The following is a 53,500-nucleotide window of genomic DNA, read 5'->3' on the forward strand; positions in this document are numbered from 1 at the left end:
ACGTTCTCCTGGAAGATCACCACCACATGTTTGATCGGTGTGGTGGTGGACTCGTGGCTTTCGACGGCGGAGGCCGGGCCTGCGGCGACGCCCACCAGTCCGGCGGTCAGGGCCGAGGCAGCCAGGGCGGCAACGCCGGCCGCAGCCGCCACTCTTTTGCGGGTGAATCGTGGTGCTGGATAAGGCATGGGGTATCCGATCGTTCCTGTTGGGAAGAAGAGCTGGTGGGACCGCCGTCGTAAACCACGCGGTGTCCCTGGAGTGGTGCTTGGTGGAGGTGTTACTTGGCGGGCGTGACGTCGGCCTCGTACGTGAGGATCTCAGTGCCGTTGCCTTCTTCGCCGTTATCGGGGGCAACCTTCATGGTGAGGTGGTTCCCGTCCGCGGTCATCTTGAAGGGATTGCGGGTGGCCGCGTGCCCGGCGCTGGACCACTGCTGGAACGGCACGTCGCGGATCACGCTGCGGGACTTGAGGTCGATCATCGCCATGCCGCCGAGTTCATACGTCGCCGCCGTGCCGCCGGCCGTCGGGGTCTGCGGGAGATTGGTGACCCCGGCGCAGAGCATCCTCGCGTTGGGAACGTACTGGCAGTCCTGGTAGTCGATGAAGAAGTTGGGGTTCTCCCAGGTGGAGAGCTGCTTGCCCTTCAGGTCCCATTCGGCGAAGCGCCGCGAGCCCCAGGTGTTGCCCACCAGATGCCCCGTCTGCTTGTCCAGCACGATGCCGCCGAAGTGGTCCTTCACCTGGAACTGCTTGCGCACCGTGAGGGTGTTGGCGTCGACGCGGTAAATGATGGCGCTGCTGTTGGGCCGGTACTGGGCCACGGGAACCCAGACGCTGGTGCCGTCGAAGTCGATGCCGCCCGGGTGGTACATGTCGCCCTCGCCCAGGATGATGTCCTTTTGCAGGTTTCCGGCCTTGTCCATGACGAACAGGTGGCCGATGCCTTTGCCGGCGGTGCGGTCGTAGCCGTTCTGCGGCGTCACGTACTTCACGGTCGGTTCGGTGATCTGGACGGCCGAGAGGAAGATGTGGTCCTGGCTGTAGGCGATTCCCTCGGTGTGGAAGGTGGGGAAGTTCAGCTTCAGCTTGGACGTCTGCTTCCAGGCTGTGTTCCGGTCGACGCCGTTGAACGCGTCTGCCAGGGCCGTTTCCGTTTCGTGGTGGTTGCCGGAAGCGGCTGCCGCACCCTGCTGGCCATTGTTGCCGGCGGCCTGGGCCGCTGCCGTGCCGCCGATTGCGGATGCGGCCAGGATGACGGCCGCGGCGGCCGTCAGGATGCCTCGCGTACGAGTCGTGCTCATTGGGGGAGCCTCTCAAAGGATAGGTCTTATCAAGAGGTCGTCACGCTACTGAGCAGTAATGAACCCGCCGGGGCACGTTGGTGAACGGCATGTTGCGGGGGGCCAAATGGCGGGCACCGAGGGAGGGCCCGCCGTCGTGCATTCGAGTGGGTTGTGCGTTCCGGTGGGTCGTGCGTTCCGGTGGTTGGGCCCGTCAGAGCCCTGATCTCGACAGGCTTGATCCTCGGTTGCTCAGGATCAGTGGCAGCAGGGCTGCGGGGGTGGTGGCAACGGCGGCCGCCTGCGACGCTTCCCCGGCGTCCCCATAGCCCCAGCGTACGAATATTGTCGGGATTCCGTGGTGGGCGGCGCCGGCGATGTCGTAGCTTCGGTCTCCCACCATGGCGGGGCTGGAGGTGTCTACGCCTTCGGATTGGAGCCGGAGCAGCAATTCGGCGATGACCTCTGACTTGCTCGCTCTTCCGTCGCGGTCTGACGCCCCGCAGATGTTGACGAAGTGGCCTTCAATTCCAAACCTTCGGGCGAGCCTTATCGCTTGGTCTTCCACCTTGGAGGTGGCGACAGCCATGGGCATGCCGGCTGAGTGCAGGTGGTCCAGCAGTTCTATGATCCCGTCGTAGGGGATGCACTGTTCGGTGCCGTGATCGGCATACTCTTTGCGGTAGTGTTGGAGAGCTTTTTGGGCGGTTTTTCCGTCCAGTTGTGAGACTCTTCTGAAGGACTCGATCATGGGCGGCCCGACGAACCGGCGCAGTTCGTCCATCGAGGGGACCGGTGCGCCTACAGCTGCCAGGGCGCGGGCAGCGCTTGCTGTAACGCCGGGAGCCGAATCCAGCAGCGTTCCGTCCATGTCGAACAGAATGCAGCTAATGCCAGTAAGAGCGGGCCGAGTCTGTTGTAGAAGTGTCATTTTTCGAGGGCTTTCGGTCTTGAAGCGGGTCCCGGTTGTCCGGGCGATAGTTGCGGTGAAGGGTAGGCATGGATCGGGTGAGTCTTGATCAGATAGATCAGAGGATTCTTGCGGAGCTCACAAAGAACGCCCGCATGAGCCATGCCGAGCTGGCCACCAAAGTCCTCCTGTCGAGGAACGCTGTGCGCCAGCGGATCGACCGGATGGAACGGCAAGGGTATATCCAGGGGTACACGATTGTTGCCGGCCCGCAGGGTCAGGGGCCGGTGTCCGCCTTCCTCATGGTTTACAGGAAGGACCGGGTGCGTGGGGCGGACGTCATCAACGTATTGCGCTCGATTCCGGAAGTGGTTCTGTGCGATGTGGTGAGCGGTGACTTTGATCTGCTGGTGAGGGTTGAGGCCCGCTCGCTGGAGAGGGTTCAGGAGATCTGGGAGCAGATCGCGGCCATTCCCGGCGTCACGGACACGGTGACGGCCATGACGCTCTCGAGTTACATCAGGCGGGGCGCCGGAGGTGCCCGCGCCGCCGAGTGAAGCGGCCAGGCTTCGGACATGCGGGCTCGTCAGGAGCTGGATCAGTTCTTGATGCAGATGACCTTGGGCTGGGTCATCTCCTCATACGCGAAGCGGACGCCCTCCCTGCCCATGCTTCCGTACTTCGCCCCGCCGAACGGCATGCCGTCGAACCGGTAGTCTGAGGAATCGTTGATCATGACGCCGCCTGCCTCGAGCTGTTGGGCTGCCTCCATCGCCCTGGCCAACGAATCGGTAAAGATGCCCGCATGGAGGCTGAAATCGATGGCATTGGCGGCCTCGATGGCCTCTTCGAAGGTGCTGAACTTGCGAAGCATGACCACCGGCCCGAAAACTTCCTCCCTCCACAGGCTGCTGTCCTCCGGGACGGCTTCCAGGACCGTCGGCTGAAGCACATTGCCGTCACTGACATTGCCTGAGAGGAGTACGGCGCCGGCGCCGAGGGCGCCGTCCAGCTTGCTTTGGAGCGCCTGCAACGCCGTGGGACTGATCATGGGCCCCACATCCGTCTGTTCATCCGCTGGGTCTCCGGCAACCAACCTGGCCGTTGCCTCCAGGAAGCGACGGCGGAACTCGCCGTACACGGGGGCGGCGATGAGGATCCGCTGCACGCCCACGCAGTTCTGGCCGGCGGCCCAAAACGCTCCGGAGACGCAGGATTCCACGGCGCTTTCGATGTCGGCATCATCCAGGATGATCACGGGTGCGTTTCCGCCGAGATCCATGGACAGCTTCTTCAGGCCGGCTGTGCGGGCGATGCTCTCACCCGTGGAGAATCCTCCGGTGAAGGACACCATTCGTACGTCCCGGGAGCTGATGATTGTTTCCGTCACCTCCCGGTCGCCATGGACAACGGTGAGGGCCTCCGGCGGGAGCCCGCAGCCCACCAGGGCGTCCGTGAGCAGCTGGGCTGACAGCGGAGTCAGCGCGGAGGGTTTGAGAATCACGGCGTTTCCTCCGGCGATTGCCGGGCCGATCTTGTGTGCCACCAGATTGAGGGGGTCGTTGAACGGGGTGATCGCGGCAATGATGCCCAGCGGTTCCCGGGAGTACCAGCCCGTGCGGTCCTCTGAGCCTTCATAGGAGTCGAAGGGGATGACTTCGCCTGCGTTCCGGCGCGCTTCGGCAGCGGAGAGGCGGAGCGTGTTGACCGCACGCAGCACTTCCTTCCGTGCCTGGCGAATCGTTTTCCCGGCTTCGGACACAATTGTTTGCGCGAACTCTTCGGTGCGCCGCTCGATCTCCGTTGCCGCGCCGTCCAGTATCTTCCCGCGTGCGTTCCGGGACAGTGCCCGTGCCTTCCGGGCGCCGATGCGGGCCGTTTCGATCACGGCTTTGCCGGCGCTGGCTTCGGTCAGCGAAACGGCGCCAACCACCCTTCCGTCGAAGGGACTCGTCACGTCACGGAACTGCGGCAGCGCCGTTTCGGTCGAACACAGTGTGGATTCAGGCATTTTCAGATACTTCCGTCCTGGCTGCGTGAATGGCGATGATGTCAGAGAGCAGGGCATAGGCGGTTTCCACTCGTCCGGCCCCCGGCCCTGAGACGGTTACTGCCCCCAGAAGATCGGTCTCGAAGGACACGGCATTGGTCGCGCCGGAAACGCCGGCCAGCCCATGGTCGAGGGGGAGCGCTACAGGGGACACACCTGCAGTCACGGTCCCGTCCAGGTTCCGCCGTGCCGCACCGACGAGCTTCCAGCGGCGTCCCTCGCGTGCTGCCTTCTGAATATTCTCCCGCGTCACGGTCGAAATGCCCTGGCGCTGAACGTCCTTGAGCTCGATGCCTGCGTCGAGCAGCTGGTTGGCAAGGATGAGGACCTTGAGCTGAACGTCGTAACCCTCGATGTCCGCTGCGGGGTTTGCTTCCGCGTAGCCGTGTTCCTGTGCCTCGGTGATGGCCGTTTCGAGGTCCAGTCCGTCTTCCATCCGCCCCAGAACATAGTTGCTGGTGCCGTTGAGAATGCCTTCGAAGCCGTTCAGCTCGAGCCCCGCGAACATCTTTTTGGCCAGGCGGATGACGGGAGTGCCGCTCATGACGGCGCCCTCGAACTCGAAGTGCACGCCGTTCTGTTCGGCCAGGGCAGTCAGCTCGGCGCCGCGGAGGGCAACCGGGCCCTTGTTCGTTGTGCAGACGCTCTTGCCTGATTCGAGTGCCCAGCGCACGTGCGAAACTGCCGGCTCGCCGTCTTCCGGATTCGTGAAGGTGGCCTCGCAGATGATGTCTGCGCTGCAGTTGCGGATCACTGCTTCGTTGTTCGTGTCCGCGGACCCGCCGTGCGCGGCGAAAGTTTCGCTGCCGGCGCCCAGGCTGAGGGCGATGGAGAGGTCGATTCCTTCGGGCTGGACCAGGGATCCGAGGCGCAGATCGGTGATGGCCACGACCCGGAGGCCGAAGCCCAGATCGGAACGGAGTGTCTCACCGCGTGTTGCGATCAGTTCGGCCAGCGTCCTGTTGACGCCGCCGAAGCCGATCAGCGCAATCTCATAGGTGGTCATGGTGCTCCTTCGTCAGTTACATCGGTCCTCCAATGCTGACCGCATTCCGTGTCCGTCGGTGCATGTGATTGTGACCGAAAAGCAGGGCGAATTGACCATCGGGCTGCCGATTCGGCATTGGGGCCTGCCGTAACTTTTGGTCAACATAGGCATGTTTAAATGTTTTTAATGACCAAAACGCCGTTTTCGTGTTACTTTCGTCACCACGGCTACCGCTTACCGCACAGCTCGCGCCTGCTTGTCTCAAACGCCCGGGCAATGTGCGTACTCTTCGCATCAGACCTGCCACTCACCTGGGAGAAACCATGGAACCCTCATCATCTGTCCAGCTAGAACCACAGCCCACGATTCCGCGGTCCACCGATTCCGGCCTCCGGCGGTCCATGGGGGCGCGGCATTTGGTCATGATCGCCATGGGTGGGGTGATCGGCTCCGGGCTTTTCCTTAGCTCGGGCTACACCATTTCCCAGGCCGGGCCACTCGGGGCGGTCATCGCCTATCTCATCGGCGCCTTTGTTGTGTACCTGGTGATGGCCTGCCTCGGCGAACTTGCCATCGCCTATCCGGTCTCCGGCGCCTTCCACATCTACGCGGCGAGGTCCATCGGGCCGGCCACCGGGTTCACCACGGCCTGGCTCTACTGGCTCTGCTGGGCAGTGGCCATCGGATCGGAGTTCACCGCATCCGGCCTCCTGATGCAGCGCTGGTTCCCGGGAGTTGACGTCTGGGTCTGGTGCGTTATTTTCGCCTCGGTCCTCTTCGGCTTGAACGCGGTTTCTTCGAGGTTCTTCGGCGAATCCGAGTTTTGGTTTGCCATCGTCAAGGTCGGCGCAATCGTGGTCCTTATTGTTCTCGGCGGCGCGGCGCTGTTCGGCCTTCACCCGCTCAGCGAGGGGGCCAACCATCCATTCATGTTTGAGAACTTCAACACCTCCAGCGGCCTCTTCCCCAACGGCTTCACCGGCGTTCTGGTCACAGCACTTGCAGTGTTCTACGCCTTCTCCGGCTCCGAACTCATCGGCGTGGCAGCGGGCGAAACCGCTGACCCCGCCACCAGCATCCCCAAAGCGATGCGCAGCACCGTCATCCGTCTGCTGATCTTCTTCGTCGGGGCAATCGCTGTCATCGCCGCCACCATCCCGTTCGATCAGGTGGGACTTGATGAAAGCCCGTTCGTGACGGTCTTCTCATCCATCGGCATTCCATATGCCGCCGACATCATGAACTTCGTCATCATCACCGCGCTCCTCTCAGCCGGAAACAGCGGTCTCTTCTCCTGCGCACGGATGCTGTACTCCCTTGCCGACGAGGGGCATGCCCCCCGGGCGCTGAAGAAGCTGACCCGCCGCGGTATCCCCATGACTGCGCTCTCGGTCAGCATGCTCGGCGGCCTGGCATCACTCATCAGCAGTGTGGTTGCCCCTGAAACTGTCTATTTGGCCCTCGTTTCGGTGGCAGGATTCGCCGTCGTCGGAGTCTGGATGTCCATCACGGCCTCGCATTTTTTCCACAGGAGGTCCTTCGTCAGGAACGGCGGCGACGTCACGGCCCTTCCCTACAAGGCCCCGCTGTTCCCGCTGGTGCCGATCCTGGCCTTCTCGCTCTGTCTCATCTCGCTCATCGGCATCGCCTTTGACCCGAACCAGGTTGCCGCCCTTTATTTTGGATTTTCCTTTGTTGGCGCCTGCTATGCCTTCTTCTACTTCAAGTACGGACGCAAGGCCCTCGCAGACCGGCTGTCCTGACACCGTCGTCCGACATCGTCTGCGTGGCTTGGTGGCGGGGGAGTTTCGTCCCCGCCACCAAGCTCGCAGACCAGCTCCAGAGACGTGTGAGAATAGGCCTAGTCATCGGGCGGAAGGAGCATGGATCGTGGAATCTTCCTCGGAAGCGTCATCCATGGCCCAAGGACTTCGGATAGTCCGGCTGGTCGCGGATCGGGAGAAGCGGGGACGACGCCTGCTCGGCGTTTCGCAGATCGCATCCGAGCTGGAGATGGAACAAAGCCGTGTCTCCCGGTTGACGCAGGAGCTGTGTGAGCTTGGACTGCTGGAACGCGTGGAACGCGGGCCCTTCCGGACGGGCCCACGCTTTTTCGGCCTGGCCGCAGCGTTGAATACCGGCTGGGTCCGCCAATCAAAAACTGAACTTGAGTCTTTGGTGGCCTCGCTCGGGCTGAGAACCCGGATTTCCGTCCGCGAGGGCGTCCGCGTCATTCTCCTGCGGACCTCCGGCCAGGACGCGGTTCCCGGCAGCTTCGTCAAACCCGGCATGGTGACACCGGTGTGGTGCACCGGGTCCGGCCGGGCCCTGTTGTGGGACGAGCAGCAGCCAGCCGTTCAAGCGCTCCTTGAGGACGTCAACTTCATTGGGGTGGGCGGTCCGGGGGCGGCCCATTCACCGCAGGAAGTCGCCGAACTGATGGACCGGGACAGGGCGCGGGGCTTCATTGTCGCGGAGGAAGAATTCGAGCATGGAGTCTACGAGCTGGCCGTTCCGGTGCGCAGCGCTGACGGCTCCCTTCTTGCAGCGCTCAGCGTCCTCGGCAGTCGGGCCGAGATCACGGCCAGCACCGATGACATTGCAACGGCCCTCAGGGCGGCAGCCCAACGGCTGGGCTCCAGTGAGGGCCGCGCACGGCACGACGCCGGCCGGAAGGGTCTTGCCAGCTAAGGCACGTTTGGCGGCAAGACCTGACCCAGGGTCGAATCAAGCCACTTGCCCCAGGACACGAGAGCAGCGGCGCAGGACTCCATTTTCGGCTGCAGGCGTGTCTTGTTGCCTACCACCTGCAGCGCTGCCACTACCTCACCCTTGAAGTCCCGAACCGGAACGGCCAGGGAATACAGCCCCGGCTCGGCTTCCTCGTCCACGACGGAGTATCCCCGTGCCCGGGCCGCGCGTAGCCGCGACAGGAAGTCCTCGACGTCGTGGGGTGTATTGGGGCCATGGCGCACGAAGGCGACGCCGGAGAAGAGGGTGCGGACCTCGTCGTCCGACGCTTCCCACAGCAGTGCCTGGCCGGCATCGCTGCAATAGGCCGGGTAGGGCCGGCCCAGCCAGGAACCGATCATGTTGCTGCTTGCCGGAACACGCTCACCGACGGTGACCGTGCTGTCTCCGCTCAGAACTCCGAGGAAGCATCCTTCATCAGTTTCACCGGCCAAGCCTTCCAACGCAGTCGCGCCATCAGTCTGCAACCGTTGTTCCGTCAGCACCTGGGCGTCCGTCAGGAGCGACCAGTCCAGCGCGTAGGTCCGGTGGTCCCTGCGCGCCAGAAACCCCTCCTGCTGGCCCGTCCGCAGGCTGCGCGCAACCTGGCTGCGGTCTTTGCCCAGATCGGTTGCTATGTCCGCGACCGTACCGCCGGGCAGGCCTTCTGCGTTGCGGGAGCCGACCGCAAGAACAGCCATGATTCCCCGGCCCATGCTGGATGTCTTAGACATGGCTCCGATTCTAGTCACTGGACGGACGCGTCCTAGTGGATGGCGAAGACCCGGGCAGGAAAACCGCTGCCGCCCAGTGGCTTAGGCCAGCTGGCGATGAGGACCGCGCCCGCTTCTGGAAGTCCGTCCAGGTTGGCCATCAGCTCGATCTGCCACCGGTTCTGCGCCAGGACGTAGGTCTCCAGGGCGAAGTCCTGGCGGGACGTGGACAGTCCCGGGTCTGTGTCCGTCTGTTCATGGCCGACGGCGGTCACCGACCGTTCCTCAACCAGGAAGGTGAGGACTTCCTGCGACCAGCCAGGGGTGTGGCTGACACCGTCATCGTCCCTGTTTGCCATGGCGCCGGCGTCGGGCCAGCGGTCGCTCCACCCTGTCCGCAATGCAACGAAGGCCCCGGCCGGAATGGCACCGTTGCGGTGTTCCCAGGCCCGGACGTCCTCCATTGTGGGAGTGGCGTCCGCATTTGCCATGACGCGCTCGGAGATGTCGAGGACAGCCAGCGGAAGGACCATCTCCTCCACGGGAATCTGGTCCAGGGTCCGTCCCCCGGAGGTGAAATGCGAGGGAGGATCAACATGTGTTCCCCATTGTCCGATGATCGAGTAGCGGTGAGCGGTGAAACCGTCACCCTTCGCCAGATCAAATACGACCTCCCTGACCTCGTCGGGGAACGCCGGGAAGTGCGGCTGGCCGGGGTGGAAGGCGTGCGTCAGGTCAGTGAATGATCTGCCGGAAAGCAGCGTCTGCAGGCCGCCCCACAGCGTGGCGGTTGCGGTGGCTTCGGTCATGATGCGGCCGGGCTTTCAGCGAGCGCCGGAAGGACGGTGTTGGAGACCGCGATTGGCCCGGACAGTTCGATGACGGGCACCTCCCAGGGGTGGATATCCACGATTTGCTGCAGGAAGCGGTCCACGGCAGCGTCGTCGAGCGCTGCATCGAAATACGTCGTGAGGACAAGGGTGGGCGAAATCGTCTGCTGGCCCACCTGCCCCAGCGTGGGGTTGGCACCTTCGGTGCAGGTGAAGCCTTCGAAACCCAGGCCGGATTCGAAGACATGCCTGTAGTTGCCGAAGTCCCCGAGGTCCGGGGATTCCGCCAGGGCCCGGAGCAGGGCCACGATGCCGGCCTCCTCCCTGAAAGCTTCTGCATTGCCGCTGGCGAGCCGCGAGAAGGTGTCCGTCGCTATGGGCCAATGCACGCGCAGCTTGCGTACTGGTTTCATTTCAATCTTCAAGGGAAGCCTCCTGATCACAACGGGTGTTTGAATGCCATGGTGACATGGTGTGGTGTTCATTACAAGCATGAAAAAATGCTTATTATGAACATAGCAACAGTGGATGATGCGTCCCGGCGCCTCGTCTTCCCGGCCGGCAACGACGAACCGAACCGCTTGGAGCCCAAAGAATGCCCAGTAACACCACGCTCTCCCGCATGCTTGATGCCGGAGCAAACCTGACCCTGGACGGCGCACTTGCCACCGAGCTTGAAGCGCACGGCTGCAGCCTGGACGACCCCCTGTGGTCGGCGAAAGTCCTCCTGGAGCAGCCGCAGCTCGTCAAGCGCGTCCACCGCGACTACTTCCGCGCCGGAGCCGCGGTCGCCACCACGGCCAGCTATCAGGCAACACCTCTTGGCTTTGCGCGGCGCGGCATCGGTGAGGAAGAGGCCCTGGAGCGGGTGGCCTTAAGTGTTCGCCTGGCCGACGAGGCGCGCCGCGAGCACCTGGCCGAAAACCCGGGTGCAGGCCCCCTGCTGATAGCGGGATCCGTCGGCCCCTACGGCGCCTACCTGGCTGATGGATCGGAATACCGGGGGGATTACGTCCTCAGCCGAAGCGAGTTTTTGGAGTTCCACCGGCCGCGAATTGCAGCCCTGGTGGAGGCCGGAGCGGACCTGCTTGCCTGTGAGACGCTGCCGTCCTTGCAGGAGGCCGAGGCGCTGGTGGCGCTCATGGAAGAGTTCGACGTCGAAGGCTGGCTCTCCTTCACGCTGCGGGACGGCCGGCACATCAGCGACGGTACGCCGCTGGAGCAGGTGGCAAAGCTCAGCGGGGCGCAGCCGCTCGTTGTGGCCATTGGCGTGAACTGTGTGCCGCTGGAGCTGGTCGCCCCGGGCCTGAGCGCTCTGGGCAAAGCCACGGACACGCCCCTGATCGCGTATCCAAATTCCGGCGAAAGCTATGACGCGGTCACCAAAACGTGGGGACCGGCCGCGGCCGTTGCAGAACTGGGCTGTAAACAGGCCGCAAGTCTTGCGGACGGAACCGCCGTCTGGCGTGAACTTGGCGCCCGGCTCGTTGGCGGATGCTGCCGAACCACCCCGGAGGACATTGCCGCCGTGGTCAAGTTGACGGGACATCCCTAGCGGACTGACGTCGGCCCCCCAGCGGCGCGCAGAGCGGCGCAGTTGTCCGGCGAGGAGCATCCGCAGACGTGGACGGCTGCAATCTGGTCTGCAGGCAGGGTGGCGATGTCTTCCGGGGTGTCGCCGGAGGCCCAGAAATGCCAGAGGTCCACGCACAGTTTCGCGTTCGGCCGGTCGATCGTCTCGAAGATCTGCAGCGCCCGGCTGACGCGGTTTATGGGCGCCCACGCCAGCGGTTCGAGGTAGAGGCTGACGCCGGTGCGCATCTGCACGAACGGCGCGCCCACAATGCTCGCGACCTCGGAGAGGCGGGTGGCGTCGCGCCTGAACTCCTCGGCCGGTGCCTCCTGGATGGCGCCCACGCCCGAGGCCGGGAAGCCGTCCAGCAGCGGCACCAGATCGTGTCCCGAGTAGCCGGCGTCGAGGAACCGGAACAGCTTGGGCGTCTGGAGTTCGACGGCGTCGCAGCCGGCCGCCTTGGCCGCCGCGATGTCCCGCACGGTTGTCCCGTGGAATGCCGCCGTCGATTCATTGATATCTGCATGTTTTCCTTCCAAGAATGTGCGACGGCGTACTAGGCGGTCGCTAACACCCCAGCTCGTCTTGGCCCGCCCTGCAAGGGGAAGGGGACTAATTTTGTGAGCTTGTCATTACATAGCGAACCCGTCAAAGGCCCCGTCAACTCCCTCAAAAGGGGGTTTCATCGCTTGACTAGTCAGTTGATCGCAGGAATTCGGCAAGGTTTGGCGAATAAAAAACTTGGGTCAGCGGGTCCCGGAACAACAGAGCGGCCCCTGAGGACTTACTGCCCGGTCCAGGGGAGACCAGTCCGCCGTCCTGATCACCAAGTGACGACCCTCATCGAAAAGCTGGCGAAGCGAGCCGGCTTCCGAAGCACACACGGACCGGCGAAAGCCGATCCGGGGGATTCCTGTTATTACTGCCTTCGGCATCGTGGCCTAGGCATCTGCAGAAAGTCTGAAAAATGAAGCTATCACTCCGCCGCGTCCTGACTCTGTTCGCGGCAATGCTGTTCGCCCTCGCAACGGGTATGACTGCGGCACAAGGGGTCACAAACTTCGCCAATGCTCCACAGGCTGCCCACTACGCGAAGGGCGCTGGCGAGCCCGTCTGTACCCTCAGCGGCCTCACCGTATCCTGTACTGCCACGGCGATTTAAGGCGTCGGAAACACGAACGCGACCATGAACCTGGCTGTCACGAGCACGTTCACGGGCGTGTGCCACAACCCCGGCGTGAACAGCAAGATCGTCGATCCGTTCACGGAGTCCGAGACCACGACGACCACATCGGTGATCACCTCCACCAAGAACGGCAGGCTGACGGTGCCTGCGCAGTCCGCGACCGGAACGAGCTCCGCGGAGTTCCCAGCGAACTTCACATGCCCGAACCCGAACTGGACTCCTGAGGTCACCGGCACCAGCATCAGCTTCGTCTACACGCTGACCTTCGCGGGGTTCACCCAGCCGGCCATCACGGTCACAGGTCCGTGAACTCTCTCCTGTGAGGTAGGGCAGAGCCCCTGCCCAGCCGCATGAGAATCCGCAGCATCTCGCCCAGACCTGCGGACTGCGCGGTCCCCGAGAACCCGCATGGTGCAGCTGTGGGTTTTTGGGAGCGTGAACGCAACCCGGCTCTACCTGATCCAATCGCAAGCGGTGAAGCCCCTCGCCAAAACGGCGAGGGCTTCCCGTCTTATAGACCGCAGTGCCCGCTAATCAGTAGTTGCTCCACCGGGCCGGCGGTGCCGGTGGTGCGTGGAATAGTGTTCGAACACCTCCGACGACGTCGTCCCTGCATGCCCGAACCTGCCGCGGAGAACCTTGGCGAGATCGTCCAATGCTGCCTCAAGCATCCGGCCGGCAAACTGAAGATCGGGGTGGTCGCTGCCCTTGGCTTGGGAGGCAAGTTCCTGCGCGTAGGTGACAATTGCCGGCAGGGAGCCTCTCGGTTCGACTTCGTGGAAATAGTACGTTTCGTGGAAGGCAAGCAAGTCGATGCTGACGGAGGCGACGCTGCCGGCCAGCGCCTCGAGCAGGCCGGCGGCGTGGCTGGGACCCATCGAGAAAGTGTCGCCGGGACTTGCCGCCTCCCTGAACAAGTTCAGTTGGTGGGCAAGGGCACGACGGCGGTTCAGGGCAGGGTACATCTGAAGAATCCAGGAGACCGTGGCTGTCAGCAGACCGAAGCCCGTGACCGCCTCGGAGGCGGACACCAGCCGGAGCAGGGGATGGCCTGCCACGACTTCCCCGAACCCGACTGTGGACAGCGTGACCATGGAGAGGTAGACCGCCTCGAGGAAATCTGCCTGCCGGGGGACCCCGGCACCGTAAATGAAGCCCTCCGGCAGGTGCGGCAGGTAGAGCAGCGCCCAGCCTAGGACAGCCATGGCTGCCCAGGCGAAGATGACGGCAGCCATTGCCACAGGAGCCGCGATTGAAGAGGCCCCTCCCCTGGACAGCCTGGTGAGCTGCCAGCAACCGCGCATGATTGTCCTGCACACCGGACCGGATCCGAGCGGGTAAAGGAGTGTGTAAAAGACGTCGACGAGCATGAGCAGAATCAGCCCGGCTCCCAACACAGTCCACAAGACGTCCCAGAAGTCCATGCCTCATCTTAGGATGCCGCCACCACGGCATCCGGACCCGGCGAACGGACAGTGGTTTCGGGCGTAGTAATTCCTTGTTGACACTCCACCGGCCCTGAGTAGTGTCACCGATATCAGGACCTTTTCGCCCTGATCCCCAGTAGTTTCGGCGCTGCGCCTTCGCGGCTTCTGCTTGGCAATGGCGTCACCAAGGAGAGTCCTCAATGTCGTGGGAAATGTCCGGTACTTACGTTGCGAACTGCAACTGCCAGCTGATTTGTCCGTGCCCGGTGGACAGCACGCCCACGGGGCCGAACGGGGAATGCCGGGGCTCGGCGGTCTTCCATATCGCCAGCGGGCGGCTCGATGACACCGATCTTTCGGGCGTCGACTTCGCCTTCTGCAACTTCTTCCCGTCCAACCTGACCTCGGGCAACTGGAAGGTCGGCGTCGTCCTGGATGAGGGCGTCTCCGACGGCCAGGCCCAGGCCGTGGAGCGCATCCTCCACGGCGATGAGGGCGGCCCGTTCGCCGACTTCGCCGCCCTCTACGGCGAGTGGCTCGGCGTCGAACGCGGGAGCATCAGCTTCTCTGACGGGGACACGCCGTCGGCCTCTGTGGCGGGGCACATCAACCTGGGATTCGAGTCCTTGCCCGGCCCCGGCGGGGGGGTCACCACAGTGAAGAACGCGATGTTCGGCTTCGCACCGGAGTTCCGGATCGGCAAGGGCTCGGGTGGCTCAGACCTCTTCGGCATTGATTATGAAGCAGTCTACGGCGAGACGGCGGACTTCACCTTCGCCAGTGAGATGGCCGAAGGTGGACCCAAGGGCCGCGCGTGAGCCCCGGCCGCAAAGACCCCGCAGGCCCCTGATCCCGGGACCGGGCGCGCAGGCTGGAGCCCGCGCCGTGAGTCCCGGGACAGGACTGCGTGGACTTGGACTCCGCAGGATCGATGCGCGGGAGGCCGGGCTGATTGCCGTCCTGCTGATCCTCGCCGCGGTGGGCTGGGTGTTCACCGCGGACCGGATGAGCGGGATGGACATGGGAAGCTGGACGGATCCGGGGCCTCTGGACTTCTTCCTCACCACGTGGGTGGTGATGCTGGCCGCCATGATGTTTCCCTCGGTGGCGCCCATGGTGACGGCGTACGCAAAGATCAGCCGCCGTCGTCGGGAAACGGGGCGGTATGCCCCGCGCGGTTCCACCGCGCTGTTCGTGGCAGGGTATCTGGTTTCGTGGACGGCGTTCGGGCTCATGGCGTTCGGGCTTTATGGGGCTGCCGCGTCGATGGTGCCGGACGGGCTCGCCGCGGAGCCCGGAGGGCGGTACGCCGCGGCCGGGGTGATCCTGGGGGCTGCGGTGTACCAGCTGACGCCGGCCAAGAACGTGTGCCTCACCAAGTGCCGCACGCCACTGGACTTCATCCTGCACCGCATGCGGACCGGATACGGCGGGGCGCTGCGGATGGGAATCGAGCACGGCGCCTGGTGCGTCGGATGCTGCTGGGCGCTCATGGTGGCGTTGTTTGCGCTGGGGGTGATGAGCGTCGGATGGATGGCGCTGGTGGGTGCGTTCATCGCCGTGGAGAAGATGCTGCCGTGGAAGCGGCTGGCCAACCGGTCGGTCTCGGCGGCGCTGGTGCTGATCGCGGTGGGCCTTGTGCTGATGCCCGCATCGATGCCCGGCCCGGCGATGTAACGTCTTCGGGGTTTAGCCAGCCGCTCTGAAACTTCAGCCCCGTGTCATCTCCTCCAGCAGTTCCAGCACGTGCCTGTAGTCCTTGCCGGTGGCCCGGGTCATGCCCAGTTCGCAGGTTCTGTTGCACGAGGCGTGCGCAGATGCCCCCATCTCCGCGACTTCCCGGCCCTGTTTCTGGGTGGCGGAGGCCGTGAGCTCGGGATGGAGCATGCCGCGGTCCCCGGCGAAGGCGCAGCAGCCCCAGTTCTCCGGAACTTCCACGCGCTCCGCCACGGCCTGTGCAATGGCATTCAGCGAAGTGTTGATGCCCATGCGGGTGGAGGAGCAGGTGGGGTGCAGCGCCAGGGACTCGAGCTTCTGATGGTCGGGCAGTTTGGGAAGGATATGTTCGGCGGCGAAGTCCACGGCATCCATGATCCGAAGTGCACGCTGCCCGGGCAGGGGAGTCTCGGATTCCACCGCCTGGCGCAGCCCCTCGGTGCACGAGGATGCGTCGCAGATGATCGGGAGTTCGCCGTCGCGGGTGGCCCGTCGCAGGGCCGCCAGGGTCTTCTCCCGCATGGTCGCCTGGCCTGCAACCATGCCCTTGGAGGACCAGGGCGTTCCGCAGCATAGGCCGTCGATGCTGTCCGGCACCAGCAGCGTCACCCCGGCGCGCTCGCAGAGCTGCTCGAAGCTGTACTGGACGCCACCACTGGCGCCGGCGCCGCCCCCAACGGAACCGGAGCCGCCCGAACCCGCGGGGCCGAACATCGTCCCCACGCACGCCGGAAAGTAGACAGCGTCCGGTGCGCCATCCGGCGTCGGCCGCTTCCGTGCGGAGCCGCCGCCCGGCAGCTCGGGCGAGTACAGCGGAATGATGTCCGTCCCGAGGACCGCGCGGGCTGCCTTGTTGGGCGGAGCCACCGCCGCAGCGGGAAGCTTGTTCACCACGGTGAGCGCCAGCGATGCCCCCCGCGTTACTCCGCCCCAGTGCTTCGCCGCCGCATTCCACACGCCGTTTCCCCCCGGACCGGCCTCGGACCGCCGGATCCGCTTCACCAGCAGGCCGGTGTTGATCTCCACGGGACACGCCGTCTGGCACATGCCGTCCACCGCGCAGGTCTGCACCGACTCGTAGTCGTAGTCCTTCTCGAGCTGCCTGGCCAGCGAGGAGTCTCCCGCCAGCCGCGCCGACTCGATGGCCCGAAGCGTGACAATGCGCTGCCGCGGTGTCAGGGTCAGGTCCTTGCTGGGACACACCGGCTCGCAGTAGCCGCAGGAGACGCAGCGGTCCACCTCCTCGGCCACCGGCGGTGCCGTCTTGATGTGGCGGAGGTGCGCCTGCGGGTCGTCGTCCATGAGGACGCCGGGATTGAGCATCCCCGACGGGTCGAACAGCTGTTTGATCCGGCGCATCACCGCGTACAGCTCATCGCCGTACTGCCGCCGCACATAGGGCGCCATGACCCGGCCCGTGCCGTGTTCGGCCTTGAGGGAGCCGCCTTCACCCAGGACCAGGTCCACCATGTCCTCGGTGAACGAACTGTAGCGGTCCAGCTCCTGCTGCGTGGCGAAACCGTCGGTGAGCATGAAGTGGACGTTGCCGTCCTTTGCGTGCCCGAAGATGACGCTGTTGCTGTAGCTGTACTTGTCGAACAGCACCACCAGTTCCCGGCAGGTGCGCCCCAGCACCGGAACCGGAACCACGATGTCCTCCAGCAGGGCCGTGGTTCCCGGCGGACGTGCCCCGGCCACTGACGCATACAGGCCTTTGCGCAGGTGCCACAGCCGGGCCCGGGCAGAGGCATCGCCGGTGAACTGCGCCGGCGCGGACAGGCCCAGGGTCCTGAGCATTTCCTCGCCCCGCTGCCGGAGCGCAGCCAGCTCGTCCGGCCCTTGGGCCGAATACTCCACCAGCAGTGCGGCGTGGTCCCGGACCGCCAGGTCCTGTACGACGGCGGGAGTCCCCTTGAGCGTCTGGCCCACCTTGAGGGACAGGGCATCCATGAGCTCCACCGTCGCCGCGCCGGAATCCACCAGGGCGGGAAGGGCGTCGTTCGCTGTCTGCAGGTCCGGGAACACCAGAAGTCCGGTGGCGGCGTGGGGCAGCCGGGGGATGGTCTTGAAGACCGCCTCCGCCACGAAGCCGAGCGTGCCTTCGCTGCCGACGATCAGGTGGGCCATCATCTCCACCGGGCTGTCGTAGTCCAGCAGGGAGTTCAGGCCATAGCCCATCGTGTTCTTCATGGAGAACTGCTGCCGGATCCGGTTCACGGAATCGCCGTTGCCGCGCACCCGCCGGGCCAGCTCCGCCAGCCCCGCGTACAGTTCCGGTTCAACGGTACGCAGTTTGGTGTCGGCGTCCGGGGCGCCGGTGTCGATCACGGTGCCGGAGGGCAGCACCACGGTGAGGGACTCGAGCGTGCGGTAGGCATTGTCCACCGTGCCGCAGTTCATACCCGAGGAGTTGTTGGCCACCACGCCGCCCACGGTGCAGGCCGATTCGCTGGCAGGATCCGGGCCGAACTTCCGCCCGTACGGTGCCAGCCGGGCATTCAAAGCGCGCACGGTGACGCCCGGCTGGACGCGGACCCGGGCACCGCCGTCGAGCACCTCGACGTTTCTGAAGTTGCGGCGGACGTCCACCAGGACGCCGTCGCTGACGGCCTGTCCGCTGAGGCTGGTCCCGCCGGAACGGAAGGTCAGCGGGACGCCCTGGGCCGCGCCGGCGCGCAGCAGGCGGCCCACCTCGTCCGCGTTCCCGGCCATCACCACTGCCTGTGGGATGAGCAGGAAATGTGAGGCGTCGTGGGCGTTGGCGTGGAGGTCGATGGACCGGGTTTTAACCTGGGCGGGATCGGCCACGGCCTCGCGGAGCCCGGCAAGTTGCAGTGTTGTCATCAGGGAACCATCCAGCCAAGTACGGGAGTGGACTGCAGGAGGATCAGGACGGTAATGAGGGCGAGCAGCCCAACGCTCCATCCGATCAGTTTACGGAATAGGGTCCCTTCGGAGCCGTCGAGCCCGACGGCGGCGGAGGCCACCGCAAGGTTCTGCAGTGAGAGCATCTTGCCCATGACGCCGGCGGAGGAGTTGGAGGCGGCCATGAGGACCGAGGGCAGCCCGGTCTGCTGGGCCGCGGTGGCCTGCATCTGCCCGAACAGGGAGTTGGAGGAGGTGTCGGATCCGGTCAGCGCGACGCCGATCCAGCCGATCAGGGGGGAGAGCACGGCGAAGAAGCCGCCCGCGGAAGCTAGCGCAAATCCCAGGGTGGTGGTCTGGCCGGACAGGTTCATCACGAAGGACAGCGCAAGCACCGAGGTCACGGTGACGATGGTCCAGCGGAGTTGGACGATCGTCTCGCGGTAGATCCGCCAGCCCTGGCCGGCCGTGATCCTGTAGAGGGCCATGGTGATCAGGCCGGAGAACAGCAGCAGCGTGCCGGTGGCTTTGAGGTGGTCCAGTTTGAACTTCGTGGCCGCCACCGGCTTGCCGGCAGAATCGCTGATGTCCAGGCCCGGCCAGTGGAAGGTCACGGTGCCCACCTGGTTCAGCCAGGTCTTGACGGCCGGGATCTGTGCAAGGGAGAACACGGTGATGATGATCAGGTAGGGGGCAATGGCCATCCAGATGTGGCGCGGTTCCGGCCGGGTGTTGCCTGCCGGCGCAGTGCTGCCGGCGCCCGCTTCCAGCCGGCCGTCATCGGCCGAACCGCCGTCGTCGCCGCCCCCGGATGCGACGGCGGCCGTTCCAGCGGAACGGCGGGAGGCCGCCGTCGTGCCTTCCCGGGAAGCAACAGCGCCGCGGGAGACATTCGCCTCGACGGATGCGGCCCCGCCGGCAACAGACTGCACGGCACCGGATTGCACGCTGCCCGCCTGGACACTGCCTGCCATGCCGATGGTTTCCGTCGGCTTCCAGAACCGCAGCATCACCAGGACAGCCGCGACCGTGACGACGGCGGCAACCACGTCGGTGAGTTCCACGGCGAGGTAGTTGGAGGTGATGAACTGGGAAACGGCGAAGGCGGTGCCGGCCACCAGGGCGACCGGCCAGGCCTGCTTCACGCCCCGGCGTCCGTCCACGATGAACACGAGCAGCAGCGGCACGATCAGCGCAACGAAGGGGGTTTGCCGGCCGGCCATCGAGGACAGGTCATGCAGCGGCAGGCCGGTGACGCCGTTGAGCGCAATGATGGGTGCTGCCATGGCGCCGAAGGCGACCGGCGCGGTGTTGGCCAGCAGTGAGACCACCGCGGACTTCAGCGGTTTCATTCCGGCGGCCATCAGCATGGCCGCGGAAATCGCTACCGGGGCGCCGAATCCGGCCAGGGACTCCAGCAGTGCGCCGAAGCAGAAGGCGATCAGGATCGAGAGGATGCGCAGGTCGTCGGAGATGGAGCGGATGGTGCGGCCCAGGGCCTTGAACCACGGCGTGGCGACGGTCAGCCTGTAGATCCACAGGGCGTTGACCAGGATCCAGAGAATGGGGAAGAGGCCGTAGAAGATGCCGGCAGCCGTGGCACCGAGGGCCTGGCCGAGGGGCATCTGCCAGCCGACAATCGCGAGGATCAGCGAGACGGCCAGGCTGGCAATGGCTGCCTTGGGTGCCTTGACCCGGAAGACGCCCAGAAGGACAAAGAGCAGGACGAGCGGTAGCGCGGCACAGAGGGCCGAGAGCATGAGCGACCCGCCGATGGGGTCGAGGATCTGTTGAAACATGAGGGTCTCCAGAATGTGTGAGGCGTCACAGCTCCGTGGCGCCCTTCGATTGTCTAACAAGTACACAAGTCGGTCAAGACTACTTTCTGGTCTTGTCTGGCAAAATGAAGAAAGCCATCCCCTCAAGCGACGTGTAGAAGCGGAGAGCCGTGAGCCGTGTTTCAGCTGTATCGATCGTGGAAGCGATCGCCTCGGACATCAGGGCCCGGGTCTTTTCGGGCGAGCTTCCGGCGCTGCATGCGCTGACGGAGACAGAGGTGGCTTCCTCCTACGACGTTGCCCGGCCCACCGCGAAGGCCGCGATCGAAAAGCTCGTGGCCGAAGGGCTGCTGGTCAGGGGAGTGCACAAGACCGCCCGCGTCGCCGACCTTGGCCCGGAGTCGGTGCGCGACATTTACCTTGCGCGGGCCTACCTCGAGAGCGAAGTGCTCCGGCGGCTGGCGTCCAGCCGGACCGTCCCCGACGAAGCGGTGCGGGCCAACAATGACATTGCTGCCCTGAAGACAGGCGCGCCCCTTGATGTGGTGGAGCCGGACATGCGGTTTCACACCGGCCTGGTGGATGCCCTGGGCAACCAGCGCATCAGCAAGATGTACCTGTCGCTGGTGGGGGAGGTCCGCCTCTGCATGTCCAGGGTGCAGTCGCTGCACCTGCTCGACACGACCCTTATCCAGGCGGAGCACCAGAAGCTTCTCGAACTCATTGAGGAGGGGAGAGGCGATGACGCGGCGCAGCTCCTGGACCAACACCTCGGACGCGCCCGGGAGCGGCTGGTGGCCGCGATGGGCGGCGAAGCGGGCCCCGAAGCGGACCTGCCGTCAAAGCTGACGGGTTAGGTCTCAGCTGCCGGGGTAGGAGGGCCGGCGCTCGCCGTCAGGGGCTTTCGACGGCGGGACAGCCGGCGGCATCAGGCAGCGAACGCGCCGTTCCCCAGGAACTGAGCAGGGCGAGGCCCGCGGCCACGGCAGCACTGAGCACCACCGCTCCCAGCCACAGCGAGACCGGCCAGCGGATAGCGTCCGTCACCGCGAGCGCCACGAGTTGCCCCGTCCACAGCAGCGCCCCGATTCCTGCCGTGACCGCGGGCAGCCGCCTGCCCAGCCAGAGGTCCGGCACGCGGGTCAGCAGCAGATCGACCACGACGGCGGCCACCGTCGCCCCCGCCGCCCCGGCAATGGAGTAAGGGCGCAGGCCGATCATCACCACGGGCAGCCAGGCCGCTGCCACGACGAGCAGGGTAACGATCCAGCGCGCCGGGCGCCGGGTGGCCGAAAGCGCAAACAGGAAGGGCGCAATGATCAGCGCGGTGGTCAGCAGGTAACTCATCAGGCCGATGATCACCGGCATCTCCGACTGGACGCGGCCGGGCGTGCCCACCGGCGCCGGGACGAACACGGCCGTCGGCCCCGGGCGGACGAAGATGGAAGCGTAGACGAGGAAGAACGCGCCCAGCCCGGTCATGAGCACGACGGCGAAGAGCGCTGCAGGGGTCCAGGTCATGTTCCCGACGCGGCCGGCTGTGCCGTGGTTGGCTGTGACACGACCGGCCGCGCGGGCGCTCCGCACCCCGGTGCCGAGGATGAGGAAGAGGCTGAAGCCGAGCAGCAGATGGGTGGGGCTGACCAGAGCATCCAGTGAGACCTCGATGCCCAGGATCTCGTGCCACAGCAGGTCCAGGCCGCCGGCCACGGCGAACAGGACCACGCCCACGGCGGTCGCCTGGTAACCGGGCGGGATCGCCTGCACGAGTGGCTGCCCGGGCGTCCGGTTGCGCCAGATCACGACGGCGGTCCAGGCCGCCGTCGCCAGCATGCCTGAATAGAGGGCTGCGTGCCACGGGGTGAAGAACGTCTCCAGGCTGGGGAGGTTGATGTGCGCCCACCCGTCAAGGAAAACGGCCAGCACCAGCCACAGGCCCAAGAGTTCGGTGACCAGGTCGCGGCGTGCGTCCGTTCCGGTGTTGCGCGCTGTTTCGAGCATCGTTGCCCACTTCCACGGAGTCGTCAGGTGAGGGGATGGTACTGCCGCGGCTGGGCGCTCACAAGGGAAGGACATATACGGGCTCGGCAGAGTTTCCAGAGGCCGTTGTCAGTGCGGTCAAGAGAGCCTACGCTGTGCGCACGGCCCCATTCGGGGACCGTTCCAGGACCTGCCGGCGAGGTGCCAGGCGCGCCCGCGGGTGCCTGGGTCCTGGACATTGCGGAACAGGACAAGACCATGACCAAGTATTTGTTTGAAGCCAATTACGTGGGCGAGGGAATCAAGGGGCTCATGCGCGAAGGCGGCACGGCGCGGCGTGCCGCGCTGACCGACGCCCTCAATTCCGTGGGCGGCTCGCTCGAGTGTTTTTACTACGCCTTCGGGGACACCGACGTCCTGGGCGTCTTCGATGTCCCCGACCCGGCCGGCGCCGCTGCCCTGTCGCTGATGATCAATTCGTCCGGCAACGTGAACGTGCGGCTGAAGCCGCTCCTGACCCCGGAAGAGATTGACGAGGCGGCTAAGAAGACGCCGTCATACCGGGCACCGGGTCAGTAAGGCCGGGACCGCAGGGCCGCGACCGGCTCGCCTCCCCATATAGAGGGAAAGTCCGACGGCGTTGGTCGGCGGCGTGCGCCGGTCCGGACCGCTGTCAGCTGCTGAGGATCTGCTCGCGCAGGATGTCCGCGTGCCCGCAGTGCTGGGCGAGTTCGCGCAGCATGTGCAGGTACACCCAGCGCAGCGGGAGCGGGCCGCGGCGGTTGCCGCTGACCACGTCGTCGAGGTCCAACCGCGACGCCGCCTGGCGCGATGCCGCGCAGGCGTCGCGGTGGGCGGCCTGGATGCTGGCGATCGTGTCCCGGTCCTCGAGGATGAATGACTCGTCCGGCGTGGCCGGAATGCCGATCTCCGCGCGCGAACGGCATGTGATCGCCTCGTCGAACCAGACCTTCTCCACGAAGGTTGCGTGCTTGACCAGGCCCAGCAGGGTCGTCCGGGATGGCACCAGGGACCGGCGTGCCTGCTCCTCGGTCAGCCCGTCGAGGCAGGCGTTGAGCATGGCGCGGTGTTCGTCGACGAATGCCTCGAACTGGGCTCGGAGCGGTTGGCTGAAGACGTCCGGGGCGAAGGAGGCGGGGAAGGAAGGCATGCAGGCAGTATGCCAAGGGCACGGTGCACGAGCAATGACGGAGCCGGCAATGCAGAGGGCGTCAGCAACACCAGCCCAACGGGAGTCCGAAAGCGATCCAGATCGGGATCGCGCTTCTGATAATGACGAAGGCCGCCCCGGAGCAGATTTCCCGCTCGAGGGACGGCCGTCGTTGGTTTTTCCATGGACCGTGGGTGGCGCTATGGAGCGCTTCCCCTCGTCCTCTCCATGGCATCCCTGCCGAGCCAGAGGCCCAACCCGACCATGGCGACGCCGAGGATCAGATGCAGCCAGTTGTCGGCAGTGTTAAACGGGACGAAGTTGGCGCCCCCGTCCATGTTAATGACCAGGCCGTAGATCCACAGAACCAGATAGATGATGCCGCCGCCGAGCAAGAACCAGCGGGCCCTCTGGGCTGTCCGGGCCATTGCGACGCCGGCCACGCCGAACAGCAGATGGACGATGTTGTGCAGCACGGACACCTGGAACACTCCCAGCAGCATGGCGCCGGAGTCATGTCCGGCAAAGCTCATGGCACCGTAGTTGGTGGTGATTCCCGGGATGAACCCGAGGACTCCCACCAGCAGGAAAACCACACCAAGACCCAAGGCGGTGTTGTGAAGGGACAACCCCATGGCGTGGTGGTGGGCGGGGTGTGAAGCGGTAGTCATCAGTCTCCCTTTCGCGGTGACTGCCAGCTCTTCAGATGGAGAACCGGCTCGCGGCAAGGAGTCGCAGGAATCCTGCCGACGCCCACATCCTACTCCTGAAAACCCCATGTGTGCAGGGAAAAAGCGCTTGCCACGGCGTTACGGGCAGGGGCGGACGAGGCGCGTTTTGCGGTGCCTTTCCGGTCGCGGACCGCCGTTGTGCCTAACCGGCGGAGGAGGCGGATCCGCCTTCCGCCATCCCCATGAACATCGTCCGGTGCAGGATGCCCACGCGCTTCCGCCAGATTCGTCGGGCAAGGTGGATGTGCGATTGAAGCCACTCCTGACGCCGGAAGAGATCGGTGAAGCGGCCAAAAAGGCACCGTCGTACCGGGCGCCCGGACGGTAGAAGGACACTAGCCGCCATCGAACTTGTTCCGCGGCTGGCTTGCCAGCCGGCCGAAGGCATAGACGAAGACCGCCTCGATCGTCACCATCAGGCCAAGACGTGGAGTCGTTTTGCAGCCCACAGAGAATTATTTTGTTTTTTTCGCTAGATAATCGATTGTAGTTACGATAGTGTTTTCTAAGTAGCAGATTTGCGGATACCGCGGTCTGAAAGGGCCTTGCAACGAGTAGGAGACATGGATGTCTTGGGGATTGATCAGCGCCATGGGCCACGTCAGTATTCAAACGACGGAGCTCAGTAAGTCCGTTTTTGATGCAACTCAGATTCTTGGACTCCGCGAAACCGAGCGGACGCCCGATGCCGTGTACCTCGCTGCCGGCAATGTCCACCACGAACTCGTCTACGTGGAATCGGACGTCGACGGCGTGGATGGGTTTGGTCTAGTTGCAGCGAATGGCGATGCGCTGCGCGAGATCCGCCGGCGCGTGGAGGACGAAAACTTCATCATCCTCAGCAATAAGCCCCGTGGCGTTGGTATCGAAGACGGCTTTTCGTTCATTGGGCCGGAGGGCTTCGTGTTCGAAATCTACGTCGGAATGCAGCAGAACATTGCCCTTCAGCAGTCCTTCGGACCTGACCGCTACGGGCATGTCAACTTCCACCCCCGGGACGTCGGCGGAATGATGCGGTTCCTGCACCGGGTCCTGGACTTCCGCCTCTCGGACGTTATCGGCGACGACTTTGCCTATTTCATGCGCTGCAACCCGGATCACCATGGCATCGCTCTGGTCCGTGGGGAAGGCACCCTGCACCACCATGCCTGGCAGACGCAAAGCATTGCAGATCTCGGCAAGCTTGGTGACAGGCTGAACAAGTTGGGCCGGGAGCTGATTTGGGGTCCCGTCAGGCACGGGGCCGGCCACAACATCGCCGCCTATTATGTGGAAACCTCAGGGGCCGTCGTCGAACTTTATACGGACCTGGAGCAGATCTACGACGACTCCCGTCCTCCCGTTGTGTGGGGCGAGGATGAGAACTGGTACAACATGTGGGGCGAATATCGCCCCCTGGATTTCCGCACCTTCGGGCTCGCTCCCGTAGGCCGCCGGTCCCTGAGCAGCCTCCACCGCTGACGCGCTCCGCGGGCTTGCGTCCCCACCCCCCACGGGCGCAGATTAAACACTTTTGCCACGGTTATGCTTAATCGATTGGTCTTCTGCTGTGATCTGCGTCATGCCTGGAAGGGCGAATGAAGGGGTTGCTTCGGGACCTGACCAACGTCGCCGTCGGTCATCGAACTCTCACAGCTTTTGAAAAGAGATCATGTTGAACCCGAAAACCGCCCAGGATCTCCCGTCGAGCAGGAAAGCACCTGCGGCTGACTCGCTGAATACCAAGGACATGCGCCGCATATTGGGCTCCAGCCTGATCGGCAGCATCATCGAGTACTACGACTTCATTCTTTACGCCACGGCGGCATCCCTGGTGTTTGATCGCGTTTTCTTTGCCAACCTCGGCCCTGGCCTTTCCCTTTTTGCCTCCTTTGCAACCCTTGCGGCAGGATACGTCGCCCGGCCGCTGGGCGGCATCATCTTCGGCCATTTCGGCGACCGCTTCGGCCGGAAGCAAATGCTGGTCCTGTCGATGGTCATGATGGGCGGTGCCACGGTCCTGATCGGGCTCCTGCCCACCACGGCACAGTTAGGCGTTGCAGCGCCAATCGTGCTGGTCCTCCTGCGCGTCATCCAGGGCATTGCGGTCGGCGGGGAGTGGGGCGGGGCCACGTTGATGGCCCTGGAGCACGCCCCTGCAAACAAGCGCGGCCTCGCCGCAGCCTTCGCCAACGCCGGCGGACCGGCCGGCGGGCTGCTGGCCACACTTGCGGTTTCCGCTGTTTCGGCCCTGACCGGGAACCAGTTCCTCGTCTGGGGCTGGCGGATACCGTTCCTGCTCAGTGCACTGCTGATCCTGATTGGCATGATCATTCGCCTCAGGGTGGCAGAGACTCCCGTATTCCAAAAGCTCGACGCCGAAGCCGCCAAAATTAAGCAGCCGCCTTTGATGGAGGTGCTCCGCCACCATCCGCGCCTCGTCGTGGTCACGCTCGTGGCGACGCTGGGTTTCTACGCGTGCCAAGGGCTGCTGACTGTTTGGGGCGTTTCTATGGCTGTGGGAAGCGGCGTGGACCGCTCCGGCGTCCTGAACTGGAAGGGGGTTGCCGCCGTGGTAACGGTGGTGGTCTGCTTCTATTCAGCACGCCTCAGCGACCGGATCGGGCGGCGCGCTGTGCTCACTGCCGCCGGCGCGGCGGCCATCCTTCTGGCCTTTCCCCTGATCATGCTGCTGACGAACGGGACTCTATGGGGCTTTGCGGTCGCGGTGGTGATCGGCAACGGCCTGGTCCAGGGGGCCCTCGCGGGACCCATCGGCGCTTACATCTCCGAGCAGTTCCCCACCAGTGTCCGTTACACGGGAGCGTCCCTGTCCTATCAGGGAGCCTCGATGATCGGGGCCGGTTTTACTCCAATGATTGCTACTGGCCTGGTTCTCGCAGCGGGCGGCGGCGTATGGATGGTGGGAGCGTTCTGGATTGTCGTCCTGGCGGCGGGTCTTGCGGCGGTGCGCCTGACGCGCGAGGGCTCACGCGTCAAGCTCGACGCCGTCTAAGGGCTCCGCACACGGCAACCCTCAGTGGGTCTGCACCTAAGCTTTGTCGCTTCCGGTCGAATCTTCACGTCGAGGACGTTGTCAGTTTAATTGAACTTGTTGCACTGAAACTTCTCCATTTACCATGCAACGGCCGACTGCCATGCTGGAGGCAGCGAGGCGCCCGGATTGGCGCACATCACGAAAGGAACCAGGCGATGAAGCCTAAGAATCACATGGTGCTCACCACCTTCATGCTGCCCGCGGGCTACCACAAGGACAGCTGGCGGATGGAAGGAAGCCGGGCCGAAGAACTGGGCAACCTGGATTTCGTGGCGGATCTGACCGCCATGGCCGAGGCCGCAAAACTTGACGCCGTATTTTTCGGCGACATCGTCCACGCCAACACAGTCATGCGGGGCGACATCAAGATGAACGGGTTCTATGAACCCATGACCGTCCTTGCAGCGCTGGCCGCCAGGACCAAGAACATCGGCCTGATCGGGACCATGTCCACCTCATTCTCCGAGCCGTACAACCTTGCCCGGCAGCTGTGCGGACTGGACCACATGTCCAAAGGCAGGGCCGGCTGGAACATTGTCACGTCGTCGGACGGTTTCAGCAATTACGGAGTGGAAGACGTCCCGGACCCGGCTGTGCGCTACCGGCGGGCCACCGAGTTCGTGGACGTTGTACAGCGCCTCTGGGACAGCTGGTCCGATGACGCCATCATCGTTGACAGGGCCTCCGGCGAATACGTGGACCGGAGCAAGCTCAGTGCGATCCGGCACAAGGGCGAGTTCTTTGAAGTTGAGGGGCCCATCAACATGCCTCGATCCCCGCAGGGACGCCCCGTGCTGGTCCAGGCTGGTTCCTCGGGCCCCGGCATGGACCTGGGTTCGTCGGTGGCCGACGGGATCTACACCGCCCAACCGTTCAAGGAGCCGTCCATCGAGTTCTACACCAAGTTCAAGAACATGGTGGCCGAGAAAGGACGGAACCCCGACGACGTCAAAATCATTCCGGGGATCCTGCCGATTCTCGGTGACACTGAGAAGGAAGCGCAGGACCTCGCCAACGAGTTGGCTGGCTACGTGCACCTCGGCAACGGCCGCAAGCAGGTGGGTGCTGACCTCAAGATGGACCTTTCCGAGTTGGAATTCGATGAATCGATCCCGGCCGAGTGGTTCTCCGACGACCCCAAACTGGGCAGCCGCTACCAGATCTACCGTAAGAAGAGCGTGGACAGGGGAATGACGCTGCGTGAGCTGATCGTGGACCTGGCCCGTTCCACAGGACACCAATGGATGGCGGGCACTCCCTCCCAAGTGGCTGACCGCATGGTGGACTGGTTCGAATCGAAGGCCTGCGACGGGTTCAACCTCAATGCTCCCTTCAACCCGGGCGGCTTCAAGCTCATCTGCGACAAGCTGGTCCCTGAGCTCCAGGACCGCGGCTACTTCCGATCTGAGTATGAGGGCACCACCCTGCGTGACAACCTCGGGCTCTCACGCCCGACCGCGTAGAAGTCCCGGCAGTCCCCTGCACGGAAGCTGCCGGCTTACAGCCGCCCATCTTCTGAGCCGGCAGAACCAAACCGTTCGACGGCGACATCCACCCATGCCTGGGCGCGGGCATTCAGCCGCATGCTCCGCGTCCAGGCCAGCGAAACGGTGGCCTGGACTCGGGTGTGGACACGGGGCTCCGCAATCCGCTTCAGGACAACCTTCAGCTCTTCATAGGGCGCGTCCAGCATGGGTTGCTGGAAGAGCACAGCAACCCCACGGCCACTCGCCACCAGGGACCGGACCGTGGCGTAGCTGCGTGAGCGGTGCCGGATGTCGGGAGCCAGCCCGGCATCGCGGTACATGTCGAGGATGCGCGTGGAAATGGGCGGAGCGTCGAAGAAGATGAGTGGACTCGTTGCCACGTCCCTGAGCGAAACCACCTCTGCGTGGCGCAGGGGATGCTCTGCCGGCAGCAGGATGTAAGGCTCCACAGACAGCAGCGGGGCCGTCTTCAGGGCAGGGGAAATGTCCATGTCGTAGACGAAGGCGGCGTCGATGGACCCATTGAGCAGGCGGTCCTGGAGATCCTCGTGGTACCCCTCGATGAAGTCCACCTCCACATGCGGGCATTGGTCAGCAAAATCAGCCAGCATCGGGGGAATGATGGTGGGTCCCAGCGGCATGTAGCAGCCGATCGTCAGCGGACCGCGGATGTCCGTCCTGTCCCTTTTGGAAAGCGACGCGATCTCGTCCGCGAGATCAAGCAATTGGCGCGCCTGACGGAACACGACGATGCCTGTGGACGTCAGCGTGAGCCCCTTTGACTTGCGCTTGATGCACAGCTGCGCCCCGACGATCCGCTCGAGTTCCGCTATGGACATGGAGATGGCCGACGGCGCCATGTGGAGCCGCCGTGCGGCCTCGCTCATGGTGCCGGTTTCCGCCGCCACCACAAAGTGGAGTACCTGGCGCAGCGTGATGGAGGGGTTCAGGGTGATGGTCACATTGTCAATTCTACTGACAACCATAAGCGGAAATAGACGATTTACTTGAGGACCCTATCTCGTCATGATGAAAGAAACGGCTCCGACGACGGCGCCACAGTTACCGCCGCAGCTATGCCACCCCCTGAAAGTGATGTGAACGAAAATGGACGCCCAAGCCAGATTCCTCGACCAGGCAGAAGTCATTGTCGGCGGAGACAATGTTGTCCGCGCCACGCCCAAAGAGGGCTATATCGATCCTTACCCGCTGAACACCGGACGCGCGAAGTGGCCCGGCGTGCGTCCGGGGACCGTGGCGGAGGTCCAGGCCGTCGTCCGGCTCGCCAATGACACCCGCGTTCCGCTGTGGTCCTTCTCGCAGGGCAAGAACCTGGGCTATGGGGGACCGGAACCGCGCACCAAGGGCATGGTGGCGCTCGACCTGAGCCGCCTCAACCAGATCATCGAGGTGAACGACCACCTTAATTACGCCGTCATTGAGCCCGGGGTCACGTTCTTCGACCTTTTCGAACACATCCAGGAGAAGGAGTTGAAGCTGTGGATGTCCGTTCCTGCGCTCGGATGGGGATCAATCCTTGGCAATGCGCTGGACCGCGGCTACGGCATGACGCCGATGGGGGACCATGTGCAGTCCATTTGCGGCATGGAGGTGGTTCTGCCGGACGGTGAGCTGGTGCGGACAGGAATGTGGGCCATGGATGGAACTGAACTCGGGCCCATCTTCAAAGGCGGCTTCGGCCCCACCCTGGACGGTATCTTCACTCAGTCCAATCTTGGCATAGTCACCAAGATCGGCCTCTGGCTGATGCCCTGGCCGGATGTGTACATCAACGGCGACGTTGTGGTGGAGCGCGAGGAGGACATGCCCAAGCTGGTGGACATCCTGACCCAGCTCCGGCGCGAGGACGTCATCCAGAACAACGCCCTCTGCGGCAACGTGGTTCGGGCGGCCACCATGAACGGGCCGCGATCGCGTTGGTACGAGGGGGAGGGGTCCATCCCGGACGACCGCCTGGAAGAAATGCGTCAGGAGATGGGCATAGGCCAGTGGAACGCCAAGTTTGCGATCTACGGCGACAAGGGCCTCGCCCAGCGCAGGCTTGAGATCATTCGCGAGCGCTTCGCCGGGCTTGAAGGGTTCACCGTCAAAGCCCGGCTCTATGAAGGTGCTGAAGGCGTGCAGGTCGCTTATGGCGACATTGCCGATATGGACCGCACCCAGATGGCTGGAGTACCCACGCTCAAGCCACTGTCCACGGTGGCTTGGGCGGCGGAAAACGGCGGGCATATAGACGCAGCCCCCATCATTCCCGCGCGCGGGGAAGAGGTGTGGGCGTTCTACCGGGAAGCCAAAGAACTGTACCGCCAGTTCGGCTTCGACCTGTACATCGGCTACCACCTTTACCCGCGCCACATGGTGCACGTGACCATGATTTTCTTCGAAAACGACAACCAGGAGCAGCTGGCGCGCGCACGGGCACTCTACTCGGCACTGCTGGCGGCCGCCCGCAGCCATGGTTACGCGCCCTACCGCAGCCATGTCGACTACATGGACGTCATTGCAGACGGTTTCGACTACAACAACAACGCAGTCCGCCGGCTCCAGGAAACGCTGAAGGACGCGCTGGACCCCAACGGCATCCTGTCGCCCGGCAAGCAGGGTGTCTGGCCCCGGCGCTACCGCGAAGTTGAGTCGGAGTCGGGTGCTTCCGATGCGGGCGAGTCACTATATATTCTGTGACGCTTGCCACAATCTTATATAGTAGATATATTTTTAGAACATTATGCATTCTCAATGAGGAGATTCTGGATGGAAAAGCCCACGTTTTATTCCCGCTTCACGCAAACCCTGGTGCCGGTTGTTGCCGGACTAGCCCTGCTGTCGCTGGCCGCCTGCGGGTCGCCCAGCGAAGCGGCCGCCGGCGGTGAGTCCGGTGGCAAGTCCGCCATCAAGGTGGTGGTGGCCCCCATCCACTTCGAAACGGCCTACGTCGCTGAGGAGCAGGGCTACTTCAAGGAAGTCGGCCTGAACGTTGAGATTGTCCCCGGCGCGGATCCCTCCGCCAACCTGGCACAAACGGTCAGCGGGCAGGCGGACATCACCACGGCGTCGTGGGGTGTCATGACCAGCGCCACCGCCAAGGGCATGCCGGTCAGGGTAGTCTCCGGGAACGGCGTGGTTGATCCGAAAGCCGATAATTCCGGCATCGTCATCCCCAAGAACAGCCCCATCAAGACGGTGGCGGACCTGAAGGGCAAGAACGTTGCCGTCAACGGCGTCAACACAGGGGGAGACATCCCGATGCTGCAGGCCGCAAGGGCGGCAGGCATCGAGCCGAAATCCATCACGGAGGTGGCGGTACCGTACGCCGGGATGCAGGCCGCCCTCGAGCAGGGCACGGTGGATGCGGCGTTCGTGGCGGACAGCTACTACCACCAGCTCGTCGATGCAGGGTTCAAGAGCATTGCCAGCCCGGTCCGCGAATTCCAAGGCAACATGCCGGTCACCGTGTGGGCCGCAACCGAGCCGTGGCTCAAGAGCAACCCGGGCACCGCCAAGAAGTTCAATGAGGCCATGGAAAAGGCGGCCAAGTTCTACTCGGACCCGGCCAACTCCGCCTCCATCGTGGCTATCTCAGCGCGCGTCAAGCAGGTGGATGCCGCGAAGATCAACCCCAAGGCGTATGTTCCGGTAAACACCTCCATCAACCTCACCTCAGGCCAGGCAGGCATCGACGCCATGGAGGAGCTCGGATTCGTCAAGGACCCGCTGACGGCGGAGGGCATGCTCTGGAGCGGCGCCCCCCGCTTTGCGAAATAGCGGCCGCGCAGGCCACGAGACGCTGACTGAGAGACGAAGATGAAGACACAAATACGAGCGTTCGATGTGGGGCTGACCGGCCAGCGGCTGTTGGCCGTTGCCGGGCTCCTGGTGGTGTGGCAACTGGTTATTTGGAGCGGATCGCTGCCCTCCATGACTCCCGGAGTGCCCGCAATAGTCACGGCCATCGCCAATGCTTTCACCTCCGCGCTTTTCTGGACTTCACTTGCGCAGACAATGACGGCCGCCGTCAGTGGCTGGGTGGTTGCCGTGACTGTGGGCACGGTGCTGGGCCTGGTGGTTGGCTCCGTCCCTATGCTCGACCGCTCCACATCCACCCTCGTCGACTTCGGCCGGTCCTTCCCGGTCCTGGCGTTGATGCCGGTTGTCATCATGCTGTTGGGTGCCACCGCGCAGATGGAAATCTTCGTCGTTTCGCTTTCCTGCCTCTGGCCGGTGCTGGTGCAGACAATTTACGGCGCAAGGCGAATGGACGCATCGGTAGTGGACACCGCGCGGACTTTCCAGATTCCCCGACTGCTCTGGTTCCGCCGAGTCGTTCTGCCGAGTGCCACTCCGTTCATTTCGACGGGTATCCGAATCTCCGCCTCGATTGCCATCCTGGTGTCGGTGGGTGTCGAAGTGCTCAGCCAGGCACCGGGCATCGGACGGCAAATCACCCTTGCCCAGCAGGCGCAGCGATGGGACCAGGCTTTCGCCTACCTCTTCTTCGCAGGCCTGGTGGGCTGGGGCATCGCCGGCCTCCTGAACCAGGCTGAAGGCAAGATCCTCAAGTGGAACAGGCAAGCCAATGACTGATACAGCACTCCGCACGCGTCCGAAGGACACGCCGGGCACGAATTCACCAAAAAGAGGGAGCGCACGGCAGTTCGGCGGGTTTCGCGAACGCAGCCGCTTCGCGAAGGTACTCCTGAACGTTCTGCAGCGGACCTGGCTGATCGCCGTCGTCTTTGCCATCTGGTGGATCGCGTCGGCCAACAGCACCAACATTTTCATACCGTCCCTTGAGGACATCCTGCTCAGCCTGCGGCGGGACCTGTCCAACGGAGTCATCGGATCCGGGGCAAGCTACAGCCTGACCAACTTGGGCGCGGGGCTTCTGCTGGCTGTGGTGGTCGGCATCGCTGGCGGGCTGGTTCTCGGTGAGACCAGGCGGCTGCGGGAGATCGTTGACCCTGTCATCCACTTCTTCCGTTCGGTGCCGCAGGCGGCGCTGGTGCCATTGATCATCGGCGCGTTCGGTATCGGGCAGGGCCCCAAGATATACACCATCGCTTTCGCCTGCATGTGGCCCGTGCTGCTGAACACCATCGACGGCGTCCTGGGCGTGGAGCCCACCATCCGCAAGTTCTCCAAGGTCTACCGCATCCCGGCGGGGCTGCATTTCCGCCGGGTGGTCCTCCCGGCCGCCCTCCCGCAGATTGTTGCCGGCATTCGCGTCGCCCTGCCCATCGGCATCACCGTCATGGTGGTCAGCGAACTGTTTGCCGCCAACAAGGGCTTGGGCTTCTACATCCTCAATTCCTCCGCTACCTTCCAGGTGCCGGAAACCTGGGCGGGCGCACTGCTGGTCGGCGTCATCGGCTATATCCTCTCGCTTCTGTTTGTCGTCTTCGAACGCAGGATCCTGAGCTGGTACTTCAAGTCGGGCGCCAAATGACACCCACGATTCAACACCCGAAAGAAGGAGCCACCATGGCCGTTCAGGCAGCACCCGAGCAGCAAAAGGTAGCGACGGCGCCACTGCTCCAGGTCCAAGGACTGACGATGAGTTACGGCTTTGGTGAGTCCGAAAACAAGATCCTCGACAACCTCAACCTCGACGTAAACGATGGCGAGTTCGTTTCTATCGTCGGGCCCTCCGGCGTCGGCAAAACAACCTTGCTGCGGGTGCTGTCCGGTCTGATCAGGCCCAGGAGCGGCACGGTGAGCGTGGGCGGGGAGGCAATCAGTGGCCCGCACCGGGATCTCGCCGTGGTGTTCCAGGACTACAGCCGGTCCCTGATGCCATGGATGACCACTCTCGAAAACGTGGCGTTCCCGCTCCAGGGGCGGGGAGTCGGCAAGAAGGAGAGAAACGAGGCGGCCGAGAAAAATCTCGCCGCCGTGGGACTGGGCGGGCAGGGCCACAAATATCCCTGGGAGATGTCCGGCGGAATGCAGCAGCGTGTTGCGATCGCCAGGGCGCTGGCCTACAACGCCAAAGTCCTGCTCATGGACGAGCCCTTTGCCTCCGTGGACGCCCAAACCAGGTTCGACCTCGAGGACCTAGTGATCGATCTTCAGTCCAACCTGGGCGTGACCGTCATCCTGGTGACCCACGACATCGACGAGGCCCTGTACCTCGCGGACAAGGTCATCGTTCTCGCCGAAAAGCCGGCCACGGTGGTGGATGTGATTGAGACGGGTTTCGGCGACCACCGCGACCAGGTGGAAACGAAGGCCGATCCGCGCTTTGCCGAGGCTCGGGCACGCATTCTGCACCGCCTCCGCAGCCACTGATCCGGCTGTTGCTCTGCTACCGCCTGTTCCGCTGATCCGGTAGCTCGAAAAGAAGCCCTACGGGATCCTCTGGGAGGTTCCCGTAGGGCTTCTGCGTCCCTGGCGGTCAGACCTTGGCAGGCGCCTTTCCGTCCTGCGCCGAGCTGCCGTCAATGCCGGACTTGAGTATGGCGTTGAGTGTTATCTCGTAGTGTTCCCGGATCAGGCGCGAGGCGCCCTTCGCATCCCGTTCCAAGGCGGCGTTGAGGATGTTCCGGTGCTCCCTGGCGATGTCCCGCTTGGTGCCACGGGTGGCGTTGCCGGCCCAGCGGCCGTACAGCTGGGAGAGATCGGACAGGGTTGAACAAAGGTCGATCAGGACAGGCACCCCGCAGGCTTCCAAGAGCTTGGCATGGAACGCCTGGTGGGCGTGGTTCCACGCCTCGGTCAACTGGGCGTCGGCGGTGTCCCGGTAAGGGGTCCGCTCCAGGGTGTGGTGGGCTGCGATGAGGTCGGATTCCCATGCGAGGTCGCCACGCTCAATGGCCAGCCCGATTCCGAATTCCTCGGACCTGCAGCGAAGCTCGTTAATGTCCTTGAGTTCCGCCAGCGAGAGCGTGGGCACGAAGAAGCCCCGGTTTGGCTTCAGGAGCACCAGGCGGTCGCCCACCAGTCGGGTGAGGGCCTCGCGGATCACTGTGCTGCTGGTCTGGTAGTGCTTCGAGAGCGCCGCCAGCTGCAACTTCTCCCCGGGAGCCCACCGGCCGGACAGGATGTCGTTGCGCATGGAATCCCTGATGTGCTTGCTCAGCGTCTCAGAATCGGTACTTTTCGCCATATGCATAATAGTACCCGCTAGCAAAGAATATTTTCTTGGTTGACTTATGCAAAATCGCTATTAGAATGGACTAAGCCAGCAGGAGAGACCCGGATCACGTCGGTCCCTGCAGATCCCGCAATTAACGAGGAGAACCGCCTTGACCAACTCCAGCACCGAAGCAGTCCAGGCCCCAGGGGAGGCGGTAGTGGATGACCTCTACTGGCGCGAGAAGTACGAGGGCATCACCGAAGACGACGCCTTCCTCCGCAGTGTGGTGGAGCACTCAGACCTTCCGGCACTGATGGTGGCCCTCGCCACCGTCACGCGTGACTTCTCACTCCTGCGCGAAGACCTTCGCCCGGCGCAGCACCCGGCTGATATCACGGGACTGCCCCACGGCGGCATGGACCCCGAACAGCAGGGACGGGCGCGGGACCTGGCATTTGCGGCCCTGAAACGCGTCCGGGATGAGAACCTGACCGGCGTGGGCACACTCACCGAGGCGCAGGCGCGGAACCTTCTCACCTGGATCACGAATGCAGCCAACCCCGAGTACCATCCGATGCTCATGCATGACATGGCCCTGGTTGAGGGCCAGGGCGGCAAGCCAAAGTGGAACTTCCGTGACATCGCCGTCGGCCGCGACTTCAGCGTCGCCGTCATTGGCTCGGGTGTCTCCGGCATGGCGGCGGCTTACCGCCTGAAGCAGGCCGGCGTGCCCTACACGGTGTTCGAGAAGGGCCACACTGTGGGCGGCACCTGGTGGAAAAACACTTACCCCGGCGTGCGGCTGGACACTCCCAACTATGCCTACAGCTTCTCCTTCGCCCAGCGGGATGACTGGCCCCAGCAGTTCTCCCAGGGCCCCGAAATCTACGAATACACCCGCCAGGTGGCCGAACGGGGCGGCATCCTGGAAAACATCGAATTCAACACCGAGGTCACGTCCGCGGACTATGACGAAGCCACGGGCCTGTGGAACGTTGACACCATCGACGCCGGCGGCCGCCCGGTCACCCGCCGGTTCAATGCCGTCATTACTGCCGTCGGGCAGCTTGACCGGCCGAAGTATCCGGACGTTGCCGGCCGTGAATCCTTTGCCGGCATCCAGATGCACTCGGCGGAATGGGACAACGGCGTGGACGTGACGGGCAAGCGGGTCGCGGTGATCGGAACCGGTGCCAGCGCGTACCAGATTGTTCCGGCCATCGTGGACCAGGTGTCCGCGCTGACGGTATTCCAGCGCAGCTCGCCCTGGATGCTCCCCACCAAGGGCTACTACGACGACATGCCGGATTCGGTCCAGTGGCTGGTCCGCAAGCTTCCGCACTACGGCCAGTGGCTGCGGTTCTGGCAGCACTGGTTGGGAGTGGAGGGGCGCCAACACACTGCCGTTGCCGAGCCGGGATGGAACAAGCCAGGCAGCGTCTCTGCCGTGAACGAGAAAGTGCGCCGCGAACTGACGGAACTGCTGGCCAGGCAGTACCAGGATCGCCCCGACCTGCTGGCCAAGGTCACGCCCAACTACATCGTGGGCGGCAAGCGGATGCTCCGGGACAACGGCGTGTGGGCGGAATCGCTCAAGAAATCGCAAACAACGCTGGTCACCGAGGGGCTGGAGCGCATGGTGCCCGAGGGCATCGTCACCAAGGACGGCGTGCTCCACGAGGTGGACATCATCGTCTACGCCACAGGCTTCCAGGCATCCGAATTCCTCGAGCCGCTCCAGATCACCGGCCGCCAGGGCCTGGACCTGCACGAGTACTGGGGCGGCGACGCCAAGGCCTTCGCCGGCATCACCGTTCCCAACTTCCCCAACCTGTTCATGGTCACGGGCCCCAACACGGGCCATGTGGTCAACGGCAGCCTGTACTCCATGATCGAATACGGCGTCGAGTACATCCTCGAGGCCATCCGGATCATCCTGGAGAACGACCTGAAGGGCCTTGACCTCAAGCAGGAGGTACTGGACGGGTTCATCGAAAAGCTGGATGCCGCCAGCGCCACCAAGGCCTGGGGCCATCCCTCGGTGCAAACCTGGTACAAAAACAGGTTCGGCCGCGTCTCGCAGATCTGGCCGTTCCGTGTGGTGGACTTTTGGAAGATCACACGCGCCGTGAACCTCCACGACTACAACCGGCTCGCATGAGCGCCAACGTCATTGCCGGCCCGCCGGTCTTCGCCACCGAGGCTGCGGCTTACTTCGGAAAGGCAGCCGACGGCGTCGTCCATGTTCCCGGAGTCCGGTACGGTGAGCGGCTGGATGCCGCAGATCGGTTCTCGCCGCTGGGCGATCCCTCACCCGGGCATGCGCAGGCCAGCACCACGGTGTTTCCGCAGTTACCAGGATCCCTGGACTGGCTCATGGGCCCGGCGCTGTCCCGCATCCCACAGGACGAGGACTCCTTCCTGCTGGACATCTGGACGCCCGAGGGCGCCAGGGACCTGCCGGTCCTCGTTTTCCTCCCCGGCGGAGCCTTCATCAGCGGCGCCGGGAACGTCGGCTGGTACGACGGCGCCCGGCTAGCCGCCGAGGGCAACGCCGTGGTGGTCACCGTCAGTTACCGGCTGGGCGCGGTGGCGCTGCTGGGTGGATCCGGGGCGCCGCTCAACCTCGGGGTGCAGGACATCCTGCAGGCGCTCACGTGGATTTCGGACAACATCACCGCATTCGGCGGAAACCCCACCGCCGTCACCCTCGCCGGCCATTCCGCCGGGGCCTGGTATGCCTACGTTCTGAGCCTTACGCCTGCTGCCAGGGGACTGTTTTGCCGGACAGCGCTGTTCAGCCTGCCCTGGCAGCCGCCGCTGAGCGCTGCCGACTATGAGGAGCGCCGGGAATTGTTCAACGGTTTCCTTGAGGACGCGCTCGACGGCGGGTCCCTGGCTACCGCGCCCATCCCGGCCATCCTTGAAGCCCAGGCAGCAGTCGGCAAGGCATACGCGGGACGCGGTCTCGGCCTGGTGCCGGCTGCGGATGGCGAGCTGGTGCCGGATTGGGCCATGGACTTCCGCCGCGCTGCCTCGTCCCTGCATGTGGAGTCTTTGCTGCTGAGCAGTACGGACAACGAGGCGGCCGCCTTCCTGCACGCTGTGCCGGTAGCGGCAGTGGGCCCGGAGCAGGTGGCGGGCTTCGTGGCTGCCCACTTCGAGGAAGCCGGTGAAGTCCTGAATTTCCTGGATTCGCGGCTGCCTGCCGCAACGCCCCACGCAAAACTCGAGGAGGCCATGAGCCTGCACCAGTTCCACCTTGCCGCGACCGAACTGGCCGGCCTGGCCAACACCGCCGGAGTGGCATCGACGCTGCTCCGGTTCTCGGTTCCCAGCAGGCTTGACGGGGCTGGCAGCCCGCACTGCTTTGAACTCCCGTTCCTCTTTGGAAACAGGGAGGACTGGCAGGACGCTCCGATGCTCCGCGGCTTTAGGGAGGACAACTTTGATGCTGTCTCCAACCAGCTGCGGCCGCTGCTCCTCAGCTTTGTGGCCAAGGGGCGCGCACAAACCGCAAGCGGCGAACGGCTGGCCCTGTTCACTGCGGATCATCCGCAGCTGCACGCCGTGACCGCCGGCGGGGTAGCGCCGGGCACCCCCGAGCCGGAATTCCACGCGCGGCGCTAGCCGCAGCCATCCCGGCCGCCGCGCCGTACGGGACCGGGCCGCCGGACTAGGCAAACCATTGTCAAAGTCGGCCAAGTTATATAAAATCGAATAAGAATATATTTTCAGTTCAAAATGTACCCGACCGGCCAAGCGCTGGATCAGGCTGAGAAGGAGATCACAGTGACTGCACGCACCGGAGCAGAGTACAAGCGGGGCCTGGAGGACGGCCGCGAGGTGTGGCTGGGATCGGAGCGTATCTCCGTTCTTGAGCACCCGGCCTTCAAGGGTTCGGTCGAAGGCATGGCCGGCTACTTCGACTACCAGCACAAGTACGGGGCGGACTGCCTGACCACCCATCCGGAGACCGGCGAGGCCATGAACGTGAGCCACTCGCTCCCCAGGAACGAGGAGGACATCGCCCGCCGCCACCGCGCCTTCGACCGGCTGGCCCGGTACTCCAACGGCATGCTGGGCCGCACACCGGACTACGTCAACGTGGTCCTGGCCGGCCACGTGTCCCGCAAGGACATCTTCGACCGCTCCGGGGATCCGGTGTACCACCAGCGGCTGGCGGCATACCAGCGCGAAGTGATTGAAAAGGATCTCGCGCTGACCCACACAATCGTGCACGCCGCGATCGACAAGAACGTCGGCGAGCTCCAGGGCATGAACGAGGAACTCACCCTGCGTGTAGTGGAGCGGACCGAGCAGGGCCTGATCGTCAAGGGAGCGAAGATGCTCGCCACCCTCGGCCCGATCGCCGACGAGCTGTACGTCTACCCCGCGGTGCCCATACAAAAAGGGTACGAGGAGTACGCCATTTCCTTTGCCATCCCGGTGGCCACCCCTGGCGTCGTTGCCATTTGCAGGGACCACTACGGCGTGGACGCCGAGGTTGCGGACAAGCCGTTCTCCGCGCGCTTCGACGAGCAGGACGCCGTCATCATCTTCGACGACGTGCTGGTGCCCTGGGACCGCGTGTTCATCGACGGCAACCTGGACGTCTACAACTCCATCAACGCCGGCACCGCTTCGGGCAACACCCAGCAGCAGACTGCCATCCGCGCCGCCGTGAAGCTGGAGTTCGCCTACGACCTCTGCACGCAGATCGCCAAAGTGACCGGCACCGAAAACAAGCCCGACGTCGGCGCGATGCTCGGTGAAATCTACACCTACCTGCGCCTCACCCGCGCAGCCATCCACTCAGCGGAACTGCGGGCCTCGGACTGGGGCGGCGGAGCGTTCTTCTGCCACGACGACATCAGCTCCCTCCGGGCCATCATGCCCGGCTGGATGATCCGGATCAACGAGATCATCAAGTCCATGGGCTCGCACAATCTGCTGGCAACCCCCACAGGCGGTGCCTTCAACGATCCGCGCCTGGGCCCGCTGCTGAAGAAGTACCTGCCCGGGGCCAACGGGATCAGCGCCCAGGAACGTGCCCGCATCATGCGCACCGCCTGGGACTTCGCCGGCTCGGCATTGGGCGGTCGGATCGAGCTCTACGAACGTTTCTACCTTGGCAGCATCGGCCGCGCCCGTGCCCTGGACCACCGCAAGGCCCAGGCTGCCGGGGAGACCGGCGCTTACCAGGCCATGTTCGCGGAAATTGACGGTATCCCCGCTGTGCCGGAGGCCCCCTCTGCTGCGTCGGACAGCGTCCTTGCTGCATCCGCCAGCGACCGGATCGCCGTCGGGGCGCGGGGTTAGGTTCCGCAATGACGGCGCAGATATCAGAGGCCGCTGGCCTAGAGGACGGCTTGGAAAAAATGACGGGCACTGTGGCCCGGCATGTCGCTGACACCAGCTTCGAGGCCTTTGACGCCGGTACCGTGGCCCGGGCCAAGATCCGGATCATCGATGCGCTCGGCAACATCGCCGCGGGCCACCGCGCCCAGGGCAACGACGCCCTCCTGGACCTAGCACGCCGCTGGGGCGGAGCCCCGGAATCCCGGGTGTTGGTTCACGGCATCCGACTGCCGGCCCACAATGCGGCAATGGTCAACGCGGTCATGATGCGGTCCTACGATTTCGAGCCGATTGGTGCGGAGTACGAGGACCAGACGCAGTCCGCCGCCCACATCAGCGGGACCACCGTTCCGGTGGCCCTGGCCGTCGCCGAGCAGCAGCGCTCCTCGGGCCGGGACCTGCTCACCGCACTGATCCTGGGGGACGACCTCACCTCGCGCCTCGCCGCGGCGTCGGGCTTTGACGTATACGGCGGCCAGGACAACACAGGCACCGTTAACGGACTCGGAGGGACCGCCGTCGCTGCCAAACTGATGGGCCTCGACGCGGACCAGGTCCGGAACGCGCTGGGACTCGCCGTGAACCAGCTGTCCGGGACGGTGGCCAACATCTTCGACCAGACCCTCGCGTTCAAACTGCCCATCGCCTTCGCGGCCCGTAATTCCATCGTGTCCGCGGAGCTGGCGCAGATCGGGTTCAGCGGGCCGGCGGACGCCATCGCCGGTCCGCACGGATTCCTCGACATGTACTGCTCCTCACCGGCACCCGGGAGGGTGACACGGCGGCTGGGCCAGGCCTTCTATGCAGACTGTGTGATCAAGCCGTGGTCCTCATGCCGGGCGAGCCACCCCTCACTGGACGCCTGCGTGCGGTTGGCCACCGAGAACATGCTCAACGAAGATGAGATCGAGGAGATCCTCATCCACGTGACCCCGCGGACCCTGAAGGGTTTCGTGGGCCAGCCCTTCGTGATCGGGGAGTGCCCGGAGGTTTCAGGCGCCTTCAGCATCCGTTTCACCGCTGCCACGGCCCTGATGTACCGGACCGTTCGGCCGGAACACCTCACGCTGGAGCATATGCAGGATCCGCGCCTGCAGCGGCTGCTGGACAAGATCCGGCTGGTTGCTTCGCTGCCGCCGGCGGAATCACTGACCTCCGAGGTGGAGTTGCGGCTTCGGGATGGATCCGTGCTCAGGACGCGGACGGACGTGCCCAAGGGCGATATCTACGCCAGCCCGATGAGCGAAGCTGAAATTTTGGACAAGTACTACGCCAACGCCGAGTTCGGCGGCAGGACCCCGCGCAGGAATGCGGAGGAAGCTGTCCGGCTCGTTCAGCACCTTGAGGAGCTGGACAGCCTGGCACCTCTCATCAAGCTCTTCACACCCCACTTTCAGAAATAAACCCAGGAGGATCACATGAATACACAACAGGGCGTTGCCGCCGCGGAGATCACCGTCGATCCCGCTGCCTTCCGTCACGTGGTTGGCCATTTCGCCAGCGGCGTCACGGTGATCACCACCGTCGGGGACGGTGAGCTTTACGGAACGACGGCGTCGGCCGTGTCGTCGCTGTCCATGGAACCCCCCATGATGCTCGCCTGCCTGAACCGCTCCAGCTCCACGCACGACGCCGTGCTGAAGGCCGGTGTGTTCGGCATCAACATCCTGGCCGAGGACCAGAGCGATCTCGCCATGAAGTTCGGACGCAAGGGCGGAGACAAGTTCGACGGCGTCTCGGTCACCATGTCAGCCGAGGGAGTCCCCATGCTGGACGGCGCCCTGGCCACCATCGTGTGCAGGGTTGCGGAAACCCCTACCGGCGGCACGCACACTGTATTCCTTGGCCAGGTCACGGACGCCAAGGCCCGTGCAGGCGAGCCGCTGGCGTACTTCCGCGGCGCCTTTGGACGACTCGAAAGGGTCAAGGAGCTGGCCGCGTACGACGCCGTTCGTGACTGGGTGCTGGGCCGCCGCACTCCCCTGCACCAGGCACTGGACCCGGTTGAGATTGCTGCCGAATCCAAGTCCGATCCCCACAACGTGCACAATGCGCTGGTTAAATTGACGGCCGAATCCCTCGTTACCCGGGGGGACAGGGGTGAATTCCTGTCCGCGCCCATCACCCGTGAGCTGACGGACAGTGTTTACGACGGCCGCCTCACCATCGAACTCGGCGTCCTCGCGAGCCACTTCGAGAAATTCACGGACGAGGACATAGCGGAACTGAGCCGGCTTACCGACGAGCTGGCCCTGCTGCGCCAGGGCGGGAAAGAAGCGCTGGACAAATTCCTGAAGACCAACGCGAAGTACCACAACCGCCTGGTGAGCGTGGCGGGTTCTGCCCAGCTCACCGACGCCTTCCGCAGGCTCGGAATCGGCACGGTCTGGCGCGAGGCCCTCAACAGCGAAGAGTGGGCCCGGAAGATGGACCATGGCCACATTGTCGAGCTAACCGCGGCGCTGAAGGAACATGACCACGCGCGGGCAGCTGAGGCCCTCCGCCTGCACACGTCCTTCGGCAAGCAGCTGGCCAGCGACGTGATTGAACGCCACGGCGGCGAAGTCTAACCAGCAGAGCCACCGTGACGGCGGGGCCGCACCCAGGGATTCCGATCCCGGCGGGTGCGGCCCCGCCGTCGTTCGCGCCTTTCCCAACTCAGTAGCAGTTCAGGGCGTTCTCAGCGCTGGGACCGCCCTGAGCTGCTGCTTAGTTGGGCATGCGGACAACAAAAAGAGCGGGGAGGCCGCTTGGCCTCCCCGCTCCTTCCCCGTGGTCTGTCAGCGTATAGCCGGCACTCCAGCTGCGGCGTATCGGAGGCGGGCCAGCTGCGGCACGTAGGCGGCCAGCGCTTCAAACGCCGCCTGCTCGGTGTCGGGGGTGGCGGCCGCTGCGACATAGCGGTCGGGCCGCACCACGAGGGTTGTGCCGCTGCCCGCGACAGCCGCGAACGCGCCGCTGGTGTCCATGACGGCCGTGACGTCTGTCAGCACGAGGTGCGCGCCGTCGTCGTCGGTTTCCACGGTGCCCAGCCGCCGGACCTCAAGGGGTGCGCGGCGATCGTAGGGGAAGCGCAGCAGTGCCCAGCCCGTACCCAGGACGGTGTCCAGCGGGACGGCGTCGCCGGTGGACAGCGTGACCTGTGGCTGGGAAAGGGAACGGCCCACCAGCGCGGCTGCCCACCTGGAAACTGAACTGCCCAGGTCCGCCACGCAGCCGTCGGTGAAGTGCGGCTGCTTGAGGAACTTCATGCCGGCGAGCCAGCCCTTGGCGGCGGGAATGATGCCGGATGCGGTTATGACGGCGTCACGGATGGCGGTCAGCGCTGGGTTGACGTTCATCACCACGTTGCCGATCCGGTGCGAGAGGCGCACCATGTCCACAGCGTGCGGACGGCGCTCCGACTGGTAGGTGTCCATCAGGGCCTCGGTGCCGGTGCCCTGGATGTTTGCGGCGACCTTCCAGGCAAGGTTGGCGACGTCGCGGATGCCGGCGTTGAGGGCCTGCCCGGCGAACGGAGGCATCATGTGGGCGGCGTCCCCGGCGAGGAGGACGTGCCCCACGCGGTAGTTCAGGGCCACGCGCTGGTGGGCCACGTAGACCGCCGCGCGGCGGATGTCCGCGGCACTAATCGTCTGGAACGGCGCGATGAGCTTGATGATGGCGTCCGGGGACGTCACTGCCGCGGCGTCCTCACCGGGGAGGAGCATGAACTCGTAGCGGCGGCGGCCGTGGACTCCGGGGACCACCACCACGGGACGCGTCCCGTTGCAGTGGAACTCGGAGAACCGCTCCGGATCACCAGGGGTGTTGATGATGTCCACCACGATCCACTTCTGGGTCTGGGTGGAACCTTCCATCGGGATGCCGAGCTGGGAGCGGACCGGGCTGCGGCCGCCGTCGCACGCCACCACCCATTTGGAGCGGACGGTGTGTTTGCCGTCGTCGTCGATCAGCACCGTGTCGGCATGCCCGGGCCCGTCCGTGATGCGGAACGCTTCAGTGCTGAAGCGGACGTCGATCAGCGGACGGGCGCGGGCGGCTTCAAGGAGGAGTGATTCCATCACGGGCTGGTCGAACTGCGACTTGCCGGGCTGACCCAGCCTCGGGCTCGCCGGGTAAACCTCCGCCAGCAGCTGTTCCTTCCGGCCGAAGTAGCGGGCGCCGGTATCCATGAGCATCTCCGGCGCCAGCCTGTCCAGAATGCCGATCTGCTGCATGACGCGCAGCGTCTCGTCCGTGGCGCTGATGGCCCGTGGTTCGTCGCTTGTACCGGCATGGCGTTCAACGAGCATCACGTTGACGCCCTGGTCCGCCAGCAGGTTGGCCGCAGCCAGGCCGATCGGGCCTGCCCCGATGACCAGTACATCGGTCTCGATGATTTTGTCCATGCCTATCAAAGTTCCGTTCCTAGGATGAGTGCAGTCGGGGCGGCGGGAACAGGGTCCCGGTCAAGAGACCAGCTCCACCGTATTTTTCAGGGTGCCTAGGCCGGTGATTTCCACCTCGACGACGTCCCCTTCGGAGAGCAGGCCGGACGGCTCCATGAACAGGCCCACGCCGCCGGGGGTGCCGGTGACGATCACGTCGCCCGGGGAGAGCTTGGTGAAGCCGGTGACGTAGGCGATCAGCTGCGGAATGGTGAAGTACAGGTCGGCCACGGAGGCCTTCTGGCGGATGTCGCCGTTGACGCGGGTTTTCAGGGTGAGCCCGTTGACGTCGCCCAGGTCGGTGGCGGGCACGAGGTAGGGGCCGAAGCCGCCGGTGCCGGGAAAGTTTTTGCCGGGGATCCACTGCGAGGCGGCAAGCTGCCAGTCACGGACGCTGAGATCGTTGTAGGCGGCGTAGCCGGCAACGTAGTCATAGGCGTCGTCTTCGGCCACGTGGAACGCCTCCTTGCCGATGACCAGGGCCATTTCGCCTTCGTAGTCGAACTTGGTGGTAGTGGCAGGCATTTGGGCCGGCTGCAGGTGGCCCATCTGGGAATCGGCGAAGCGGGTGAAGATGGTGGGGGCCTTCTGCTCCGTCTTGCCGGATTCTTCCTGGTGGCTGCGGTAGTTCACGCCGATGCAGATGATCTTGCCCGGATCGGTGACGGCGGGGAGGAAGTCGATGTCCGCTTCCGCACGGGAGGGGGCACTCCTGTATTCTTCGCCGACTGTGCCGAAGATGCCCTGCTCGACGGCGGCACGGAGCGTGCGGGCAAGGTCGGCCCCGCTGGGGCCAAGATCGTACGCCCGTCCCTCAGCAATGATGCCCCAGGTAGGGGAGCCGTCTGCGGATACGAAGCTTGCGTAGTTCATGATGGTTCCTTTCGCGGCGGCGGCGCGCCGGGAGGTGGTGCAGTCCCATCCCTGGCGGCGGCTTTGCCGGGCAGGAGGAATGTGCATCCTTTGACAAGGAATACATTATCTTGCTTTTACGCATTCTGACTAGGCGTGCTGCCGGAGGGTGCCCAGGCTCGTTGCCGCATGCATCAAGCGGATTCCGAGGTGCCTCCGCCTTCCGTCAGCCCCATGAACATCGTCCGGTGCAAAATGTCCACGTGCTTGCGGGAGATTTCGACGGCGGTGTGCCCGTCGCCTGCGCGCAGGGCCGCCACTAGCTCGACGTGGTCGCAGTTGGATTTGTGCAGCAGCTCGATGGGGTAGGGGATGAAGTAGGCATAAAGCTCGGCCAGCGTCTCGTGATAAACCCCGACGGCGGTCCCCAGGCAGGATGCTGTTCCCACCAGTTGGTGGAACTGCTCGTCAGCCTGGTGGTACGCGGACCAGTCGGTGGACTCGGCCATGTCCCTGGTCAGCCGCTCGAGTTCGTCGAGCTGCTCCGCCGTCGCGTTGGCAGCCGCGTAATGGGTCACCGCGCATTCGAAGAGCAGCCGCCGGTCCACCAGCCGGTTCACCGCCTGCGATTCGGCCGGCGATGCTGTCAGTTCGGCCAGCACCTGACGCGGCGGCTGGTCCGCAACGAAGGTCCCGCCGGCTCGGCCGCGGCGGCGGACCACCACGCCTTGGTCCGCCAGGCTCGCCAGCGCCCGGCGGGCGGTGATCGGGCTGACGGACAGGCCCAGCGCCACGTCCTCCTGGTCCGGCAGGCGCTCGCCGGGCTTCAGCAGCCCCAGCGAAATCGCCATGCCGATACGCAGACGCACGGCGTCGATGGCGCTCCGGCGGTCGATGCCGGCCAGCGCTCCGGCACCAATGCGGGAAGCATCAGTGCGCGAGTCACCGCTGGCAGAGGCGGGGGAGGCGCCGGCGGCGTCCTCCAACTGACGGGTCATATCCGCTACTTTACGGCCCATCCTCAGCCCCTTCCCATAATTGGATCATTCTGATCTAATATAGTGCAGATCACATCCCAACACGAGAGACAACCCATGCCTCGCATCCTTCCCCTCGTCGCTGCCCAGGCGCGGCCGCGGCTCATCGGCGAACCCGTTTCGGTCTTCGCGGACGAGGTCGCGGCTGCCCTCAAGACCAAGCCGGACAGCAGACTGGTGGTCTTCCCGGAGCTCCACCTGTTCGGCGACGGGAACCCGGACCTGCAGCGCACCGAGGCGCTGCAGGACTCCGCCGAACCGCTGGACGGGCCCCGCATCAAAGGGCTAAAAGAGCTCGCCTCGGACCTGGGCATCTGGCTGGTTCCCGGCAGCGTCTGCGAGCGCGGCCCGGAAGGCCAGCTGTTCAACACGCAGCTGGTCCTATCGCCGGAGGGGGAGCTGGCCGGCTACTACCGGAAGATCTTCCCCTGGCGCCCGTTCGAGCCCTACGACCCCGGCGACAGGTTCACCACCGTGGACCTGGCCGGGATCGGCAGGGTGGGCCTGAACATCTGTTACGACGCCTGGTACCCGGAGGCTTCCCGACAGCTCGCCTGGATGGGCGCCGAGGTCATCCTCAACGTCGTCAAGACCACCACCCCGGACCGGCGGCAGGAACTGGTGCTGGCCAAGGCAAACGCCATCGTCAACCAGGTGTTCATGGTCAGCGTCAACTGCGCCGGCCCCACCGGCCAGGGAAAGAGCATCATCGTCGACCCCGAGGGCAACACCATCGCCGAAGCCGGGAATGACGCCCCGGTGCTGCTGACAGCGGACCTGGACCTGGCCGCCGTCGAGCACGTCCGCACCCACGGGACCGAGAACCTCAACCGGCCCTGGTCCCAGTTCCGGGACGGCGAGGCCGCCGTCGAACTGCCCGTCTACCAGGGCCGGATCAATCCGGTGACCTGGACGCCCCAGTCCTTCACTTCCTAAGGAACCACCCTTGACTACAACTCTGACCCGCACGCTGAAGCTGCCGTCGCTGGTGCTGTTCGGCCTGGCGTACCTGACCCCGCTGATCGTCCTGGCCATCTTCGGCCTCATCGCCGAGACCACGGGCGGGGCGGCGCCGTCGGCCTACCTCCTGGCGATGGTGGCCATGCTGTTCACGGCCCACAGCTACGGCCGGATGGCGGTCGCCTACCCGGTGGCCGGCTCCGCCTACACGTACGTGCGAAAGTCCATCGACCCGCGGGTGGGCTTCCTGGTGGGCTGGGCGATCCTGCTGGACTACCTGTTCCTGCCCATGGTGATCTGGCTGATCGGCGCCTCCTACCTGAGCGCGCAGTTCCCGGCCATGCCCAAGTGGCTGTGGATTGTCGGCTTCATCTTGATCACCACGGTCCTGAACATCCTGGGCATCAAGGTGGCGGACAAGGCGAACTACGTGCTGATGGCGTTCCAGCTCCTGGTGATCGTGTTCTTCGTGGTGCTGGCCATCGGCAACGTGGTGTCCGCCTCCGGCGCGGGCGGCCTGGTGAGCACGGAGCCGTTCTTCAACGGCACGTCCAGCTTCGCCACCATCTCCGCCGGCGCGGCCATCGCGGCGTACTCGTTCCTGGGGTTCGACGCCGTAACCACCCTCACCGAGGAAACCGTGGACCCGCGCCGCAACGTGCCCCGCGCCATCATGCTCATCGCGCTGATCGGCGGCGGCATCTTCGTGGCCGTCTCCTACGTCACCCAGCTGGTGCACCCGGGCGGCGTGTTCGACGACTCGGCATCAGCGGCCAGCGCCATCGCGCTGCAGATCGGCGGGCAGGTCTTCGGCGCGGTCTTCCTCGCCGGGCTGGTGGTGGCGCAGTTTGCCTCCGGCCTCGCCGCGCAGGCGAGTGCCTCCCGCCTGATCTACGCCATGGGCCGGGACTCGGTGCTGCCGAAGGCAATCTTCGGGCGGCTGCACGAGAAGTTCCACACGCCCGTGGTGAACCTGGTGATCACCGGCATCGTCGGGCTGATCGCGATCTTCCTGGACGTGGCGACGTCGACGTCGTTCATCAACTTCGGTGCCTTCACCGCCTTCACGCTGGTCAACGTCTCCGTGGTGTTCCACTATGTGCGCCGGCGCCGTGCGGGGGAGCAGCTGAATGCCGTCTCCTACGTGGCGGTCCCGGCGGTGGGCGCCATCGTCTGCGCCTACCTGCTCTCCCAGCTGGACAGCAACGCCATTACGCTGGGACTGTCGTGGCTGGCGCTCGGCATCGTGGTCCTGGCGCTGATCACCCGCGGCTTCCGCGCCTCGCCGCCGGAGATGACGACGACGGAGAAGGCCACCGTGGAGGCCGCCGTGGAGGCCGCCGCGTAGCGGCCCTCTTGTACTGCATGCTTACGGGACGGAAGGAACCGGTGTGAGAATAGCCCTCGGGCAGCTGGAGTCCGGCACGGACGTCGTGGCGAACCTGGCCGCGATCGACCGGTTCGCCGCGTCCGCTGCCGGCGACGGCGCCACGCTGGTGGCCTTCCCGGAGTACGCCACGTACGAGAAGAAGATCGTGGATGCCTCCTTCCCGGCGGCGGCCGAGCCGCTGGACGGCCCCGTTTGCCGGGAACTCTCCGCCACCGCGGCCCGCCACGGGATCGCGCTGGTGGCGGGCGTGGTGGAGGCGTCCGACGAGGAGGACCGGGCGTACAACACGCTGGTGGCGTTCGGGCCTTCCGGTGCACGGCTTGCCGTGTACCGGAAGATCCACCTGTTCGACGCGCAAGGCTTCGGGGAGTCGACGTACATCAAGCCGGGACCGTCCACAGAGCCCGTGGTGTTCGAGTCCGGGGGAGCGTGGTTCGGCCTCATGACCTGCTACGACCTGCGGTTCCCGGAACTGGCCAGGTCCCTGGCCGACGCCGGAGCGCAGGTGCTGCTGGTCTGCTCGTCGTGGGTGCCGGGCACCCACAAGACGGAGCAGTGGCTTTCTTTGAATGCTGCGCGGGCGATCGAGAACAGCGTGTACGTGGCCGGCGTCTGCCAGGCGCCGCCGGTGTCCGTGGGCCGAAGCCTGCTGGTGGATCCGATGGGGTACGTTGAGGCAGACCTTGGGCTGGAGCCTGGGGTGCGGGCGGTGGAGGTTTCTCTGTCTACCGTGGCGCGGGTGCGGGAGCAGTTTCCTATGTTCCGGCAGCGGCGGCTGGGGTAGGAGGAAGGTCACACTGCCGCTTCGAATGTATCCGGCGTGCCCTACGACCAGTGAAAGCAAGACGGTCGTTTGGCCAAATGCAACTCTGGCCGCCACGTCACCTCCTGGAGATCCCCTGGCTTACCCGGAAGGGAAAGACGTGTCCGGGCGGCTCTGGGTGGCGGAGGTCGCCGTTGTATCGTTCGGTGTAGCAGCACCCACTCATGAGCCGTCCGCCGCTGGTACCTCGCCTTGCAGCTTGTCGAATCCGTTCCGTACTTTGGGCACCTCCTCACTCAGAGTCTTGAGCATGGATGAAATCATTGAAGGGGCCTGGGCTATGTCTGCGGTTAAACAGATGCGTGCGTGCTCAGTCAGTGATTGGCCGTTGGCGGAGTGATTCTCGGTCGTGACTACGGTGTGGGCGCGGATTTGCTCATCGTCCAAGGCCTGTATTGCCATTGATGCTGTCAAAGAAGCACCCAAGGAGGACGAGACGTGCTCCACGAGACAGCTGAAGCCCCCCTCCCAGTGAATCCGCTCACCGGAAACGCCTGGCGCCCTGGACCGCATGGCTGCTGGGACTGCCGTCGTGCTTGGGTGCACCCTGACTATCGACTCCGCCCACGTGCGTGTGGCCGCAGCGATGGCCTCAACGCCGATCTGAATGGAGCGAAGCAGCTCTGCACAGCGGATGCCAGCTTCCTCCTTTGCCTTGGCGGCGGAGGCCTCGGCAACGTGCAGGGCATTCAGCCGCGCGGCAAGGGAGCCGGCCCGTACCGGGAGTGCCCAGGTTGCCTCGTGGCCGCCCGCTTCTGGTTCGGGTGGCATGTAGGGAAAACAGTTGAGGATGCGATTGTGAAATTGCAGCTGGAAGATTTCCACGCTGGGATAGCCCTTGAGGGCAGCCATTAGGGCTGGCATCCGTCCAGGTGGGAAAGCATCCCCCAAAAGTACTCCTGTCAACGCCTCACGGATGTCGAAGTAACTGGGGAGAACGGACTGATCCAGTAGAACTAGCCGATACTCAGCTTCATTTTCCCAGTCACGATGCTTTCTGAAGAACAGATTGTCCTTCTGTGCTTCTGCATATGCCGTTGCTACAGCATCAACCCCAAACTCCCTAACCTGGCCGAGGTCGATGCCGTATGGCCCTGCTCCCAAGGTTGCTGTCCGATATATAACGGGGCCGTGGAAACGGTGGAGGGCGGATTCGCCCGAAGAATTCAAGAAAGCCTGGATCAGCTTTTCGCGGTCGAACCTAAGGCAGACTCCGGTGTGGGCGCCGCCGTAGTGGGCCCAAAGAGAAAGATGTGCCCAGCCCCGAAAAGCTTCTCGACTCATGGGCCCCTCCGGAAGTTCCCAATCTTGCGTCAGGCAGGTGACCTTGGCGTGGAGCCTGATATTCCGGTCGATCGCATCCCAGAGTTTTGGTCCGACATCCAGGCTCTCCTCGTCGTGGCGGGCCTCGATGTTTGGGTAGAGCGGGCGTGATTCCCATAGGTCATTGGTCGAATCGAAGGGTGACAGCCTTAATTTCCCGGTGCTGAGGATGCCCAAGATGGCTGCGTCCGAACTTGTGTAATGGAAGAGTTCGTTAGAGAGCTCCTTGGGCGCGTTGGCGAGCTCCAGGTCCAGATACGCCTCAAATTCATGCATACTGTCCATCAAAGCATGGCTGCCCTCGCAATGATCCGCCCAGATCGTAAGACCGCGCAGGGGACCGGCAGCGGGAACCGGGCAGGGGAGGGACGAGCAGCCTCGGTAGAGCGCAATCGCAAGTACTCCGGGTTACCGCAGGTCCTGTTCCAGTCATAGGGCCCGCAGCTTCGACTCATACTCGCGAGAGCTCAGTCCTCACTCGTTTGGCGGTGAGTCGGCTCTGTGCGGAAGACTGTTGCCGTGAGCAACTCTCCCCGCACCGGCAACCAAACCCGCCACCGCACCGGCCTCGCCGTGGCTGGCCTCAGCTTGGGCACGGCGCTGAACCCGTTGAACTCCTCCATGATCGCCGTCGCCTTGGTGGTGCTGCGCGAGGACTTTAGGCTCGACGTCGCCACGGTCACCTGGGTGATCACAGCCTTCTACATCACTTCGGCAGCGGGCCAGCCCCTCATGGGACGGCTGGCGGACCGGTTCGGGCCGCGGAAACTCTTCATGCTCGGCATGGCGCTGGTGGCGGTGTCGTGCGCGCTGGCGCCTTTCTCGCCCAACTTTGTGTGGGTCTGCGTAGCCCGTGCGCTCATGGCGCTGGGGACGGCGACGGCGTACCCAAGTGCCGTCGTCATGGTCGGCGCACTGGCCAAGCTGGCCGACACGACGTCAACGAGACCACTCGGTCGCATTCAAATGGCAAACACCTCCGGGGCGGCGGTGGGCCCCGTGGTCGGCGGGCTGCTGGTGAGCCTCGTCGGATGGCAGGCGCTGTTCCTGATCAACGTGCCGCTCGCATTGGCCGCCCTGCTCATCGTGCGGAAGGTGGCTCCCGCGGATGAACGGCGGGAGCAGGGCAGCATTGCCACCCTGCTGCGAGACTCTGACATCCCGGGCATCCTCGCGTTCGTCGGCAGCCTGGTGCTGCTGCTCATGGGGCTGCTGAACGCGCTGCCCGGCTACCGCTGGTGGCTGCTGGGGGGAGCCATGGTGCTGGCGGTGCTGTTCGCATGGCGGGAACTGCGCTTCGACCGGCCGTTCCTGGACCTGCGGCTGCTTGGCAGGAACCGGCCGCTGCTGCTGGTGTATTTGGGCTTCACGGTGTTCAGCGGGGTCTACTACTTCGCGTTCTTCGGCCTCCCGCAGCTGCTGCAGGAGGCGGCCGGATACAACCCGGGCCTGGTGGGAGTGCTGATGCTGCCGCTGGCGGCCATGTCGGTGGTCGTCACCCCGCTCGCCGTGAAAGCGATCGACAACTACGGCGTCCGGCGGGTGCTACTGGCCGGCGTCGTACTTTTGGCGATAGCGGCAGCGGCACTCTGGCTCCTGACGGCGTCGTTCTTCGTTCCGCTGGTGCTGGTGCTGACCGCCCTGATGGGTGTGCCGTACGGGTCGGTGAGCATCGCCTCCAACCAGGGGCTGTACATCTCCGCCGCCCCCGAGGACAGGGGAGTGGCCGCCGGGATCTTCCAGACTTGCCGGTACGTCGGCGCCATCAGCGCCA

General features: G+C 64.6%; 46 protein-coding genes and 1 pseudogene. 26 read left to right on the top strand and 21 right to left on the bottom strand.

All coding sequences use genetic code 11. The features are described 5' to 3' along the window. From AC1DFE_RS20100 to AC1DFE_RS20110, 3 genes and pseudogenes are all read right to left on the bottom strand, one after another. Positions 1-188 (bottom strand): annotated as a pseudogene (locus tag AC1DFE_RS20100) (phospholipase); the annotation flags it as partial. A 92-nt stretch (positions 189-280) separates the two neighbouring features. After that, entirely contained in the window at positions 281-1,306 is a 1,026-nt protein-coding gene (locus AC1DFE_RS20105; RefSeq protein WP_476907628.1) for a DUF6454 family protein, read from the bottom strand. A gap of 193 nt (positions 1,307-1,499) precedes the next feature. Further along, complete coding sequence (locus tag AC1DFE_RS20110; RefSeq protein WP_476907629.1) at positions 1,500-2,216, bottom strand: HAD hydrolase-like protein; 717 nt, start codon at positions 2,214-2,216, stop codon at positions 1,500-1,502. 68 nt (positions 2,217-2,284) lie between these two features. On the opposite strand from AC1DFE_RS20110, the gene AC1DFE_RS20115 reads away from it, so the two are divergent. Next, positions 2,285-2,752, top strand: coding sequence for an Lrp/AsnC family transcriptional regulator (locus tag AC1DFE_RS20115; protein WP_476907630.1), 468 nt, complete (start codon positions 2,285-2,287; stop codon positions 2,750-2,752). A 41-nt stretch (positions 2,753-2,793) separates the two neighbouring features. Here the strand turns inward: AC1DFE_RS20115 and AC1DFE_RS20120 are convergent, their stop codons facing one another. Both AC1DFE_RS20120 and AC1DFE_RS20125 read right to left on the bottom strand, forming a co-directional pair. Next, positions 2,794-4,206 carry an aldehyde dehydrogenase family protein gene (locus AC1DFE_RS20120; protein ID WP_476907631.1) on the bottom strand — a complete coding sequence of 471 codons (1,413 nt, stop codon included), beginning with the start codon at positions 4,204-4,206 and terminating at the stop codon, positions 2,794-2,796. Then, on the bottom strand, positions 4,199-5,251 hold the full coding sequence (locus tag AC1DFE_RS20125; protein ID WP_476907632.1) for a homoserine dehydrogenase: 1,053 nt from the start codon (positions 5,249-5,251) through the stop codon (positions 4,199-4,201). The genes AC1DFE_RS20120 and AC1DFE_RS20125 overlap by 8 nt, the downstream gene beginning before the upstream one ends. A gap of 305 nt (positions 5,252-5,556) precedes the next feature. Here AC1DFE_RS20125 and AC1DFE_RS20130 point away from each other — a divergent pair, with 305 nt between their 5' ends. Continuing rightward, on the top strand, positions 5,557-6,996 hold the full coding sequence (locus AC1DFE_RS20130; protein WP_476907633.1) for an amino acid permease: 1,440 nt from the start codon (positions 5,557-5,559) through the stop codon (positions 6,994-6,996). 127 nt (positions 6,997-7,123) lie between these two features. Then, positions 7,124-7,924 carry an IclR family transcriptional regulator gene (locus AC1DFE_RS20135; protein ID WP_476907634.1) on the top strand — a complete coding sequence of 267 codons (801 nt, stop codon included), beginning with the start codon at positions 7,124-7,126 and terminating at the stop codon, positions 7,922-7,924. On the opposite strand, the gene AC1DFE_RS20140 is transcribed toward AC1DFE_RS20135, so the two are convergent. Genes AC1DFE_RS20140 through AC1DFE_RS20150 form a run of 3 tightly spaced genes read right to left on the bottom strand, consistent with a single transcriptional unit; the run spans position 7,921 to position 9,919 of the window. Further along, entirely contained in the window at positions 7,921-8,697 is a 777-nt protein-coding gene (locus tag AC1DFE_RS20140; protein ID WP_476907635.1) for an IclR family transcriptional regulator, read from the bottom strand. The two genes, AC1DFE_RS20135 and AC1DFE_RS20140, sit on opposite strands and share 4 nt — an antisense overlap. Positions 8,698-8,729: 32 nt before the next feature. Beyond that, positions 8,730-9,485: a cyclase family protein gene (locus AC1DFE_RS20145; RefSeq protein ID WP_476907636.1), complete on the bottom strand. Its 756-nt coding sequence runs from the start codon at positions 9,483-9,485 to the stop codon at positions 8,730-8,732. Beyond that, positions 9,482-9,919 (bottom strand): hypothetical protein, encoded by a 438-nt coding sequence (locus AC1DFE_RS20150; protein ID WP_476907637.1) that lies wholly within the window; start codon positions 9,917-9,919, stop codon positions 9,482-9,484. The genes AC1DFE_RS20145 and AC1DFE_RS20150 overlap by 4 nt, the downstream gene beginning before the upstream one ends. Before the next feature lie 182 nt (positions 9,920-10,101). Between AC1DFE_RS20150 and mmuM the strand changes: the two genes are divergently transcribed. Further along, entirely contained in the window at positions 10,102-11,061 is a 960-nt protein-coding gene (gene mmuM / locus AC1DFE_RS20155; protein ID WP_476907638.1) for a homocysteine S-methyltransferase, read from the top strand. On the opposite strand, the gene AC1DFE_RS20160 is transcribed toward mmuM, so the two are convergent. Then, on the bottom strand, positions 11,058-11,561 hold the full coding sequence (locus AC1DFE_RS20160) for a TIM barrel protein (RefSeq protein ID WP_476907639.1): 504 nt from the start codon (positions 11,559-11,561) through the stop codon (positions 11,058-11,060). The two genes, mmuM and AC1DFE_RS20160, sit on opposite strands and share 4 nt — an antisense overlap. A gap of 704 nt (positions 11,562-12,265) precedes the next feature. Here AC1DFE_RS20160 and AC1DFE_RS20165 point away from each other — a divergent pair. Then, positions 12,266-12,574: a hypothetical protein gene (locus AC1DFE_RS20165; RefSeq protein WP_476907640.1), complete on the top strand. Its 309-nt coding sequence runs from the start codon at positions 12,266-12,268 to the stop codon at positions 12,572-12,574. A 221-nt stretch (positions 12,575-12,795) separates the two neighbouring features. On the opposite strand, the gene AC1DFE_RS20170 is transcribed toward AC1DFE_RS20165, so the two are convergent. After that, the gene (locus AC1DFE_RS20170) at positions 12,796-13,689 is read right to left on the bottom strand and encodes a potassium channel family protein (RefSeq protein WP_476907641.1); all 894 of its coding nucleotides are present in this window, start codon (positions 13,687-13,689) and stop codon (positions 12,796-12,798) included. A gap of 203 nt (positions 13,690-13,892) precedes the next feature. Between AC1DFE_RS20170 and AC1DFE_RS20175 the strand changes: the two genes are divergently transcribed. Together AC1DFE_RS20175 and AC1DFE_RS20180 are read left to right on the top strand one after the other, a co-directional pair. Further along, positions 13,893-14,510 (top strand): DUF1326 domain-containing protein, encoded by a 618-nt coding sequence (locus tag AC1DFE_RS20175; RefSeq protein ID WP_476907642.1) that lies wholly within the window; start codon positions 13,893-13,895, stop codon positions 14,508-14,510. 67 nt (positions 14,511-14,577) lie between these two features. Further along, positions 14,578-15,369, top strand: a complete 792-nt coding sequence (locus AC1DFE_RS20180) for a DUF2182 domain-containing protein (RefSeq protein ID WP_476907643.1) — start codon at positions 14,578-14,580, stop codon at positions 15,367-15,369. A 33-nt stretch (positions 15,370-15,402) separates the two neighbouring features. Here AC1DFE_RS20180 and AC1DFE_RS20185 read toward each other — a convergent pair whose 3' ends face one another. Both AC1DFE_RS20185 and AC1DFE_RS20190 read right to left on the bottom strand, forming a co-directional pair. Continuing rightward, positions 15,403-18,252, bottom strand: coding sequence for an FAD-binding and (Fe-S)-binding domain-containing protein (locus tag AC1DFE_RS20185; RefSeq protein ID WP_476907644.1), 2,850 nt, complete (start codon positions 18,250-18,252; stop codon positions 15,403-15,405). Then, a complete protein-coding gene (locus AC1DFE_RS20190) occupies positions 18,252-20,072 on the bottom strand; it encodes an L-lactate permease (RefSeq protein ID WP_476907645.1) in 1,821 nt (606 codons plus the stop codon). Before AC1DFE_RS20190 ends, AC1DFE_RS20185 begins: the two co-directional genes overlap by 1 nt. A 149-nt stretch (positions 20,073-20,221) precedes the next feature. Here AC1DFE_RS20190 and AC1DFE_RS20195 point away from each other — a divergent pair, with 149 nt between their 5' ends. Then, positions 20,222-20,908, top strand: a complete 687-nt coding sequence (locus AC1DFE_RS20195) for a GntR family transcriptional regulator (protein ID WP_476907646.1) — start codon at positions 20,222-20,224, stop codon at positions 20,906-20,908. A gap of 37 nt (positions 20,909-20,945) precedes the next feature. Here the strand turns inward: AC1DFE_RS20195 and AC1DFE_RS20200 are convergent, their stop codons facing one another. Continuing rightward, a complete protein-coding gene (locus tag AC1DFE_RS20200) occupies positions 20,946-22,052 on the bottom strand; it encodes a hypothetical protein (RefSeq protein ID WP_476907647.1) in 1,107 nt (368 codons plus the stop codon). A 237-nt stretch (positions 22,053-22,289) separates the two neighbouring features. Here AC1DFE_RS20200 and AC1DFE_RS20205 point away from each other — a divergent pair, with 237 nt between their 5' ends. Further along, positions 22,290-22,610, top strand: coding sequence for a GYD domain-containing protein (locus AC1DFE_RS20205; RefSeq protein WP_476907648.1), 321 nt, complete (start codon positions 22,290-22,292; stop codon positions 22,608-22,610). Between the two features lie 94 nt (positions 22,611-22,704). On the opposite strand, the gene AC1DFE_RS20210 is transcribed toward AC1DFE_RS20205, so the two are convergent. Continuing rightward, positions 22,705-23,202, bottom strand: a complete 498-nt coding sequence (locus AC1DFE_RS20210; protein ID WP_476907649.1) for a DinB family protein — start codon at positions 23,200-23,202, stop codon at positions 22,705-22,707. 200 nt (positions 23,203-23,402) lie between these two features. Next, positions 23,403-23,873 carry a DUF4383 domain-containing protein gene (locus AC1DFE_RS20215; protein WP_476907650.1) on the bottom strand — a complete coding sequence of 157 codons (471 nt, stop codon included), beginning with the start codon at positions 23,871-23,873 and terminating at the stop codon, positions 23,403-23,405. Between the two features lie 627 nt (positions 23,874-24,500). Between AC1DFE_RS20215 and AC1DFE_RS20220 the strand changes: the two genes are divergently transcribed. The 3 genes from AC1DFE_RS20220 (at position 24,501) to AC1DFE_RS20230 (ending at position 28,433) form a co-directional block, all read left to right on the top strand. Next, a complete protein-coding gene (locus AC1DFE_RS20220; RefSeq protein WP_476907651.1) occupies positions 24,501-25,394 on the top strand; it encodes a VOC family protein in 894 nt (297 codons plus the stop codon). Positions 25,395-25,584: 190 nt separating this feature from the next. Continuing rightward, positions 25,585-26,928 (top strand): MFS transporter, encoded by a 1,344-nt coding sequence (locus AC1DFE_RS20225; protein WP_476907652.1) that lies wholly within the window; start codon positions 25,585-25,587, stop codon positions 26,926-26,928. 197 nt (positions 26,929-27,125) lie between these two features. Then, entirely contained in the window at positions 27,126-28,433 is a 1,308-nt protein-coding gene (locus AC1DFE_RS20230) for an LLM class flavin-dependent oxidoreductase (RefSeq protein WP_476907653.1), read from the top strand. A 35-nt stretch (positions 28,434-28,468) separates the two neighbouring features. Here the strand turns inward: AC1DFE_RS20230 and AC1DFE_RS20235 are convergent, their stop codons facing one another. Further along, on the bottom strand, positions 28,469-29,419 hold the full coding sequence (locus AC1DFE_RS20235; protein WP_476907654.1) for a LysR family transcriptional regulator: 951 nt from the start codon (positions 29,417-29,419) through the stop codon (positions 28,469-28,471). Positions 29,420-29,564: 145 nt separating this feature from the next. On the opposite strand from AC1DFE_RS20235, the gene AC1DFE_RS20240 reads away from it, so the two are divergent. From AC1DFE_RS20240 to AC1DFE_RS20260, 5 genes are all read left to right on the top strand, one after another. Further along, a complete protein-coding gene (locus AC1DFE_RS20240) occupies positions 29,565-31,160 on the top strand; it encodes an FAD-binding oxidoreductase (RefSeq protein ID WP_476907655.1) in 1,596 nt (531 codons plus the stop codon). 69 nt (positions 31,161-31,229) lie between these two features. Further along, positions 31,230-32,240, top strand: coding sequence for an ABC transporter substrate-binding protein (locus AC1DFE_RS20245; RefSeq protein ID WP_476907656.1), 1,011 nt, complete (start codon positions 31,230-31,232; stop codon positions 32,238-32,240). Between the two features lie 39 nt (positions 32,241-32,279). After that, positions 32,280-33,059, top strand: coding sequence for an ABC transporter permease (locus AC1DFE_RS20250; protein WP_476907657.1), 780 nt, complete (start codon positions 32,280-32,282; stop codon positions 33,057-33,059). Next, positions 33,052-33,921 (top strand): ABC transporter permease, encoded by an 870-nt coding sequence (locus tag AC1DFE_RS20255; protein ID WP_476907658.1) that lies wholly within the window; start codon positions 33,052-33,054, stop codon positions 33,919-33,921. The genes AC1DFE_RS20250 and AC1DFE_RS20255 overlap by 8 nt, the downstream gene beginning before the upstream one ends. 35 nt (positions 33,922-33,956) lie before the next feature. Next, entirely contained in the window at positions 33,957-34,763 is an 807-nt protein-coding gene (locus AC1DFE_RS20260) for an ABC transporter ATP-binding protein (RefSeq protein WP_476907659.1), read from the top strand. A 106-nt stretch (positions 34,764-34,869) separates the two neighbouring features. Here the strand turns inward: AC1DFE_RS20260 and AC1DFE_RS20265 are convergent, their stop codons facing one another. Further along, entirely contained in the window at positions 34,870-35,580 is a 711-nt protein-coding gene (locus AC1DFE_RS20265) for a GntR family transcriptional regulator (protein ID WP_476907660.1), read from the bottom strand. 139 nt (positions 35,581-35,719) lie between these two features. On the opposite strand from AC1DFE_RS20265, the gene AC1DFE_RS20270 reads away from it, so the two are divergent. The 5 genes from AC1DFE_RS20270 (at position 35,720) to AC1DFE_RS20290 (ending at position 43,481) form a co-directional block, all read left to right on the top strand. After that, the gene (locus tag AC1DFE_RS20270) at positions 35,720-37,711 is read left to right on the top strand and encodes a flavin-containing monooxygenase (protein ID WP_476907661.1); all 1,992 of its coding nucleotides are present in this window, start codon (positions 35,720-35,722) and stop codon (positions 37,709-37,711) included. After that, positions 37,708-39,180, top strand: coding sequence for a carboxylesterase family protein (locus AC1DFE_RS20275; RefSeq protein ID WP_476907662.1), 1,473 nt, complete (start codon positions 37,708-37,710; stop codon positions 39,178-39,180). Before AC1DFE_RS20270 ends, AC1DFE_RS20275 begins: the two co-directional genes overlap by 4 nt. A 162-nt stretch (positions 39,181-39,342) precedes the next feature. Then, positions 39,343-40,872, top strand: a complete 1,530-nt coding sequence (locus tag AC1DFE_RS20280) for a 4-hydroxyphenylacetate 3-hydroxylase N-terminal domain-containing protein (RefSeq protein WP_476907663.1) — start codon at positions 39,343-39,345, stop codon at positions 40,870-40,872. A gap of 59 nt (positions 40,873-40,931) precedes the next feature. Further along, positions 40,932-42,314, top strand: a complete 1,383-nt coding sequence (locus AC1DFE_RS20285) for an MmgE/PrpD family protein (protein ID WP_476907664.1) — start codon at positions 40,932-40,934, stop codon at positions 42,312-42,314. Between the two features lie 15 nt (positions 42,315-42,329). Then, positions 42,330-43,481: a flavin reductase gene (locus tag AC1DFE_RS20290; protein ID WP_476907665.1), complete on the top strand. Its 1,152-nt coding sequence runs from the start codon at positions 42,330-42,332 to the stop codon at positions 43,479-43,481. A 210-nt stretch (positions 43,482-43,691) separates the two neighbouring features. On the opposite strand, the gene AC1DFE_RS20295 is transcribed toward AC1DFE_RS20290, so the two are convergent. From AC1DFE_RS20295 to AC1DFE_RS20305, 3 genes are all read right to left on the bottom strand, one after another. Beyond that, a complete protein-coding gene (locus tag AC1DFE_RS20295; protein ID WP_476907666.1) occupies positions 43,692-45,302 on the bottom strand; it encodes an FAD-dependent monooxygenase in 1,611 nt (536 codons plus the stop codon). Between the two features lie 60 nt (positions 45,303-45,362). Beyond that, a complete protein-coding gene (locus tag AC1DFE_RS20300) occupies positions 45,363-46,214 on the bottom strand; it encodes a fumarylacetoacetate hydrolase family protein (protein ID WP_476907667.1) in 852 nt (283 codons plus the stop codon). Positions 46,215-46,387: 173 nt separating this feature from the next. Further along, positions 46,388-47,191 (bottom strand): FadR/GntR family transcriptional regulator, encoded by an 804-nt coding sequence (locus AC1DFE_RS20305; RefSeq protein ID WP_476907668.1) that lies wholly within the window; start codon positions 47,189-47,191, stop codon positions 46,388-46,390. Between the two features lie 96 nt (positions 47,192-47,287). Here AC1DFE_RS20305 and AC1DFE_RS20310 point away from each other — a divergent pair, with 96 nt between their 5' ends. Genes AC1DFE_RS20310 through AC1DFE_RS20320 form a run of 3 tightly spaced genes read left to right on the top strand, consistent with a single transcriptional unit; the run spans position 47,288 to position 50,364 of the window. Next, entirely contained in the window at positions 47,288-48,166 is an 879-nt protein-coding gene (locus AC1DFE_RS20310; protein WP_476907669.1) for a carbon-nitrogen hydrolase family protein, read from the top strand. A gap of 10 nt (positions 48,167-48,176) precedes the next feature. Next, positions 48,177-49,538 (top strand): APC family permease, encoded by a 1,362-nt coding sequence (locus AC1DFE_RS20315; RefSeq protein ID WP_476907670.1) that lies wholly within the window; start codon positions 48,177-48,179, stop codon positions 49,536-49,538. Positions 49,539-49,581: 43 nt separating this feature from the next. Continuing rightward, on the top strand, positions 49,582-50,364 hold the full coding sequence (locus tag AC1DFE_RS20320; RefSeq protein WP_476907671.1) for a carbon-nitrogen hydrolase family protein: 783 nt from the start codon (positions 49,582-49,584) through the stop codon (positions 50,362-50,364). 201 nt (positions 50,365-50,565) lie between these two features. Here AC1DFE_RS20320 and AC1DFE_RS20325 read toward each other — a convergent pair whose 3' ends face one another. After that, positions 50,566-52,002 (bottom strand): DUF2971 domain-containing protein, encoded by a 1,437-nt coding sequence (locus AC1DFE_RS20325; RefSeq protein WP_476907672.1) that lies wholly within the window; start codon positions 52,000-52,002, stop codon positions 50,566-50,568. A 243-nt stretch (positions 52,003-52,245) separates the two neighbouring features. On the opposite strand from AC1DFE_RS20325, the gene AC1DFE_RS20330 reads away from it, so the two are divergent. Further along, the coding region (locus AC1DFE_RS20330; RefSeq protein ID WP_476907673.1) for an MFS transporter at positions 52,246-53,500 on the top strand (1,255 nt) is incomplete at its 3' end.

It is taken from the genome of Arthrobacter sp. 05T423 (genome assembly GCF_056396245.1).

Bases quoted from the DNA above. Each gene is read 5' to 3' on its own strand.
- AC1DFE_RS20265 (WP_476907660.1), bottom strand. From the start codon at position 35,580: ATGGCGAAAAGTACCGATTCTGAGACGCTGAGCAAGCACATCAGGGAT.
- AC1DFE_RS20240 (WP_476907655.1), top strand. From the start codon at position 29,565: ATGGACGCCCAAGCCAGATTCCTCGACCAGGCAGAAGTCATTGTCGGC.
- AC1DFE_RS20300 (WP_476907667.1), bottom strand. From the start codon at position 46,214: ATGAACTACGCAAGCTTCGTATCCGCAGACGGCTCCCCTACCTGGGGC.
- AC1DFE_RS20150 (WP_476907637.1), bottom strand. From the start codon at position 9,919: ATGAAACCAGTACGCAAGCTGCGCGTGCATTGGCCCATAGCGACGGAC.
- AC1DFE_RS20210 (WP_476907649.1), bottom strand. From the start codon at position 23,202: ATGCCTTCCTTCCCCGCCTCCTTCGCCCCGGACGTCTTCAGCCAACCG.
- AC1DFE_RS20255 (WP_476907658.1), top strand. From the start codon at position 33,052: ATGACTGATACAGCACTCCGCACGCGTCCGAAGGACACGCCGGGCACG.
- mmuM (WP_476907638.1), top strand. From the start codon at position 10,102: ATGCCCAGTAACACCACGCTCTCCCGCATGCTTGATGCCGGAGCAAAC.
- AC1DFE_RS20295 (WP_476907666.1), bottom strand. From the start codon at position 45,302: ATGGACAAAATCATCGAGACCGATGTACTGGTCATCGGGGCAGGCCCG.
- AC1DFE_RS20185 (WP_476907644.1), bottom strand. From the start codon at position 18,252: ATGACAACACTGCAACTTGCCGGGCTCCGCGAGGCCGTGGCCGATCCC.
- AC1DFE_RS20200 (WP_476907647.1), bottom strand. From the start codon at position 22,052: ATGCTCGAAACAGCGCGCAACACCGGAACGGACGCACGCCGCGACCTG.
- AC1DFE_RS20305 (WP_476907668.1), bottom strand. From the start codon at position 47,191: ATGACCCGTCAGTTGGAGGACGCCGCCGGCGCCTCCCCCGCCTCTGCC.
- AC1DFE_RS20230 (WP_476907653.1), top strand. From the start codon at position 27,126: ATGAAGCCTAAGAATCACATGGTGCTCACCACCTTCATGCTGCCCGCG.
- AC1DFE_RS20140 (WP_476907635.1), bottom strand. From the start codon at position 8,697: ATGTCTAAGACATCCAGCATGGGCCGGGGAATCATGGCTGTTCTTGCG.
- AC1DFE_RS20285 (WP_476907664.1), top strand. From the start codon at position 40,932: ATGACGGGCACTGTGGCCCGGCATGTCGCTGACACCAGCTTCGAGGCC.
- AC1DFE_RS20175 (WP_476907642.1), top strand. From the start codon at position 13,893: ATGTCGTGGGAAATGTCCGGTACTTACGTTGCGAACTGCAACTGCCAG.
- AC1DFE_RS20275 (WP_476907662.1), top strand. From the start codon at position 37,708: ATGAGCGCCAACGTCATTGCCGGCCCGCCGGTCTTCGCCACCGAGGCT.
- AC1DFE_RS20115 (WP_476907630.1), top strand. From the start codon at position 2,285: ATGGATCGGGTGAGTCTTGATCAGATAGATCAGAGGATTCTTGCGGAG.
- AC1DFE_RS20125 (WP_476907632.1), bottom strand. From the start codon at position 5,251: ATGACCACCTATGAGATTGCGCTGATCGGCTTCGGCGGCGTCAACAGG.
- AC1DFE_RS20130 (WP_476907633.1), top strand. From the start codon at position 5,557: ATGGAACCCTCATCATCTGTCCAGCTAGAACCACAGCCCACGATTCCG.
- AC1DFE_RS20250 (WP_476907657.1), top strand. From the start codon at position 32,280: ATGAAGACACAAATACGAGCGTTCGATGTGGGGCTGACCGGCCAGCGG.
- AC1DFE_RS20325 (WP_476907672.1), bottom strand. From the start codon at position 52,002: ATGCATGAATTTGAGGCGTATCTGGACCTGGAGCTCGCCAACGCGCCC.
- AC1DFE_RS20260 (WP_476907659.1), top strand. From the start codon at position 33,957: ATGGCCGTTCAGGCAGCACCCGAGCAGCAAAAGGTAGCGACGGCGCCA.
- AC1DFE_RS20220 (WP_476907651.1), top strand. From the start codon at position 24,501: ATGTCTTGGGGATTGATCAGCGCCATGGGCCACGTCAGTATTCAAACG.
- AC1DFE_RS20290 (WP_476907665.1), top strand. From the start codon at position 42,330: ATGAATACACAACAGGGCGTTGCCGCCGCGGAGATCACCGTCGATCCC.
- AC1DFE_RS20110 (WP_476907629.1), bottom strand. From the start codon at position 2,216: ATGACACTTCTACAACAGACTCGGCCCGCTCTTACTGGCATTAGCTGC.
- AC1DFE_RS20105 (WP_476907628.1), bottom strand. From the start codon at position 1,306: ATGAGCACGACTCGTACGCGAGGCATCCTGACGGCCGCCGCGGCCGTC.
- AC1DFE_RS20225 (WP_476907652.1), top strand. From the start codon at position 25,585: ATGTTGAACCCGAAAACCGCCCAGGATCTCCCGTCGAGCAGGAAAGCA.
- AC1DFE_RS20170 (WP_476907641.1), bottom strand. From the start codon at position 13,689: ATGGACTTCTGGGACGTCTTGTGGACTGTGTTGGGAGCCGGGCTGATT.
- AC1DFE_RS20205 (WP_476907648.1), top strand. From the start codon at position 22,290: ATGACCAAGTATTTGTTTGAAGCCAATTACGTGGGCGAGGGAATCAAG.
- AC1DFE_RS20215 (WP_476907650.1), bottom strand. From the start codon at position 23,873: ATGACTACCGCTTCACACCCCGCCCACCACCACGCCATGGGGTTGTCC.
- AC1DFE_RS20190 (WP_476907645.1), bottom strand. From the start codon at position 20,072: ATGTTTCAACAGATCCTCGACCCCATCGGCGGGTCGCTCATGCTCTCG.
- AC1DFE_RS20165 (WP_476907640.1), top strand. From the start codon at position 12,266: ATGAACCTGGCTGTCACGAGCACGTTCACGGGCGTGTGCCACAACCCC.
- AC1DFE_RS20310 (WP_476907669.1), top strand. From the start codon at position 47,288: ATGCCTCGCATCCTTCCCCTCGTCGCTGCCCAGGCGCGGCCGCGGCTC.
- AC1DFE_RS20145 (WP_476907636.1), bottom strand. From the start codon at position 9,485: ATGACCGAAGCCACCGCAACCGCCACGCTGTGGGGCGGCCTGCAGACG.
- AC1DFE_RS20245 (WP_476907656.1), top strand. From the start codon at position 31,230: ATGGAAAAGCCCACGTTTTATTCCCGCTTCACGCAAACCCTGGTGCCG.
- AC1DFE_RS20120 (WP_476907631.1), bottom strand. From the start codon at position 4,206: ATGCCTGAATCCACACTGTGTTCGACCGAAACGGCGCTGCCGCAGTTC.